At 44.8% G+C, this 57,671-nt stretch carries 53 protein-coding genes, 3 tRNA genes, 1 pseudogene and 1 riboswitch (1 of these 58 running past the window's edge); of the genes and pseudogenes, 36 read left to right on the plus strand and 21 right to left on the minus strand.

The annotated features are described in order from the left end of the window. The 8 genes and pseudogenes from BT127_RS11260 to BT127_RS11295 all read right to left on the minus strand — a co-directional run. A pseudogene (locus tag BT127_RS11260) lies at nucleotides 1-252 on the minus strand (hypothetical protein); the annotation flags it as partial. A 119-nt stretch (nucleotides 253-371) separates the two neighbouring features. Beyond that, entirely contained in the window at nucleotides 372-2,288 is a 1,917-nt protein-coding gene (locus tag BT127_RS11265) for a substrate-binding and GGDEF domain-containing protein (protein WP_075425103.1), read from the minus strand. Between the two features lie 256 nt (nucleotides 2,289-2,544). Next, nucleotides 2,545-3,042: a preQ(1) synthase gene (gene queF, locus BT127_RS11270; RefSeq protein WP_075425104.1), complete on the minus strand. Its 498-nt coding sequence runs from the start codon at nucleotides 3,040-3,042 to the stop codon at nucleotides 2,545-2,547. Nucleotides 3,043-3,045: 3 nt separating this feature from the next. Then, the gene (gene queC / locus BT127_RS11275; protein WP_075425105.1) at nucleotides 3,046-3,732 is read right to left on the minus strand and encodes a 7-cyano-7-deazaguanine synthase QueC; all 687 of its coding nucleotides are present in this window, start codon (nucleotides 3,730-3,732) and stop codon (nucleotides 3,046-3,048) included. 140 nt (nucleotides 3,733-3,872) lie between these two features. Next, complete coding sequence (locus BT127_RS11280) at nucleotides 3,873-5,798, minus strand: EAL domain-containing protein (RefSeq protein ID WP_075425106.1); 1,926 nt, start codon at nucleotides 5,796-5,798, stop codon at nucleotides 3,873-3,875. A gap of 170 nt (nucleotides 5,799-5,968) precedes the next feature. Then, the gene (locus BT127_RS11285; protein WP_082335011.1) at nucleotides 5,969-6,856 is read right to left on the minus strand and encodes a sensor histidine kinase; all 888 of its coding nucleotides are present in this window, start codon (nucleotides 6,854-6,856) and stop codon (nucleotides 5,969-5,971) included. A gap of 15 nt (nucleotides 6,857-6,871) precedes the next feature. Beyond that, nucleotides 6,872-7,741 carry a hypothetical protein gene (locus tag BT127_RS11290; protein ID WP_075425107.1) on the minus strand — a complete coding sequence of 290 codons (870 nt, stop codon included), beginning with the start codon at nucleotides 7,739-7,741 and terminating at the stop codon, nucleotides 6,872-6,874. Further along, nucleotides 7,738-8,655 carry an ATP-binding cassette domain-containing protein gene (locus BT127_RS11295; RefSeq protein WP_082335012.1) on the minus strand — a complete coding sequence of 306 codons (918 nt, stop codon included), beginning with the start codon at nucleotides 8,653-8,655 and terminating at the stop codon, nucleotides 7,738-7,740. The genes BT127_RS11290 and BT127_RS11295 overlap by 4 nt, the downstream gene beginning before the upstream one ends. Nucleotides 8,656-8,947: 292 nt before the next feature. On the opposite strand from BT127_RS11295, the gene queD reads away from it, so the two are divergent. From queD to BT127_RS11365, 14 genes are all read left to right on the plus strand, one after another. Next, nucleotides 8,948-9,367 (plus strand): 6-carboxytetrahydropterin synthase QueD, encoded by a 420-nt coding sequence (gene queD, locus BT127_RS11300; protein ID WP_075425108.1) that lies wholly within the window; start codon nucleotides 8,948-8,950, stop codon nucleotides 9,365-9,367. 3 nt (nucleotides 9,368-9,370) lie between these two features. Beyond that, nucleotides 9,371-10,054, plus strand: coding sequence for a putative 7-carboxy-7-deazaguanine synthase QueE (gene queE / locus BT127_RS11305; protein ID WP_075425109.1), 684 nt, complete (start codon nucleotides 9,371-9,373; stop codon nucleotides 10,052-10,054). Then, entirely contained in the window at nucleotides 10,051-10,617 is a 567-nt protein-coding gene (folE, locus tag BT127_RS11310; protein WP_075425184.1) for a GTP cyclohydrolase I, read from the plus strand. Before queE ends, folE begins: the two co-directional genes overlap by 4 nt. A gap of 128 nt (nucleotides 10,618-10,745) precedes the next feature. Continuing rightward, nucleotides 10,746-12,290 carry a serpin family protein gene (locus BT127_RS11315; RefSeq protein ID WP_075425110.1) on the plus strand — a complete coding sequence of 515 codons (1,545 nt, stop codon included), beginning with the start codon at nucleotides 10,746-10,748 and terminating at the stop codon, nucleotides 12,288-12,290. A 238-nt stretch (nucleotides 12,291-12,528) separates the two neighbouring features. Beyond that, the gene (locus tag BT127_RS11320; protein ID WP_075425111.1) at nucleotides 12,529-13,380 is read left to right on the plus strand and encodes a hypothetical protein; all 852 of its coding nucleotides are present in this window, start codon (nucleotides 12,529-12,531) and stop codon (nucleotides 13,378-13,380) included. Then, a complete protein-coding gene (locus BT127_RS11325) occupies nucleotides 13,373-14,047 on the plus strand; it encodes a class D sortase (RefSeq protein ID WP_075425112.1) in 675 nt (224 codons plus the stop codon). The genes BT127_RS11320 and BT127_RS11325 overlap by 8 nt, the downstream gene beginning before the upstream one ends. Further along, nucleotides 14,047-14,937: a hypothetical protein gene (locus tag BT127_RS11330; protein WP_075425113.1), complete on the plus strand. Its 891-nt coding sequence runs from the start codon at nucleotides 14,047-14,049 to the stop codon at nucleotides 14,935-14,937. Before BT127_RS11325 ends, BT127_RS11330 begins: the two co-directional genes overlap by 1 nt. Before the next feature lie 230 nt (nucleotides 14,938-15,167). Next, complete coding sequence (locus BT127_RS11335; protein ID WP_075425114.1) at nucleotides 15,168-15,968, plus strand: MIP/aquaporin family protein; 801 nt, start codon at nucleotides 15,168-15,170, stop codon at nucleotides 15,966-15,968. 152 nt (nucleotides 15,969-16,120) lie between these two features. Further along, nucleotides 16,121-16,196: transfer RNA gene (locus BT127_RS11340), tRNA-Pro, on the plus strand. A 99-nt stretch (nucleotides 16,197-16,295) separates the two neighbouring features. Beyond that, on the plus strand, nucleotides 16,296-17,159 hold the full coding sequence (locus BT127_RS11345; protein ID WP_075425115.1) for an SPL family radical SAM protein: 864 nt from the start codon (nucleotides 16,296-16,298) through the stop codon (nucleotides 17,157-17,159). A gap of 42 nt (nucleotides 17,160-17,201) precedes the next feature. Beyond that, nucleotides 17,202-18,203, plus strand: a complete 1,002-nt coding sequence (locus BT127_RS11350; protein ID WP_075425116.1) for an ABC transporter ATP-binding protein — start codon at nucleotides 17,202-17,204, stop codon at nucleotides 18,201-18,203. Beyond that, a complete protein-coding gene (locus tag BT127_RS11355; RefSeq protein ID WP_075425117.1) occupies nucleotides 18,200-19,003 on the plus strand; it encodes an ABC transporter permease in 804 nt (267 codons plus the stop codon). The genes BT127_RS11350 and BT127_RS11355 overlap by 4 nt, the downstream gene beginning before the upstream one ends. A 4-nt stretch (nucleotides 19,004-19,007) precedes the next feature. Next, a complete protein-coding gene (locus BT127_RS11360; RefSeq protein ID WP_075425118.1) occupies nucleotides 19,008-19,811 on the plus strand; it encodes an ABC transporter permease in 804 nt (267 codons plus the stop codon). A gap of 294 nt (nucleotides 19,812-20,105) precedes the next feature. Then, nucleotides 20,106-23,783, plus strand: a complete 3,678-nt coding sequence (locus BT127_RS11365; protein ID WP_075425119.1) for a leucine-rich repeat protein — start codon at nucleotides 20,106-20,108, stop codon at nucleotides 23,781-23,783. A gap of 168 nt (nucleotides 23,784-23,951) precedes the next feature. Here the strand turns inward: BT127_RS11365 and BT127_RS11370 are convergent, their stop codons facing one another. Both BT127_RS11370 and BT127_RS11375 read right to left on the minus strand, forming a co-directional pair. Continuing rightward, the gene (locus BT127_RS11370) at nucleotides 23,952-24,686 is read right to left on the minus strand and encodes a site-2 protease family protein (RefSeq protein WP_075425120.1); all 735 of its coding nucleotides are present in this window, start codon (nucleotides 24,684-24,686) and stop codon (nucleotides 23,952-23,954) included. A 150-nt stretch (nucleotides 24,687-24,836) separates the two neighbouring features. Continuing rightward, nucleotides 24,837-25,874: an SMI1/KNR4 family protein gene (locus tag BT127_RS11375; protein WP_075425121.1), complete on the minus strand. Its 1,038-nt coding sequence runs from the start codon at nucleotides 25,872-25,874 to the stop codon at nucleotides 24,837-24,839. A gap of 487 nt (nucleotides 25,875-26,361) precedes the next feature. Here BT127_RS11375 and BT127_RS11380 point away from each other — a divergent pair, with 487 nt between their 5' ends. Then, nucleotides 26,362-26,850, plus strand: a complete 489-nt coding sequence (locus tag BT127_RS11380; protein WP_075425122.1) for a hypothetical protein — start codon at nucleotides 26,362-26,364, stop codon at nucleotides 26,848-26,850. Between the two features lie 113 nt (nucleotides 26,851-26,963). Here the strand turns inward: BT127_RS11380 and feoB are convergent, their stop codons facing one another. The 4 genes from feoB to BT127_RS11405 all read right to left on the minus strand — a co-directional run bounded on the left by feoB (nucleotide 26,964) and on the right by BT127_RS11405 (nucleotide 29,760). Next, nucleotides 26,964-28,805 (minus strand): ferrous iron transporter B, encoded by a 1,842-nt coding sequence (feoB, locus tag BT127_RS11385; protein WP_075425123.1) that lies wholly within the window; start codon nucleotides 28,803-28,805, stop codon nucleotides 26,964-26,966. Beyond that, a complete protein-coding gene (locus BT127_RS11390) occupies nucleotides 28,802-29,023 on the minus strand; it encodes a FeoA family protein (RefSeq protein WP_075425124.1) in 222 nt (73 codons plus the stop codon). Before BT127_RS11390 ends, feoB begins: the two co-directional genes overlap by 4 nt. Before the next feature lie 44 nt (nucleotides 29,024-29,067). Further along, nucleotides 29,068-29,214 carry a FeoB-associated Cys-rich membrane protein gene (locus BT127_RS11395; protein ID WP_075425185.1) on the minus strand — a complete coding sequence of 49 codons (147 nt, stop codon included), beginning with the start codon at nucleotides 29,212-29,214 and terminating at the stop codon, nucleotides 29,068-29,070. Nucleotides 29,215-29,673: 459 nt separating this feature from the next. Then, a tRNA-Leu gene (locus BT127_RS11405) sits at nucleotides 29,674-29,760 on the minus strand. 187 nt (nucleotides 29,761-29,947) lie between these two features. Here BT127_RS11405 and BT127_RS11410 point away from each other — a divergent pair. The 14 genes from BT127_RS11410 to BT127_RS11475 all read left to right on the plus strand — a co-directional run bounded on the left by BT127_RS11410 (nucleotide 29,948) and on the right by BT127_RS11475 (nucleotide 45,441). Continuing rightward, entirely contained in the window at nucleotides 29,948-30,703 is a 756-nt protein-coding gene (locus BT127_RS11410; protein ID WP_075425126.1) for a carboxypeptidase-like regulatory domain-containing protein, read from the plus strand. Between the two features lie 2 nt (nucleotides 30,704-30,705). Then, entirely contained in the window at nucleotides 30,706-32,100 is a 1,395-nt protein-coding gene (locus BT127_RS11415) for a peptidoglycan-binding protein (protein WP_075425127.1), read from the plus strand. A 14-nt stretch (nucleotides 32,101-32,114) separates the two neighbouring features. After that, a complete protein-coding gene (locus tag BT127_RS11420) occupies nucleotides 32,115-32,636 on the plus strand; it encodes a peptidoglycan-binding domain-containing protein (RefSeq protein ID WP_075425128.1) in 522 nt (173 codons plus the stop codon). A 134-nt stretch (nucleotides 32,637-32,770) separates the two neighbouring features. Then, complete coding sequence (locus BT127_RS11425; RefSeq protein ID WP_075425129.1) at nucleotides 32,771-35,530, plus strand: beta-glucosidase; 2,760 nt, start codon at nucleotides 32,771-32,773, stop codon at nucleotides 35,528-35,530. 54 nt (nucleotides 35,531-35,584) lie between these two features. Then, nucleotides 35,585-35,702: riboswitch (FMN riboswitch) on the plus strand. Nucleotides 35,703-35,767: 65 nt separating this feature from the next. Beyond that, nucleotides 35,768-36,889 carry a bifunctional diaminohydroxyphosphoribosylaminopyrimidine deaminase/5-amino-6-(5-phosphoribosylamino)uracil reductase RibD gene (ribD, locus tag BT127_RS11430; protein ID WP_075425130.1) on the plus strand — a complete coding sequence of 374 codons (1,122 nt, stop codon included), beginning with the start codon at nucleotides 35,768-35,770 and terminating at the stop codon, nucleotides 36,887-36,889. After that, nucleotides 36,889-37,536 carry a riboflavin synthase gene (locus BT127_RS11435; RefSeq protein WP_075425131.1) on the plus strand — a complete coding sequence of 216 codons (648 nt, stop codon included), beginning with the start codon at nucleotides 36,889-36,891 and terminating at the stop codon, nucleotides 37,534-37,536. Before ribD ends, BT127_RS11435 begins: the two co-directional genes overlap by 1 nt. A 28-nt stretch (nucleotides 37,537-37,564) precedes the next feature. Further along, nucleotides 37,565-38,398 (plus strand): hypothetical protein, encoded by an 834-nt coding sequence (locus tag BT127_RS11440; protein ID WP_075425132.1) that lies wholly within the window; start codon nucleotides 37,565-37,567, stop codon nucleotides 38,396-38,398. Further along, the gene (locus tag BT127_RS11445; RefSeq protein ID WP_075425133.1) at nucleotides 38,398-39,606 is read left to right on the plus strand and encodes a bifunctional 3,4-dihydroxy-2-butanone-4-phosphate synthase/GTP cyclohydrolase II; all 1,209 of its coding nucleotides are present in this window, start codon (nucleotides 38,398-38,400) and stop codon (nucleotides 39,604-39,606) included. Before BT127_RS11440 ends, BT127_RS11445 begins: the two co-directional genes overlap by 1 nt. 29 nt (nucleotides 39,607-39,635) lie before the next feature. Continuing rightward, nucleotides 39,636-40,130, plus strand: a complete 495-nt coding sequence (locus BT127_RS11450) for a hypothetical protein (protein ID WP_075425134.1) — start codon at nucleotides 39,636-39,638, stop codon at nucleotides 40,128-40,130. Nucleotides 40,131-40,150: 20 nt separating this feature from the next. Then, a complete protein-coding gene (ribH, locus tag BT127_RS11455) occupies nucleotides 40,151-40,618 on the plus strand; it encodes a 6,7-dimethyl-8-ribityllumazine synthase (protein WP_075425135.1) in 468 nt (155 codons plus the stop codon). After that, complete coding sequence (locus tag BT127_RS11460; RefSeq protein ID WP_082335016.1) at nucleotides 40,618-41,277, plus strand: HAD family hydrolase; 660 nt, start codon at nucleotides 40,618-40,620, stop codon at nucleotides 41,275-41,277. The genes ribH and BT127_RS11460 overlap by 1 nt, the downstream gene beginning before the upstream one ends. 18 nt (nucleotides 41,278-41,295) lie before the next feature. Continuing rightward, nucleotides 41,296-42,921, plus strand: coding sequence for a gluzincin family metallopeptidase (locus tag BT127_RS11465; protein WP_075425136.1), 1,626 nt, complete (start codon nucleotides 41,296-41,298; stop codon nucleotides 42,919-42,921). Nucleotides 42,922-43,190: 269 nt separating this feature from the next. Next, the gene (locus BT127_RS11470; protein ID WP_075425137.1) at nucleotides 43,191-44,984 is read left to right on the plus strand and encodes a phosphocholine cytidylyltransferase/choline kinase family protein; all 1,794 of its coding nucleotides are present in this window, start codon (nucleotides 43,191-43,193) and stop codon (nucleotides 44,982-44,984) included. Then, nucleotides 44,965-45,441, plus strand: a complete 477-nt coding sequence (locus BT127_RS11475) for a pyridoxamine 5'-phosphate oxidase family protein (RefSeq protein ID WP_075425138.1) — start codon at nucleotides 44,965-44,967, stop codon at nucleotides 45,439-45,441. The genes BT127_RS11470 and BT127_RS11475 overlap by 20 nt, the downstream gene beginning before the upstream one ends. Before the next feature lie 165 nt (nucleotides 45,442-45,606). Here the strand turns inward: BT127_RS11475 and BT127_RS11480 are convergent, their stop codons facing one another. From BT127_RS11480 to BT127_RS11495, 4 genes are all read right to left on the minus strand, one after another. Then, the gene (locus BT127_RS11480; RefSeq protein ID WP_075425139.1) at nucleotides 45,607-46,713 is read right to left on the minus strand and encodes a RodZ family helix-turn-helix domain-containing protein; all 1,107 of its coding nucleotides are present in this window, start codon (nucleotides 46,711-46,713) and stop codon (nucleotides 45,607-45,609) included. Continuing rightward, on the minus strand, nucleotides 46,700-47,254 hold the full coding sequence (locus BT127_RS11485) for an RNA polymerase sigma factor (RefSeq protein ID WP_075425140.1): 555 nt from the start codon (nucleotides 47,252-47,254) through the stop codon (nucleotides 46,700-46,702). The genes BT127_RS11480 and BT127_RS11485 overlap by 14 nt, the downstream gene beginning before the upstream one ends. Before the next feature lie 447 nt (nucleotides 47,255-47,701). Continuing rightward, entirely contained in the window at nucleotides 47,702-48,427 is a 726-nt protein-coding gene (locus BT127_RS16320; RefSeq protein ID WP_082335017.1) for a dockerin type I domain-containing protein, read from the minus strand. A 13-nt stretch (nucleotides 48,428-48,440) separates the two neighbouring features. Further along, a complete protein-coding gene (locus BT127_RS11495; protein ID WP_075425141.1) occupies nucleotides 48,441-50,438 on the minus strand; it encodes a transglutaminase domain-containing protein in 1,998 nt (665 codons plus the stop codon). 195 nt (nucleotides 50,439-50,633) lie between these two features. Here BT127_RS11495 and BT127_RS11500 point away from each other — a divergent pair. Then, nucleotides 50,634-50,708, plus strand: a tRNA-Gln gene (locus tag BT127_RS11500). A 141-nt stretch (nucleotides 50,709-50,849) separates the two neighbouring features. On the opposite strand, the gene pyrE is transcribed toward BT127_RS11500, so the two are convergent. The 3 genes from pyrE to sigK form a co-directional block, all read right to left on the minus strand. Beyond that, the gene (pyrE, locus tag BT127_RS11505) at nucleotides 50,850-51,500 is read right to left on the minus strand and encodes an orotate phosphoribosyltransferase (protein ID WP_075425142.1); all 651 of its coding nucleotides are present in this window, start codon (nucleotides 51,498-51,500) and stop codon (nucleotides 50,850-50,852) included. Between the two features lie 94 nt (nucleotides 51,501-51,594). Continuing rightward, nucleotides 51,595-51,939 (minus strand): zinc ribbon domain-containing protein, encoded by a 345-nt coding sequence (locus tag BT127_RS11510; RefSeq protein WP_075425143.1) that lies wholly within the window; start codon nucleotides 51,937-51,939, stop codon nucleotides 51,595-51,597. Nucleotides 51,940-52,055: 116 nt separating this feature from the next. Then, on the minus strand, nucleotides 52,056-52,736 hold the full coding sequence (sigK, locus tag BT127_RS11515; RefSeq protein ID WP_075425144.1) for an RNA polymerase sporulation sigma factor SigK: 681 nt from the start codon (nucleotides 52,734-52,736) through the stop codon (nucleotides 52,056-52,058). A gap of 138 nt (nucleotides 52,737-52,874) precedes the next feature. Between sigK and ligA the strand changes: the two genes are divergently transcribed. From ligA to BT127_RS16520, 6 genes are all read left to right on the plus strand, one after another. Next, the gene (gene ligA / locus BT127_RS11520) at nucleotides 52,875-54,857 is read left to right on the plus strand and encodes an NAD-dependent DNA ligase LigA (protein ID WP_075425145.1); all 1,983 of its coding nucleotides are present in this window, start codon (nucleotides 52,875-52,877) and stop codon (nucleotides 54,855-54,857) included. Nucleotides 54,858-54,873: 16 nt separating this feature from the next. Beyond that, complete coding sequence (locus BT127_RS11525) at nucleotides 54,874-55,221, plus strand: arsenate reductase family protein (RefSeq protein WP_075425146.1); 348 nt, start codon at nucleotides 54,874-54,876, stop codon at nucleotides 55,219-55,221. A gap of 262 nt (nucleotides 55,222-55,483) precedes the next feature. Further along, nucleotides 55,484-56,110, plus strand: a complete 627-nt coding sequence (locus BT127_RS11530; protein WP_075425147.1) for a TetR/AcrR family transcriptional regulator — start codon at nucleotides 55,484-55,486, stop codon at nucleotides 56,108-56,110. Between the two features lie 74 nt (nucleotides 56,111-56,184). Then, a complete protein-coding gene (locus tag BT127_RS11535) occupies nucleotides 56,185-56,796 on the plus strand; it encodes an MptD family putative ECF transporter S component (RefSeq protein ID WP_175541957.1) in 612 nt (203 codons plus the stop codon). 1 nt (nucleotide 56,797) lies between these two features. After that, nucleotides 56,798-57,547, plus strand: coding sequence for an energy-coupling factor transporter transmembrane component T family protein (locus BT127_RS11540; protein ID WP_075425148.1), 750 nt, complete (start codon nucleotides 56,798-56,800; stop codon nucleotides 57,545-57,547). Beyond that, nucleotides 57,544-57,671: the beginning of an ATP-binding cassette domain-containing protein gene (locus BT127_RS16520; RefSeq protein ID WP_139275512.1), read on the plus strand. The gene runs 1,804 nt beyond the window's last position; the window shows 128 of its 1,932 coding nt (coding positions 1-128); its start codon is at nucleotides 57,544-57,546; the stop codon falls past the right edge of the window. Before BT127_RS11540 ends, BT127_RS16520 begins: the two co-directional genes overlap by 4 nt.

A 57,671-nucleotide genomic window follows, 5' to 3' on the forward strand; every position in this document is an offset into this window, starting at 1 on the left:
AATTATGTATTTGAGCTCGTTGACCTTATCGGTCTTGGAATACTTGCTGTCCTTAGGTGGGCGTCCTTTCTTCCTCAAAGCTATTCCTGCTGCTATCTTGCGTTCTTTCTTATGTTGCCGCTTGATAAATCCTTTCACTTGTTCTTTCGTGAAGCCTAAACGCTGAGCTATATCATTTTGCGTTAACCCTTTTTCTTTCAGTTCACTTATTTCTTTCTCATACTGCTGTATATGTCTGTAACTTCTTGCCATAACAAAACCTCCTATGGTTTCTATTATACCATAGGAGGCTCTTTTTGTCATTGTACGTTTTTTATGGTTCGGTTCAGATACCTGAAAGGGAGCTTTTATACGGTTTAAACAAGAGAAAATCAATCTCTTTTTTTTCTGTTGGGTTTGGACATTTTCTGAGTGTACATCCTGGAATCGCTGATCTTCAGGAAATTCTCGATACTTCCTGATCCGTCCGTTTCGCACATGTACGAACCATAGCTCATTTCGATCTTATATGGCTTGCCGCTTTCAGCGTTGTACTCTTCGCAATAGCGGACAAGATCATGATTGAATTTGTCAAGCTTTTCCTGAGAATAATCGGAAACGTAGATATAGAATTCGTCACCGCCTGCACGGCCTGCTATTTCGTTTGAGTTGCAGCACTTCGTGATTATATGTGCAGCAGCTTTGATAGCGATATCGCCTTCACTGTGGCCGTAGATATCGTTGATGTGTTTCAGACCGTCCATGTCTATTACCATGGTGCAGACAACGCTTTTACCTTCAAGACTGCTTATCGCCTTTTTGGAAAAGTCGTCAAATCCGCGTCTGTTGAGCATTCCTGTCAGTTCATCGTGGATGCTGAGCTGCTTCTGCTTTTCATAGAGAGCCTTCTGGTTCTCATAGAGACTCTTGATGTTATCATTTTTCCAGAGACGCTCGATAGTCACCGAGAGATTGAGCAGAAAAATGTTGTAGAAGTCATTGAAAATATCGTCGTTTTCCATTTCGATAAGAGCATAACCGAACATTTTCTCGGCACAGAAAGAGCACATTATATAGTAGAAATGAGGAACATCGGAATTGGTTTCGGGGATAAGAGAAGGCTTCTTCTCGAATTCCTCCTGCTTTATATATTTATTTTTCTCATCTATCCATACAACAGGCTTGAAATTGGCTGTAGGAGAGGTGAAATCGTTTGAACATGAAAGTTTGCCGTTCTCATCGGTCTGCATGAAAAAGATGAATGTGGAATACTTGCCGAAGTTCGTAGCACACTCTGTAAATGCGGGAGTAAGCTGATCGAGTGTCTCGACCTTGTTGAGCTTCAGCATAGCGGCTTCCGTATCATTAAGGCAGTATCCGAACCTTCTGACGTCCTTGAAGACTTCATCAAGATTACTGAATTCCGCACGGTAATCAAGCTTCTTACAGCCGCATGAGTGAGTAAAAATGATTTTAGGATATACGGTATGGTCGATATCATCAGGCTCGTTATTATTGAGCTTTTCGAGGATAGACAAGGCTTTTTCGGCGATATCCTCCCTTTCACGGGTAGCTGTGGTTATATGGGGGAGGTACTGCTGACCGTCCATAGAGCCGTCATAACCTGATACAGCAATATCTTCGGGAACTTTTATCCCACGGAGTCTGAAAGCGGATATCAGTGAGATAGCCATATAGTCATTGGCGCACACGATAGCCTCGGGACGTTCGGGACGTGAGAGAAAGTATTCGGCTGCTTCTTTGCCTTTGTGGAACCAGAAATCGCCTTCAAAAATTCCGACACCGTCTTCGGGAAGACCTCTTTCTTTCATTACTGTCCTGAATTCTTTCAGTCTGAGTTGTGCATCGGGGTGTCCAAGAAAACCTGACATAAAGCCGATCTTAGTCTTCTTGTGTACGTCTATAAGGTGTTCAACTATCTTGCGGATACCGGAGGCGTCCTCAAAATCGATATTAGTGAATCCGTCAACGTGGCTGCTAATGGAGACAATGGGACATTTGGCGTGACGCAGCTTTTCAATTACCTGATCTGCTGTTCCCTCAACATTATAGCCTTCGCCGTCGTAAATGATACCGTCGAACTGTTCCAGGTCGATATAATCTATAAGATCGAGTTCACAGTCGCCGAATTCAGTATTATTTTCGCCTATTTTACCGAGCGAATTGAAGTAAACGATATTCATTCCGCGTTTTTTTGCAGAATTATTGAAGCTTCTGCACAGGCCTTCTCTGTATCGGCTTGTTAAAGAACATCCGAAAAATGCTATGGTTTTAAGGGAATTGATCATTACCGTTCCCACCTCCGTTTTAGAGCAGCTGAGATGTATGTCCGCAAAAAGAGAGGGTTCCGCAAAAACAGATCGGAACGGCGGACGATTCATCAATGATGTCAGCGCTCAGGGTGATTTTATGCCTGAAAAAAGAACGATGCAGCATAAAATATATCATATTCATTATACCATAAATTGAGTGTCAAGTCAACTGTAGTACCACGGATTTTGAGGCATAATAGTTAGAAAAAAAGTGCGGAATATTGTGCGTTTTTTACCTGTTGTTTATTGATTCGGGGTAAAGGTCGTGATGGGTAAGACGATCCCATGCGACCTGTTCCCATTTTGTACCTGCCTTGCCGTAATTGCAGTATGGATCTATGGAAATACCGCCTCTTGGCAGGAATTTGCCCCATACTTCGATATACTTGGGATCCATGAGCTTTATGAGGTCGTTCATGATGATGTTTACGCAGTCCTCATGGAAGTCTCCGTGGTTTCTGAAGCTGAACAGATAGAGCTTCAGAGACTTGCTTTCCACCATTTTTTCAGCAGGAACATATGAAATATATATAGCCGCAAAATCAGGCTGACCTGTTATCGGACAGAGACTTGTAAACTCGGGACAGTTGAATTTTACGAAGTAGTCCCTGTCGGGGTGTTTGTTGGGGAAAGTCTCAAGTACTCCCGGGGTATAGTCGGTAAGGTATTTAGTGTTCTTTTCGCCTAAGAGGGTGATATCTCCCTTTTCATCGTTAGTTCTTCCGCTCATATTTCAGATTCCTTTCATAATTGGATCGGTCACGCCGTTAGCTTCAAAAGCTGCGATACGGTCACGGCATGTGCCGCAGACTCCGCAAGGCTTATCTCCGCCTTCATAGCAGCTCCAAGTAAGCTCGTAGGGAACATTGAGTTCCAGACCTGTTTTTACTACCTCTGCCTTTGTTTTGCCCACAAACGGAGCTTCTATAGTAAGAACTCCACCGCTTCCGAGATAGACAGCGCGGTTCATGGCATCGTTGAACTCTGTGCTGCAGTCGGGATAGGCGTTTCCAGCTGCGTCATCGCTGTGAGCGCCGTAGTAGATAACTCCGCAGTCGTTGGAGAGTGCAATGCTTGCGGCAGAGGACAGGAAAAGTCCGTTTCTGAAGGGTACATAAGTTGAAACGGGAGCGCCGTCCGTATTTTTCAGCTGATCCGCGTAGCTTTCCTGTGGGATGTCCTGAGATGAACCAGTAAGCAGGGAGCAGTCCGAATCTGCGAAAATAAGTGCAAGATCGAGGGTTTTAAGGGGAACTCCGTAGTGCTTTGCCACATTTTCGGCGGCTTCGAGTTCCTTTTTGTGTTTCTGACCGTAGAACACGGACAGAGCGATAACGTTATCGCTGCCATATTTATCGACGGCTGCACCGAGGCATGTGGAGCTGTCCACGCCGCCGCTGAGAAGTACGAGTGCTTTCATAAATATCTCCTTTTTACACGGGATATGCTTTTTCTGATATTAACATTATATCCGATAATCGGTTTCAAGTCAATAGAAAAGCCATAGCACGCATGACATAGTGTCGGGGCGCTATGGCTTAAGGTCGGTGTGATAAACGGTCATACAGCAATTTCTGCGGTAATGGATTGTATCTTATCCCACAGTTCTTCGATCGGGACAGGGTGAGAGTACTTATATCCCTGAAGGTATTTTGCCTTCATATCGACACATTCCTTCTCGTCATCGGATGTCTCAACGCCTTCAAAGAGGACTGAATACTGCAATGAATTGAACATGTTTGCGAAGGTGCTTACCATGAACCGTGATGAGTGGCTCTTTACTGCTTCGATGAGCATGGTCCTGTCGAACTTGATGATATCGAAAGGTATCTCCATGATACGCTCGAAGTTTGAGTAACCTGTGCCGAAGTCGTCAAGATAGAACTTGATACCGAGCTTTTTAAGCTCCTCGACGCGCTGCTTCATGAGAGTGAAGTCGGCATCATTACGGCTTTCTGTGATCTCAACAGCTATCTTGTCATAGGGGATGCCGTGACGATCGATTATCTGTCTTACCTCCGAGCAGAAGGAATCGTAACGCAGGTCAACAGTTGAGAAGTTGACAGAGATACGTCTCAGCTCAAAGCCTTTTTCCATATAGTCTCTTATAGCTGCGCAGGTCTTGTTCAGCATTATAAGGCTCATGGTGTGGATAAGACCGTGCTGTTCGGCAAGCGAGATGAATTTATCGGGGAATACGGTCTTTATCTTTTCGAGGGTAAGGCGCATAAGGGCTTCTGCGGTGTCATAGCAGCCTGTAGTAAGGTTGTAAACGGGCTGGCAGTACACGAGTATTCTCGGATCGTTGAGGTCCTTTTTCCTTACGATGTCTTCAAGCTCGGAAAGGATATAAACGTTGTCGTAGTACTGGGTTATGTCCTTCTTGCCTACGGTATGGATGCAGTTATAGGACATAGTATCTTCTATGCTTGTAATTATCTTTTCGTAATCGCTGATATCCTCTACAAGTGGAGTTGTATCCATTACGATGATCTTGTAATCGATATGGAATTTCTCATAGCTCGTTGTGAAATCGCTTATCATCTTGTCGAGGACCTTTGCATAGTCAGTATCGCTTTTCTGTCTTATGGTAAGAACAAGTCTGTCATTAGCGAAACGATAGAGGACTCCGCGGCGGATATTCTGACGGAAGAATCGATAGAACTCGAGTCTGAGGTCGTTGTTCTCGTTTACGAGCTTAGTGAAATCGAGCATCTTGCAGCTGATTATCAGAAGGTTCTTTTTACTGTCGAAGCAGTCCTTAAGTTCGCTTGAAAGGTATTTTCCGTCAATAGCGCCTGTATTGATATCATATGGATTTGAGTGAAACAGGAATATGATGCCTATAACAGGGAAGAAGTAAGCAACATCGGTAAACGAGTTCTGGTTATGAGTAAACTGGATGACAAGAACAAGCACCGACACTAAATTTATGCCGAGAAGGCCATAAAAAATCTGTCTTATTATTCGGCTTCTGTACTTGATCACAAGGAAAAGTATAGTCAGCATAAACAGGACAGCAACAAGATGATGTATATTGAATCCCTGAGAAACACCATGTTCACCTGTTATTCTGAACCCGAATCCTGCGTGAGAAGCATACAGATCGAAAATAATAGCACATCCCACTCCTGTAAGAGCGAATATGTTATATCGTTTTTTGACCTTTTCAGAGATCCAGAGCGGTTCATAAAAGTATATAACATACATGTAAAGTATACCGATAAGCAGTATATAATGCAACGTTCGGAAGACGTAGGCCTGAGTTACACGGATATTATCAAAGCGTATTGATGTTTCATATAGTATATTTGTGGCAGCCGAAAAAGCTGTCAGTACGAGGATGATAAATGTTTTGATAAAGCGTTCTGTCTTATGTATCAACGTCTGCCATAGCAGAATACACATTATAGTACAAAGTGCGATAACGGTAATATCACCAACCGGAGAATAGCCTGAAATGGTCAGAAAGGAATATTTATACATAAATATTACCTCCTTATCGCGTGGATTGAAATGCCATTCTTATCTATATACATTATACCGAAGTGTTACCGATCTGTCAACGATTTTTTGTGAATTGTAACAATTTGTTCATATACAAAGTAAAAATAATTACCCGTTATCAATAAATGATACAACGGGTAATAATTGCTTTATTTTATACAGGGAAAAGAGATTATTATGGCGAAAGTTTCACCGTCGAACTCTGCGGAGATATTACCGCCGAGCATATTCGTGAACTGTTTTGCTATTGCAAGACCGAGTCCCGTATTTCCTTTTGTACGGGAAATATCAGTGGTGTAGAATTCATCGAATATCTTGTCTGTATCTATATTCTGCTCTGAAAGATAGTTCGAGAACTTAAGAACTACATCCTCGCCCTTTACGACGTCGATAGTGAGCGTGCCGGAACCGTGTTTCAGCGCGTTGTTTATGAGGTTATCGAAAATACGCATGAGCATATTCCTGTTGGATACAACTTTTATTGAGGATGCGTTCTGATTAATCCTTATCTCTCTGCCTCTTGCCGTATAGTCATCGAAGTAGTTGACGACTGATTCTTCAAGAACGCCGATGATGTTCATTTCCGAAGTATCGCTGACATTTCCCGAAGAGATTATGCCCGAAAACTCGAAGAATGAATTTATCAGCTCTTCAAGCCTGTTAAGACGCTTTTCAACTATGGATATGGAGCGGATGCGTTCTTCCTCTGCAAGGTCGGGATTGTTTATAAGTCCGATATAGCCCATTGCCGAGGTCAGGGGAGTTCTCAGGTCGTGGGAAATATTGGTTATCATCTGTTCGATATCGTGGTTTTTCTTCTTGAATTCCACATAGCTGCTGCGCTTATCCTTTAGAAGTTCGTTTATCTCTATGATAAGGCCTCTGCTCATTCCGTCCGAATGTACGAGTGAATTGGTGTCTTCATTTCTCAGCTCTTTAAGCTGTCGGGTTATATTGCGCTCGTTTCTGATACGTGCCGCAAGCATCCATGAAAGGGCTATTATGACTATAGCCATTATTACTATTATTGCTATCATATTTCACGCCTCCTCTTACGACTTTATCTCGGCGCGTGTGAAGTAGATAAGTCCGGCGAAATAGCAGATAACTATCATGCACGCACAGTAGATAAGTGACGGTATGATATAGTCTGGAGTGCGAATGTATGCAAGCGCACTGATGATGGACTGCATTTCAAATCTGGTAAGCAGCTTTGTGCGTATATTGAGAAGGCTCGGGATCGCGGTAATAAGTTGATAACCGATGCAGAGTGGTATGGCAACGCTGTTGAATACCGCTGTTTTCTGGAAGAAAAAGGCGAGAAAAACAAGAAGCGAGGATAATCCGATAAGCGGGAAGCAGTGCAGCAGATAGATAATGGCTATTTCTGATAGCTTGGAATCGGATTTGCCGTGATTTATGAAGTGATTGACTATGCATACTATGAAAGTATTCACAGTATGTATGAACAATGTCATCAGTGCAGTCGTTATGAATTTTGCGTTGTAGTATTTTTTTCTGTTGGACGTTATAGTTATCGCGTTCTTGTATGAGCCCGATGTGAAGTCACTGGTTATAATGATAACTGCAAGACAGATGATTATATAGTAAAGGTTAAGGTTTCCGCTGAGTATCTCTTTATCCGCTTTGAAGTATTTGAATGAGAGCATATGCTCACGGATCGTAGTAATATTTATATCAGGATCGTCGGGCAGGGTCATAAGGTATTTGAAATATTCGTCGTATTCCTTTTTTTCTTCAAGCTCCGTAACGCTTGAAGGCTCTGATGCAATAGAGAATACCATCGGAGGGCTCATTCCGAAAGCTGCTAAAATAGATGAGAACAGCATGATTATAAACACTACGTATATTGCTTTGCCGTGGATGATCCTGTAAAGATCTGCTTTTATGAGTCTTTTCATTTATTATCTGCTCCTACAAGTGACTTGAAGTATTCCTCAATGTCAACGCCTGATTCGTATATTGCCGAGACCTCTATCCCTTCGTTTACGAGGTATCTGTTTATAAAGGCGGTCTCTTCATCGAGGTTGTAAATCCTTATCATATTGTTGTCTGTAACCTTATAATCGGTTATTCCGAGCTTGTTATCGAGAAGTGCGGAAGTCTTTTTAGAGTCCGACACCTTTACGACGATACATCTGCGGCATTCGTTATCGAGCTGCTGCTTGGTCATTTCCTTAAGGACCTTTCCGTGGTCGATGAAAAGGAAGCGGTTCGCAGTATTATAAAGCTCGCTGAGGATGTGGCTGGATATAACAAATGTCATATTTCTCTCGTGGTTGAGCTTGCGGAAGGTCTCACGCATCTCGCTGATGCCGATAGGATCGATTCCGTTTATGGGTTCGTCGAGAAGTACGAGGTCGGGATCGTCCAGAAGAGCGAGTGCGATACCGAGGCGCTGTTTCATACCAAGCGAGAGCCTGCGGAACTTTTTATCTTTTTCTTTGGTCAGACGAACTGTTTCGATTATCTCGTCGATATGTCCGAGGTCGGCTATGCCTTTTTGGATAGCATGGTATTTAAGGTTCTGATAGCAGGTGAGGTTACTGAAAAAGGAAGGGGATTCGATAAGGTAGCCTATGCGGTGCTTTACCTTGCTGAATTCTTTGCTGTTCTTGCCGAATATAGTGTAGTCGCCCTCTGTTTTTTCCGTAAGACCTGTGAATATCTTCATCATAGTGGTCTTTCCTGCGCCGTTTCTGCCGATAATTCCGTAGATATCCCCACGGTATACGGTCATGTCCACATTGTTAAGGACTGTGTTGTCCTTGTATTTTTTTGTGAGCTGTTCGGTTTTCAGGGCTGTTTCCAGCATTTTATCAACTCCTGTAGTCTTATTCATCCTAATGTTATCATAGAATAATAAAATAATACTTAAACTTATTCTTAAAATTCTCTTAAGGCGGAAAGGTGCAGAATACGATTTTAGCTGATTTGCTCTTGACAACGCCTTCGCTGCGTGATAAAATAATACAGACAGTTCGTTTGCGCCATCCTGTCGTTAAACAAAACCAGGGCATCATATTTACAGAATTTACCCCGATAAGGGGCTAACTATGTGATCTGATGCAGCCTTAAGGCTGCTTTTTTATTGTCAGGAGGTCTTTATGTATTACCTTAAAACAAGTGCCGCTTTCGACAGCGCACATTTTCTTTCGGGCTATAACGGCAAATGCGCCAATATCCACGGACACAGGTGGACCATTGAAGTGAAGATCGCGTCCGATAAGCTTACCGAGTCGGGTGAAAAGCGCGGTATGATGATTGATTTCTCGGACCTTAAGTCTGCTGTGAAGTCACTTGCGGACGAATACGATCACGCACTTATCTACGAGAAGGGTTCGCTGAAAACCGCTACATTAGCCGCACTGAATGACGAGGGATTCCGCCTTATAGAAGTACCTTTCAGACCAACGGCGGAGTGCTTTGCGGAGTGTTTCTTCCATGCACTGACCGATAAGGGACTTCCCGTATTTTCGGTAACTGTATATGAGACTCCAGATAACTGTGCGGTCTACGAGGTGTGAGATATGGGAACTTTCAGACTTGCCGAGCACTTTGTCAGCATCAACGGCGAGGGCAGACTTGCAGGTGAGCTTGCACTTTTTCTGCGGTTCACAGGCTGTAATCTGAGATGTGACTGGTGCGATACCATGTGGGCGAATGAAAAAGACGCTCCCTATACCCTTATGAACACCTCAAGCCTTGCGGAGATAGCAAAGCAGGCTTATGAGGAGTATGATGTGCATAATGTAACCCTTACAGGAGGAGAGCCGCTTCTGCAGGAGGAACTTCCGGAATTGTGCCGCAGTCTCGCCTCACTTGGACTCAATGTTGAGATAGAGACCAACGGAGCTGTACCTCTTGCGCCGTTTCTGAAGAAATGTGAAAAGTATGGTACTCGTCCTGCGCTGACTATGGACTATAAGCTGCCTTCAAGTAAAATGGAAAAGCACATGTGTACGGAGAATTTCAGGTATCTTAAGTTTTTCGATACGCTGAAATTCGTCTGCGGTTCAAGGGCGGATCTTGATCGTGCCGCAGAGATAATAGAAGAATACAAGCCTGAGAGCACGATATTCCTCAGCCCTGTATTCGGCAGGATAGAACCTGCTGAAATGGTAGAGTTCATGAAAGAAAGAAAACTCGGGAAGGTGCGCTTGCAGATACAGCTGCACAAGGTGATATGGGATCCCGAAATGAAAGGTGTATAAATATGGACAGAGAAAAAATTGAATTTCATGTAAGGGGACTTCTCGAAGCTATCGGCGAAGATCCCGACAGAGAGGGACTTTTAGAGACTCCTGCACGAGTTGCGGGGATGCTTGAGGAGGTGCTTGAGGGCACTGCTTATACCAACCACGAGATAGCGGAGATGTTCGGAAAGACCTTCACCGCCGAGAACTGTGATGCTGAGGAGGCTGTGGTCATGAAGGACATAACCGTTTTCAGCTATTGCGAGCACCATTTTGCACTGATGTACGACATGACCGTTAACGTAGGATACATCCCTCACGGCAGAGTCCTCGGACTCAGCAAGATAGCACGTATCTGCGATATGGCAGCTAAAAGGCTCCAGCTGCAGGAGCGTCTCGGACGTGACATAGCGGAGATAATCTCGGAAGCCGCAGGCACTCCGGATGTTGGGGTAAAGATAGTCGGCTCTCACAGCTGTATGACTGCAAGGGGAATAAGGAACCCTTCTGCACGTACCGAAACACGCACATATACAGGCGAATTCAAAAACCGTCGGGATCTTCAGCAGCTTCTGGACTGATTACTTTACAGAAAATTCTTCGGAATATTCAACAAAAGCCTTGCTTTTATTGTGGATATGTGATATAATAATGCATATAAGTTGTTTTTTCAACCTAACCTAATAAAAGTGAAAAGGAGTGGTCAATAATGAAAAATCGAGTAATAGCTGCACTGCTTGCCTGTGGTATAGTTTCAGGTCCCGTTTCTGCTGTGAGTCTTCATGCTGAGGACAGAACTGCGGGCTATGTTCTTGGAGATATTAACGGCGACAGCGTAGTCAATACCTATGATCTTGCGCTGTTCAGGAAGTACATAAATGATTCGACTGATTTTGGCGTTGATTACGAGACAAGAATGGATGCAAAGGATATACTCAGGCAGCTTCGTGAAGGCGATATCAATGATGACGGCAAAGCAGATGAAACAGACCTCGGTTTTCTCAGTGACTTCCTCCTCGGAAAGCCTACTTCTTTCGGAAAGGAGATAGGCAGCATCCGTCTCGGCGAAAATATTGACATTGAAGCTGCGGAGGGCAAGGAAGCGGACGACCAGTTCAGGAGTTCGCAGATGTATTTCGGACTTGAACTGTTCAAGCGTACAGCAGCGCCGAAAGAGGACGAAAATACCGGAAATGTCATGGTATCTCCGCTTTCCGTTATAACAGCACTGTCTATGACCGCAAACGGCGCAGACGGCGAGACTCTCAGCGAAATGGAGAGAGTTCTCGGCGGTAATATCAATATAGATGAACTGAACGAATATCTTGCAAACTATATACATCGTGTCACTACAGATAAAAATGTTAATATAAGTGTGGCTGATTCGCTGTGGCTGATAAACGGAATGGAGAAAGGAATACAGCAGACCTTCCTTGAAACTAACAAGAAGTATTACGATGCGGACCTCTATGTTTCACCCTTTGACCAGTCGACTTTAAACGATATAAATACATGGGTGAATAAGAACACAAAGGGCATGATTCCTAAGCTTTACGATAAGCAGAGTGATATTGACGGACTTGTTATGTGCCTCATAAATACCCTTTATTTCAATGCGGACTGGGCTGATCCGTACCTCAGTTCCCATGATGATGATTTCACAAATATAAAAGGGGAGAAAGTCAAGGCGGAAATGATGACCTCCTCTGAAACAACGTACTATAAAGGAGCAAACTACAAGGGCTTTGCAAAGACTTATAAGAACCACGATTACTCCTTCGTTGGACTTCTTCCCGATGAGGGAGAGGACTTTGACGAGTTCGTTTCAGGACTTGATCCCGATGAAGTGAGAAAGACTCTTGCAAACGCTGAAAGACCTGATAATGACAACAGATTCAAACTTATTGTTACAATGCCTGCATTCAAGTACGAATACAGCACAAAGCTAAGGGACGTTCTGAGATCGATGGGTATGGAAAAAGCTTTCGATCCTTCGGCTGATTTCAGCAGGATGACAGATCCTGCTAAGGGATTTGCCTTCTTTATTGATAACGTTACTCATAAGACGGCAATAGAAGTCAATAAAAAGGGCACTACAGCAGCGGCTGTTACCTCGGTTGAGATGAAGAATTCCATGTCTGTCTCGGATAAGGAATACAAGCTTGATTTCAACAGACCTTATGTTTACATGATAATTGATAACAAGACGGAACTTCCGCTGTTTATCGGTACAGTAACGGATATTTCAAAATAACGATGAGCGGGGACGGTGAAAACCGCCCCCTTATTTTGTTAATGAGGTATAAGGGGACGATCATTCCTATACTACTTTCTTCTTTCTGTGCTCTGCTCTGAATTTCTTTGCTCTGCTTTCTGCTTTCTGATCTCTGCTCTCTTTTTACTGCTTGACATATTTAATAGAAAAATGTATAATAACAATGTATATGTTCAAAACAATACTGACTATACTAACCCTAACAGGAGGGATAAAAATGAAAATATCAGTTTTAGCAAAAATTACAGCAGCGGCAGCAGTTATTGCCTGTGCGGCAGTACCGCTTGCATCCAATGCTGCAACTCCCGAAGAGGCGGAAGCAGTAGCCCGTGCATACGGCTATCCCGAAAGCTACATCCAGCAGGCATGGGGCGAGTATTATGAATCTCCCGAGCTTTATGACGAGGACTATATCGACGGAGTTATAAAGAAAATAAAGGATACAGGCAACTATATCGCTTCGGAAGTTCCATACGATCCGAATGTGGAGATACCTGCCCTTACTACCACAACTACAGCAGTAAATCCCGATACCGCTACAACACCTGATAATGGTGAAACTCCTCAGCAGAACGGCGGAGACACTCAGGAAAGCGATGATATAACGCTCACAATGCCTGACGGTACAACTTTCACAAGGATAAGCGCTGCACGTTTCATAGCACTTTCATATGAAGATAAACAGCGCTATCTCGGCACATTCACTCCCGAACAGCAGAAGGTGATAATAGCTAATTTTACTCCCGAGGAGTACAAGAGCATGATGAAGCAGCTCCCTACAGACAAGAAGCTTCAGGTAATAGACGGTATGTCAGATATCACCGATGATCTCGGCATGACTATCACCGTTGATGATATAAACGATGACAGCATGAAGCTCAGCATGAAGAATTCCGAGGGAGAACTTGTTGCAGTAAGTCAGTCGGGTGCGGCTTCTATTGAGAATACAGGCTATGACAGACGCATGTTCTACGGCAGTATCGCAGCAATTATCACCGCTGCACTGGCAGGACTTGCAGTTCTTGTGAAAAAATGCTTCGGAAACAGTACAGGTGCTGAAAATGAGTAAAAACAAGAAAAATTCCGCAGCTCTGCATATTGCAACGCCGTTTATAATGCTCCTGCTTTGCGTGGGAATACTTGCGGCGGCACTTGTAAAGCCTGCGGACAAGATAAAAATGCTCCTCAACGTTGCGTTCATGGACAGCTTCAAGGCTGATTCTGATGAAACGGGACTGGTGATACGTCCAAATGAGATCGTTACCGATTACGAGGGAGAGACTTCTTCCGAGGGAAAGGTCAAGCAGCCGAAGTTCGGCGAGCAGTTCGCGGTGCTGAGTACAAAGGCGCTTGCGACCGATGTACCTGTTTACTACGGAAGCGGTGCGGAGCTTCTTGAACACGGCGCTTGTATGTCCTCTGATTCGTCTGTACCGGGAAAGGGCGGCAATGCAGTTGTTTCCGCTCATGTTGACACATTCTTTGCGGACCTTGATAAGCTCAAAGTAGGAGACAAGGTGACGATTAGCACCAATTACGGCAAGTTTACCTATGAGGTCAGCGAGCTCATCAGCTTTGCGGATAACAATACAAAGTACGTAAAGCAGACAAAGGATGACAGGCTTACTGTTTATACCTGCACTAAGGAGCTTCTCGGCAACTCTAACAGCAGGATAGGTGCTGTCTGCAAGCTCACAGAAAAAGCCTTCTACGTGGACGAAAAGGAGGGAGAGTAATGAAAAAACTGTCAAGATACCTTCCTTCGCTTATCGTTTCACTGCTTCTTGTGTTCTTTATTATTCTTACAGCGGCAGCATCGGTGTTCTGCATCAATATCAGTGCGGGACGTCTTTCACAGATAGCTTCAAACAACGGTTCTGCTGATATTGTTTACAGTCAGCTTGAAAAATACTGGCATGAGCGTTATTCTTCAACAAGAGTACCTGCCGAGGTCTATACCGATGCACTGACTAAGGAGTTCATTGCACAGCACATCGACCTTGAGATACGCAATGGCTTTGCGGAGCTGAGAAATATCGACAGAGAGACCAATGATTACCAAAATGCTGAGCTTGACAAGAGCATAAGCGATTTCTATAAAAAATATGCCGAAGAGAATAGCTTCAAGGACGATGAAGCTCTTGAAAAAGCAATAACCGAGGCTCAGAAAAGTGCGAGAACGGTAATCCAGAACAACTGTGATGTCTTTAAGTTCCGTACAATGAGTCAGCACAGGATACTTTCAAAGGCTGCAAAGGTGTTCAATTACCGCTTCTTTATGATAGCGGCAGCAGCGGCGGGAGTTCTTGTTCTTATGATGATACTTCTTCTTATCGACCATAAGGAGAAATCGGCAGTTCTCTATTGGTGCGGATGCTCTGCACTGATAGCAGGCATACTCGGAACACTTCCATGCCTGTATCTGCTTTTTACCAATTACTTCAACGGTTTTTCCATCAAGCAGCCGCAGGTTTTCAAGGCTTACACAGTTACGATGACGACCTTCACGGAAGCCTTCATGTCCGTATGTATAGCTACGGGAGCGGCAGGTATCGCGCTGCTCATCGTCTATGCGGTAGTTACCAGCAAGGACAAGTCCGTAGCGCCGACCAAGCTTGAAAAATAACAGCATACCGTGTATATATTCAGACCGCAGTTTTACAGCTGCGGTTTTGTTTTCAATAGAGGTTAGATGCTGCAAACGAATTTGCACTTATAAACGTAATTATTTTTTCCGTTCTTCATTGACTTGAAGCGGGTTTGATGTTATAATTAAAATAGTCGTTAGGAACGGCATACAAAGACAGATATAGCGCCGTTCTACGGACAAATAAATTACATAAGGAGGCAAAGATCATGACTTCAATGAAAAAGTATCTGGCTGAGTTCATCGGTACTTTAGTACTCGTTACTCTCGGCTGCGGAACAGCTATGCTGGTAGGATGTGATGCTGTAAATGGCGGAGGCTACATCCTTACTGCTCTTGCTTTCGGCCTTGTTATCGTTGGCATGGCTTACAGCATCGGCAACATTTCAGGTTGTCATATCAACCCTGCTGTTTCACTGGGCGTACTTATCAACGGCGGTATGACCGCATCTGATTTCGTTGGATATGTTATTGCACAGTGTCTCGGCGCATTCGCAGGTTCAGGAATACTGGCTGCTATCTTCTCACTCGGAAACGTAGAGGATAAGACAGGCGGCTTCGGCTCAAACGGACTTGCAGGCGTTAACGGAAGCGCCGGTGCAGGTCTTCTGGTTGAGATAGTTCTCACCTGCATCTTTGTTATGACCATTCTCGGCGTAACTTCAAAGAAGGCTAAACACGGTTCATTCGGCGGACTCGTTATCGGCCTTACACTCACACTCGTTCACATCCTGGGCATCGGTCTTACAGGTACATCAGTAAATCCTGCAAGAAGCATCGGTCCTGCAATTGCTGCTGCTATCGACGGCAATTCAGATCCCCTCGGAAGCCTCTGGGTGTTCATCGTAGGTCCGTTCATCGGAGCTGCTATCGGAGCTTGCGTATACAAGTTCCTCGAATCTGATCTGCCCGAGCCTGTCAAGGAGACTCCTGCACCTGTAAAGCAGAGCACTTCTTCAAAGCAGGGTTCATCAAAGCAGAACAGCGGTTCAAAGAAGAAGAAAAAGTGATATGATATGTTTTTTGCACGTCTTCGGGCGTGCATTTTTTTGAGTGCAGGGTAAAGTTAAATCAAAAAAATAAATATTTCAGCTGCAAAGGGGTTGACAAAATAACTATTTAATGATATAATATATATCGTTGATTACATAATTGAAGTCGTCTGGGTGTGGCGCAGTTGGTAGCGCGCTACCTTGGGGTGGTAGAGGCCGTGGGTTCAAGTCCCGTCACTCAGACCAGTAAGTGATCAGCACTTACCCCATAAAGCTCCGATACATTTGTATCGGGGCTTTACTGTTTTTTCTGCATTATTCCCACAAGTTACATAAGGAGATAATATGCATTACAAAGAAGCTAAAAAGATACTGTCATCAGGAAACGGTATGAACCTTTACCGCGGATGTACCCACGGTTGTATCTACTGCGATTCAAGAAGCAACTGCTATCAGATGGAGCATCCTTTCGAGGATATCGAAGTTAAAAGCAACGCACTTGAACTCCTTGAAAAAGAACTCAGGAGCAAGCGGAAAAGATGTATGATAGGTACAGGTTCAATGACAGATCCTTATATTCCTCTTGAATCAGAACTTGGAACAGTCAGGAAGGCTATGGAGATAATACACAGATACGGATTCGGCTTTACCGTCATAACCAAGTCCGATCTGATACTGCGCGACCTCGACCTTCTGAAAAAGCTTAACCGTGATACACGATGCGTTGTGCAGATGACGCTTACTACCGCAGACGAATCACTTTGCAGAGTGCTCGAACCCAATGTGTGTACTACTGCAAGACGTTTTGAGGTGCTTAAGATCCTGCGTGATGAGGGTATACCGACAGTGGTGTGGCTGTGTCCGATCCTGCCCTTTATCAACGACACAAAGGAGAACATCGAAGCTGTAACCGACATGTGCATCGAGGCAAAAGTATACGGTATAGTGAATTTCGGTATGGGAGTAACTCTCCGCGAGGGAAACAGGGAGTATTTCTACAGTAAGCTGGATAGGCATTTCCCGGGTATGAAGGAAAAATATATACTTGCCTATGGTAACAGATATGAGCTTGAAAGTCCCGATGCTGCGGAGCTTTCGGCAATATTTCAGCGAAAATGCAGAGAAAACGGCATCATATGTGATAATAATGCGGTCTTCGGTTATCTTGAAAGATTCGGGGACGATGAAGAGCAGCTCACGCTTTTCTGAACACAATTCATACAACTATCGCAGTATAAGGAAGTGAAAACAATGTCAGACGTTATACAGATCAGAAATATAACAAAGGAATTCAAGGTACTTAACCGCCGCGAAGGTCTTAAAGGAAGCATCAAGGACCTTTTCTCACGGGATTATAAAACAGTCCGTGCTGTGGACAATATATCCATGAACATACAGCAGGGCGAGATCGTGGGATATCTGGGACCGAACGGCGCAGGCAAATCAACTACGATAAAAATGATGACAGGCGTTCTTGAACCGACATCGGGTGAGATACTCGTGAACGGCGCTCCGCCTTACAAGAACAGATCCAAAAACGCTCAGGAGATAGGAGTTGTATTCGGTCAGAGATCACAGCTGTGGTGGGCTCTGCCGCTTATCGAGTCTTTCCGCATACTAAAAGACATCTACTGTATACCCGATAAGAACTACGACGAGATGCTGAATCTCTATCAGTCCCTTGTGGATATGGAACCGATACTCCATAAGCCTGTACGTCAGATGTCTCTGGGACAGCGTACACTCAGCGATATACTTGCAGCGTTTCTCCACGATCCGAAAATAGTCTTTCTCGATGAACCGACTATCGGTCTTGACGTTGCAATGAAGGCTAAGATACGTACACTTATCCATGAGCTCAATCGTCAGAAAAATACCACGGTAATACTCACTACACATGATATGGGCGACGTTGATGCTCTTTGCAGGCGTATCGTTATAATCGACAAGGGAAAAATGCTCTACGATAACGATATCGAACACCTTAAGGGCTTTTTCGGCTCATACAGAACTCTGAAAATACGTGTGAACGGTGACCTTAAGACTCATTCGGAAAAAATAGCAAAGATAGTCCCACAGTTCTCGGTCAGTGCCGATGAAGAGTGGATATCGGTGCTTGTGGACGAGGAAAAGTCAAAGGTAATGGAGGTGCTCCAGCTTTTACAGCAGTCCGAAGAGATTACCGACATGCAGCTTGAAGAAATATCCACCGAGGAGGTCATCAAAAAGATTTACGAGGAGGGTGTAGGATGAAACTGAAAAAATATCTCACTCTCACAAGGGCAGGCATTATCGAGTCGCTACAGTTCAGACTGTCCATGCTGGTAATGTTTGTGGGTAATCTTCTGTATCTTACGGTAGTTTACTTCCTCTGGAAGTCCATTTACGCTTCCGCAGGCACAGACGTAGTGAACGGCATGACATTTTCGGACACTCTCATCTATCTGGTACTTGCTACAGCGCTCTATAACTTCATGGAGATGTATGCTGTATGGGAGATAGGAAGGGCTATACAGTCGGGAAAGATAGTTCTCGACCTTCTGAAGCCGATGGAGTACAGAAGCTATCTTTTCTGGTCCTATTCGGGTTCTTTCGTGACCAATTTTATTGCAACATTCCTGCCGACCTTTCTCATAGTCTGTATCGTTACTCACGGTGCGGTACCACTTGGCATAAACCTTCTGTTTTTTGTCATATCGGTAATAATGGCTATCTGTATAAACTACAGCATCGATTTCATAGTCGGTACGATATGCCTGTTTACCGAATCGATATGGGGCATAAACATCATGAAGCAGGTCATAGTTCTCCTGCTTTCGGGTGCGACCATACCCCTTGCATTCTTCCCCGATAAGCTTCGTGCTGTTGTGGAGATGCTGCCTTTCCAGTCCATATACAACGCTCCGCTTTCGATACTTCTTGACGCTCATCCCGAGCCGAAGGAGCTTGCGCTCACACTTGGCACTCAGCTTATGTGGTGCGTAGTTATGACAGTTATCAGCAAGCTCTTCTGGAAGGTATCGCTGCGGCAGATAACCGTGAATGGAGGCTGATGACATGAAAAAGAGAACATTAGGCTTCTATCTGCGGATATACTTCAAGATACTCGCACAGGACCTTAAAAGCAAAATGAGCTATCGTGCGGACTTCATAATATCGACTATCGGAATGATATTCACTAATATTGCAGGCTTCGTAAGCTTCTGGATACTGTTCAGGAACTTCCCTTCAATAAACGGCTGGAGCTACTACGAGATGCTCTTCCTTTATGGCTTCTCACTGGTTTCAATGACTCCCGTGCAGTGCCTTTTCGATAATAACTGGAGCCTGAGAATGTACGTATATTCGGGCGATTTCATAAAGTACTGTTTCCGTCCGATAAATCTGTTTTTCTATTTCCAGTCGGAGGTGTTCGACATCAAGGGACTTGGTCAGCTTGCCTTCGGTATAGGTACTATCGCTTATGCGTGGAGCCACCTCGGCATACCTTTCACATTTATTGCTCTGCTCAAGCTGATAGTATTCATAGCTACGGCATCTATGGTAATGGTCGCATTGCAGAATGCGGCAGCAGCTACATGCTTCTGGATACAGAATTCCTTCTATATACTCGACCTGACGGTCAAGTTCAAGGACTACGCAAAATATCCGATAACTATATTCAGTCCCGTATTCAAGTTTATATTCACATTTATCATACCTATTGCGTTCATCGCATATTATCCGAGTCTTGTTATACTGCGTCCCGACAGTGTACCGCTGCTGACGTGGTTTTCGCCGATAGTTGGCATCATCGCATTTTTCCTAAGCTACAAGCTCTGGATGTTCGGTGCAACAAGATACAACGGAACTGGTTCGTGATATTGCAAAAGCCGTGGTTTCACCGCTTTTTGGAGGAACTGCGGCTCTGGGAGCATAAAAAAATACTTATTGACCGAAAGCGGCTTGCGAGATATTTGCAGGCTGCTTTCTTTTTTTATCTTAACATTTTATTAGAGAGAAAAGATATACTATTAATTATTTAATGTTAACAAAATATGAGTAGACTTGTTTGGAATAATATGTTATAATACAATATATTATTATGCTTTCTGATAAATCGGGAATGATAGCACACATTTTCGGTGCATCGGACGGCAGGAGAGGGAAAAGAAAATGATAAAAAAACTACTGGCTGCGTTTACAGCAATAACACTCTTAGCACCTTTTACACCAAATGATACAATGATGAAGGCTTTTTCGGAAGATGAGAGCAGTATCCTTTATGATGAAGAGATGAAAGAATATTTAGCTTCTGATGATGCACATTATTCTATTGAAGATTTTAAATATTCTATGAAATCAATTGAAGAAATGTCAGTATATGCAGACGAGAGATATTATTCGGAAGACGGATCATTAAAATGGATAGTAAATCGATTCATAAATTCAAGACCATATTACGTAATAGATGAGTTGGAGAAAGAATGGGATGATGAATGGACAAAAATGAGTGATGAATATAATAAAAACGGTGAATATTACGAAAAGTACGGTGATTTTTATGAACAGGAAAGGTATAAATTCTATTTATCTAAAGCAGAAGCCGAATTTATATTCGGTGTTTATGAAGGATTAGAGTATGTCATTATTCCCGAAACAGAGCTTGAAGCAAGACATGTAGAGGTCGGGCATTTTACCCGTGAGGCAGGAAAGGATATAGTTATCCCCGATGAGATAGAAGGGCTCCCTGTTACGAATGTTATGAGTTCAGGTCCCGAACCGATAACGTCTATAGTACTCGGCGATAATATAACAAATTTGAGCAGCTCATTTTATATGTGTCCATTTCTTGAAAAGGTTGTATTGCCTGAAAAACTGGAAAATATGAATTCTTGTTTTAAAGAGTGCCCTAAGCTGAAAACAATAGAGTTTTCAGCAAATCTGAGGGAAATGTATTCTTCCTTTACGAAATGCCCTTCTATTAAGGAAATAGAACTTCCTGAGAGCGTTGAAATTATAAACGATTGTTTCAAATTCACTAATCTTACTTCAGTGACCATACCTGACAGCGTTAAATATATAGGAAATGATTCATTCTCTTATTGTTTGAATCTTGAAGATGTAAAACTAGGAAGCAATGTGAGAGAGATAAGAGGAGGAGCTTTTGCGTATTCTAAGATAAAAACAGTCAATATACCTGCTTACGCCGAGGATCTTGGTTATAACAGGTTAGGCAATAATCTCAGCGCTTTCTGGGAGTGTCCGTTCCTTACCCACGTTTATATCGACAAAGACAATAAGAATTACTATGATATAGACGGCATACCTTACGAAAGAAGTACAGATACGGTGCTTTTTTATCCGCGGCAGAGAATAGATGAATTTGATCTTCCTGCTAAAACGATCAGCGACTATTCCATGTATTATGCGGACACATATAACGGGCTCAGATATATTATAGTTGAAGGCAGATATGTTCAGATAATCGGAACAGAAAAAAATTATTACATGAATGATGTGGTCATACCTTCAAAAATAGCAGGCTTTCCTGTGAAAACGATAGGAGGAACTTCATTCAACACAATGTCGATAGAGTCGATAGAATTCCCCGATACTATAAAAGAACTTGCTTTTATCTGCAACGAGTGCCCTGCGCTGAAAAGAGTGAAACTGCCGTCAGGTCTTGAAAAAATTTCGAGCTCATTCAAGGCGTGTCCGGCTCTGACTGAGATAAAGCTTCCTGACACTCTTGTTTCTATGGACGAAAACACTTTCAGTGAAAGCGGACTGATATCACTTGATATCCCTGCATCAGTCGAGGACATCTGCGGAGATGCAAACGGATTTTTATTCGGCTGTAATTCTCTTGAAGCTGTGACCGTTGATGATGATAACCCGAACTATTATGATTCGGACGGCGTTCCCTATGTACGCGGAACAAATGAACTGATACTCGTTCCGCCAAAAAAGAGCGGTAAACTGGTTTTCCCCGACGATTTCGATGATTTTGAAACCGTTTTTCTCGGCACAAATAAAAGTATAACTTCGCTTGCAGTAAGTGCTTCCAACAAGAAATACAAGTCGGTGGACGGATGCATATACACCAAGGACGGCAAAGAACTTGTGCTTGTTCCAAGCGGTATGACAGGGGAGTTTGAAATACCCGAAACAGTTGAGAAAATAGGTTATGCTTTCCAGAATGCCGACCTTGAAAAGCTTGTGATACCCTCAGGTGTGACCGAACTGAGCAATCTGTCGTTGACGGGCAATGTTGACGAACTCGTTTTTAAAGGCGACTTTATCGCAATGAGGTTCAATAAGGAAGTAGGGACTAAAAGGCTCGCAACTATCAACAGGTATATCAGATCATCCGATAGGAATTATAATGACATGTTCACACTGAACATAGGAAGCGGTGAACTTTTGCTTCCCGGAAACTGCGCTTTTGACGGCAAAAAGATAAAGGGCGTAAAGAAGCTGGGATTCGGTTCGGGTTCTTATGTGGAAATACTGGGTATGCCCGGATCACCGAAGCTGGATGAACTGGTCTTTTCACCTGATATAGCCGAATTGTGTATTGTTGAAGGCGCAGATGTCAGTGAACTTGTACTGCCGAATGGCAATAACGTGATCGGAGAAAGAGCCTTCAGCAGCTGTAAAAAACTCAGTTCTGTGATCGTTAACGGTACTTCAGAGATCAGAAAAGGTGCTTTCATATCTTGCAGCGCACTTAAGAAACTGGAACTAAAGAAAAAAGCAGTGATAGACGAGTCTGCCTTTGAGGATTGTACTGCACTTGAAGGCATCAGCATCTCAACTGATTCGGAATTAAGCGGCAACAGCTTCAATATGTGCGATAAGCTTATGAAAATAAACGGTATCGATGCATTAGCCGAAAACGGTATAGATTTCGCTACGGGGCTGGATGAGTTTATCAGAAAGAACTTTGATCAGGCCGAGAAAGTTGGCTTCATCGACCGCTGGATAGCAAATATGACCGCTCATATCGTGTCGGAATATACCAACGAGAACATGCCCGATGCGGAAAAGGTGAAGGTACTTCACGACTGGATAGTAAATAACACCGTGTATGACCTTAAGGACGACGATTTTCCCGAAAACCATGTTGATTCTTCGATATTTATGGACGGAATAGCTGTTTGTGAGGGATACGCAAAGACATATAACCTGCTGCTTCATGAAGCGGGCATAGAGACGGAGTACGTTGAGACTGTCGGTCACGCATGGAATATAGTCAAGGTGGACGGAAAGTATTTCCACGTTGATACTACATGGGACGACCTTATGAGCAGTTACCAGTGGTTCATGGTATCGGATAAGCAGATACTTCAGCCTGGGGGAGTGCATGATAATTGGAAAGTGAAACAGCCTTCACAGCTTCATGGATTCCAGGGAACAAAGCTTTTTGGGTGTAACACAGTAGTAGGCGATATGAACGGCGACGGCAGTTTCTCTCAGGATGACATCAAAGAGCTTAGAAGCTATGTGGTTCAGGACGGAGAGTACAATATATCTGTTGATCTGGACTTTAACGGAAAGACAGATGCCGCCGATATAGGTGAAGGCTACAAGAAGCTCTCGATAGTTATGGGAGATGTTAATGAGGACGGCGAGGTCGGTCTTGCAGATGCCCTGAGCATATTGCAGTATACAGCCAACAGCCGCAAGTATCCGCTTTCGGAAAAAGCAGTTCTCAGCGCAGATGTTTATGATAACGGCGACGGTATAACGCCTATGGACGCCCTTGCTATCCAGCAGAAGGATGCAAGGATAATAACTAAACTGCCGTGCTCTTACTCGTTAAACGGCAAGAGAATAGCAGTTGAATAAAAAGTATTGGTACGGTCTGTTGTTCTTCAACGGAAAGTATGATAGAGGCAGTCTTCTTTAGGGGAAGGCTGCTTCTTATTATGCCGATAAACGGTGCGCTTCCTGCATCAGGGCATGAAAAAGCACCTGCCTGAGCAAGTGCTTATTATATATATGATTTTGAAAAGATCAAATATTTACAGGGCAATCGTCAATAATAGTTTTCGGAACGCTGGCTTTGATCCTTTCCATGTTTTCAAGTTGAATTTTCATTTCTTCTTCATTATGATTTCTGAACGCATTAACATATGAATAATAGAAACCATAATAATTCAATTCAATATCTTTGGAATCAATCAGCGGAACTATTAAATCATTCGGATATACTGGATCATCCCCACCGAAAACTGATATTTCAACCAGTTGGAACAAGGATTTTTCTTCAAGTTCTTCCTGACCGCCATGAGTCAGTCGCTTATATCGTGTTCCATCGTTGTACAATATTCCGGTTTTCAATTTCATAGGAATGGCACACATGACTCCCATTGCGATAGGTACTAAACATAGAAAAAGCATAAAAAGATTGTGCCAGAACAGTAACCCGATTCCGGCTGCGATTCCGAGAAGAATTGAAGCGATCGGACCGGCAAGTAAAATTTTAGACCATATTTTAATGTTATCTTCCGATTTCCTTGATGGCAGAGTACCTCCGGCGCCACACCAAAGTACAGGATTCTTTTCGATACCAATACTGATAGCAGAATCAAGTGATTTTCTGTATATCTTCAATGGACCCACTACTAATAGATATAGTTTCCATCCATGAAACAATCCGCAGATTACGTGACCGAGTTCGTGGATCAATGTTGCTATCAGATAAACTGCTACCCAGCTAAAAAAGAATTGAAGAATAAATTTTACCATATCGAAATACTCCTGAGTATAGTGAGTTGTAATATAATTAATTATAGCATAGCAGGAAGAAAAAGTCAAACAGGGCATGAAAAAGCAGTCCCGAAGGACTGCTCAGTTTGTATCAGTTTGAAATAACGCTGATGATGGTTCGTTCGCAGGTCAGTCTGCGTTGATATAGTCATCTAATACTTCATCATCAAACTCACCGTCAAGGAAAAGCGATACAGCATCGGAAAGAAGTGTTACCAGGTCACCGTAATCCGTTTCTTCGCCGTGATCGTTTGTAATGATATTTCCGCTGTCAGCATCAAGGAGAATCAATTCGCCGTCACCGATCATATCGCCTATGCAAACATAGTTCTTTGTATCTCCCCACTCCCATTCCTCGGCAAGATCTCTTTCGATAAGATCGAGGGAATTGATAGTTATGTTTCCTGCGGAAACTTCAAATCCGTCCGTAAATAAAAAGAGACTTTTTAATTCGTCCGTAAGCTTTATATTGTTACGTGTCTCGAATTCAGCTATACGTGAAGCAGAAGCAGGCTTGTACAGAGTGAGATATACTTCGTCGGGGTAGGTCTTTGCAAGATGAAGAAAGAGCTCCATTTCTTCTGCAATGGGAAGATCTTCGGGGACGGTAACAGAATCGAGATCCTGTTCTTCTGGCGGAATATAAGGCGTTTCATCATCTTCTGAGTCCGGAGCGGCGGTTGAAGGAGTTTCCTGTACATCCTCCTCAGGTTCGGGCAATAATGCAGGATCAACTTTTATATCAGCAGCATTTTCATTCGGGTGAAGCGCTATCAGCTTGCGAAACTCCCCGAAGTCAGCATCCAATAAGGCGTAGAGGTCATCATTATCGCCGTAAATGAGATTCTTATTCCGCTGGCAGAGCATTTTAACTATAGTATCGATATTGTTATCATCCTCAACGAGCAAAAACTGCATATAGCCGTCGGAAACAAGCGTCAACATATGAGTCTTTCCGAACATCATTTTGAATCTGATCCATAATATTTCAGAGATCGGTACAATTACGGGCATATCGTATGATACAAGATAGCGATCGCCCATGTCCATATCATCGATCGGTTGAAAAGTAACAGAATCGGCATCAAGTACAGCCTTATCAGTATGATATCGTTTCAAAGCTCTTTCAACGTTTTCTGACTGTAACATCTTCTGATATCTGGTCATTTTTTCATCTTCTTTCCTGATATTAGTTTTAGGACAAATGTTTTTATTAATGTCTGCTCAACAACTTAAAATCGGCTATCTCAGCTTGTTTTAGCCGATTTTAAGTTGTCAAAGTGCAAGAAAATTTTATAATATAGAAGATTTTTCCTGCACTTTGTTTTGCCCGAAAGGGCAAAATGAGCTTGACATAAAGAAAGGCGACGCGCAAATTCAATAATTTATGAAGAATTTGCGCTCCCCGAACAAAGTTCGGGGCAATAACCGCCTTTAGGCGGTTATTGAGTACACATTTATTATAACAGAATTATAGCACATCCTGCCGAAAAAGTAAAGCCTCGGACATGGATTTAGTCTGCATTTACATCACTATAACATTCGGCAGATACGCTTATGCAAGGTCAGAAGTATCACGGCGGTTTCGTTGACATTTCATAATCATTATGATATACTGTTACTAATAGAAATCGGGATTTAATGGAGGTTTTATATGATTTTAGCTGTTATTGAAAGTTTTGTACTTAATTTTGTTTTACTGCTTGTATGTGTAATAAATATACGAAATGGTGCAGTCGGAGGCGTTCATTACTATGAGCAGCCGGTAAAAGATCGTGTTGTAGAGTTAGGTCTTATTACAGAAAAGCAGATCAAACGAAATCATACTGTTTCCGGTCTTTTCTTTATGCTGGTACTTCTTATAGCAGCTCCGTTAATGGTATTCTGCGTAAATGGTGCAGATACTTTTTTTGACGGCTTTATTCAGTTGACTATTATGTATTTGTTATGTGGGTTGTTTGACCGTGTATTTATAGACTGGTACTGGGTAGGACATACAAAAGCGTGGTTAATTCCGGGAACAGAAGATCTGATGCCATATATCCATAAGAAAACATGGCTTACTAAAATCATTGGTACTGTTATAGGCTATCCCTTGTTTGCAGCATTAATTTCGTGGATATTTACATTGATACAGAAATAAACAGTAACAGTTTTATCCTTTGCAGACGAATAAAAAACAAATGCCCCTAAGCACTTCCGTTGAAATGCTTCGGGGCAAAATTTCTATATGGGTATCCGTTAACTTACTTACCGTCACATAAACAGTTTTGCGACATGATATACCACGCATGACAGCAGCAGTGCATTGCAGATATAGAACAGTGCGACCTTTGCTGTCCATTTCAGCGAGTGAGATTCCTTGTAGGTCGTAGAGAGCGCCATTACGCAGGGGATATTGAAGGTCGTGGCAAACATGAAAGCAAGAGCTTCTGCAGGTGAGACGACCGCTTTCATAGCAGTGCCGAGCATTTCGGTGTCCGCCTTGGCTGTTTTTGCAAAGAATGCCGCATCAATCAGTGAATTGTTCTCCATAAAGACCGCATTCAGTGTACCAAGGACAGCTTCCTTTGCAAACGCACCGCTGACAAATGCCATGAATGTCTGCCAGCCCATTCCAAAGAATCGTGTCACCGGTTCAATGAGCGTTCCCACACGGTACAGCAGACTGTGTTCGACATTGCCGTCCTTGCTGAACGAGAGCACATAGAAAATAATTGAAACCAGTGTTACTGTGCCGAATGCGCGCTTGAAAATGTCCCAAGCCTTGAAGAAAGCTTCTTTGATTATGTGCTTCCAGTGTGCCTTATGATAGGGCGGGAGTTCCATGATCATGCCGCTCCGTGTCTCGACAGGTGCGAGCTTTTTGCTGAACAGTTTGGAAACGATGATCATGGTAATGACCACATAGACAAGTATCCCTGCCAGAACCAGCAGAGTCTGCTGCCATGTGAAGAACATTCCCGAGATGACAGGTATGATCGACCAGATGGAACCGCAGGGGATAGCCCAGACAATGGACATGGCAAGCATTCGCTGTCCCCAGTTGTCCATGACTCTGGTACCGCATGCACCGCCGATGGTACAGCCGCAGCCCATGAGCATCGGGCAGATAGCTTTGCCCTGTAGTCCGAGCTTAGAAAGAAGTCCGTCGAACTGATACGCAGCGCGGGCGAGAAAGCCTGTTTCTTCAAGAAAACCGAACACTATATGCACGCCGAACACAAAGCTTGCCATCGAAATTACAAAGAACAACACATTAGGGAGCATCGTGCTGAAAATGGAAGCGATCCACGGGTGGACATTCCAGCCTGTCAGCAGATCGTCAATCGGATCGTGCAGCGTTATCGGTATCATCTTTCCGATACTCATAAATGGTGCCATAATGAACATTGCAACAAAGAATGCCAGCAGTACTACACCGATACAAATAAACTTTCCGAGGATAGGTCTTGTCAGAACACGGTCGAATTTTGACATCTTGTAGACCGCATTGCCTGACTTTGTAACATCGGAAAGCAGTGAGCTGACCCAGTCGAATTTCGCCTGACTGTCTGCCATGATATCGCTATGTTCTGCGGGCATTACGGCGGTCAGTTTATGCGGAGCTTTCAGCTCATCAGCGATAAGCTTTTTCAGCTTGTCATAGTCCTTTGTATCCGTTGCATTGAACGGCAGAACGGGGATGCCGAGCTTTTTTGAAAGCGCATCTGCATCGACTGTTTTTCCGATACCTTGTGCAACATCTATCATATTGAGCACCAGAACAGCAGGTTTGTCGAGACGTGCAAATTCCGCAAGCATGAACATACTTCTTTCAAGCTGTGAAGCGTCCACAAGAATGACAGTGAGGGCACTCTGTCCTGATCTGATAAAGTCGGTTGTGATGATCTCCTCATCGGAATTGCCTGAAAGACCGTAGCTTCCGGGAAGGTCAGTGACGGTATATTTTGTTCCGTTGTAAGTATATGTACCCTCATTTTTTTCGACGGTCTTGCCCGCCCAGTTGCCGACGTGCTGCCGCGCACCTGTAAGGTTATTGTATATCGTGGATTTGCCTGAGTTAGGCTGTCCGAGAAGTGCGATACTACCGGTCATCTTACATTCACCTCGATCCTTTCAGCGTCCGCCCTGTTAAGCGAAATAAGCGTCTCTCTCAGATAGATCAGTACAGGCATTTTCTTGTCATTCCTCACTGTCTGAAAGGGAGTTCCCTCCGTGATACCGATGGAGGTGATACGATTCATAAAATGATCGTCTCCTCCAACCGAGATTATTGTGCCCTGCGTATCCGCAGCCGATTCTGTTAACTTCATAGCTCTCCTCCTGTATTCTTACCGTACAGACACAGTCCGCCGGTTTATCGACATTTTTTATTTTTAGCGGCGCATCCGCTGCAACCTGCACAGCCGCATCCACATCCCTTGCCGGATCTTTTCTCCCGGACCTTGCTGCGTATGATGAAAAAAATGATCAATGCGACAACAAGCAGCAGCACTATGGACATGATATTTTCAGAAATCCACGTCAATGTGATACCTCCTAAATCGTTAGCGTTTGCTAACTTCTGGTTTAATAAATATCGGCATAAAGCCGATATTAGTACATTCCGCAGAACCGATTCCGATACTGCGAGAAATAATATTTGTATTTTACAATGCAGTGCTTCCACTGCGGTAAAACGTGTCCGATCGGCTGCAAAAACCCATCAACAGACATAAGCACTGAGATGAACAGCAGTTCAATTATTGAGATCGGATTAAAAAAAGAAATGAAAAAAGAGTATCCGGCAAATCTTATGAGTCTTCTGATCCTTTCCCTCATAACCTTTGCTACAGCACTCTTGATCTTGTGTAAGCTGTACAAAATAGATGACAGTGCCGTAAGTGAAAGCAGACTGACAATTCCGTACAGAGTAAACGAGTAAAACGAGTGCCCCCGTGAATCGGGGGCACAAGCACTGTGCTGGTGCGGATAACAGGAGTTGAACCTGCACCGGGTTGCCCCGACTAGCACCTGAAGCTAGCGCGTCTGCCTATTCCGCCATATCCGCATTTTGAATCAGCTTTATTATTATACCACAAACGGCATACCTTGTCAAGACTTAAACGAAAAAATTTTTTGATGTGTTTTGTAAAATTCATATTGAATAGCGTGATCGTCCGGCTTTTATCCGTAATGCAGTCATTAATATGAACGCCGATGCATATAATCTGTCAGTAAATAACGGAGGCGATAATATGGATAATAATGATATCAATTCACAGGCTGAACGCTATAAACAGGAGCTTATGAAGCTTTACGGAAAACGCTGCGGAGACACAGTACCCGATGAAGCTGTATCGTGTGGGGAAACGGACGAGGATACAAGAACTGATGAGGATGTATTCGGAGTTGACGAGGATGCACCCGATGATACCGCATGGGCACCGCATTCCGAAAACGATTCCGATGATTCTGATGCAGGTGAGGAGGACTTCAATACCCGTTATCCCGAACCCGACCTTTCCGAGCTTGATACGGATATGGGTATTGGTAGTACAGAGGACGCGGTTCCCCCCGAGTACGTTTCTGAGGAATCAATGGGCGATGCAAAGGGATATATAAAGGTGACTGTTCGGACAGGTGACGAGTCCGCAGGCATTGAGGATGCAACGGTAATGGTAACTGCCATAGTGGACGGAAACAGGCTGATAATAGCCTCGGGACAGACCGATGCAAACGGAAATGCACCGCAGTTCACGGTACCTGTACCCGATGCGGAACTTTCACAGCAGCCGGGTTCGTCACAGCGCCCCTACAATCTCTTTGATGTGTCGGTGACGGCGGAGGGCTACTTCAATGCGAGAAGTGTGGACGTACCCGTTTTCGAGGGGATAGTTTCGATACAGAATTTCAGCATGATACCTGTACCATCCATGATGAGCGGAAACGACGAGACCGTAACGTATTTCAATCAGGAGCCCGACCTCGGCAGCGCCGCTGAAAGGAGCTGACTATGCTTTCAGGTACACCATTTATTCCCGAGACCATAACTGTGCATCTCGGAACTCCCGATTCCAATGCACCTAATGTGACGGTGGACTTTCCTGCATATATCAAGAATGTGGCATCCAGCGAGATATTCCCTACGTGGCCCGAAAATGCCCTGAGAGCCAATATTTATGCCATAGTAAGCTTTGCACTCAACAGGATATACACCGAATGGTACAGGGCAAGGGGTTACGATTTTGATATAACCGCAACTACACAGTTCGACCAGAAATTCATAAACGGAAGGGAGTACTTCCAGAACATAAGCTACCTTGTGGATGAGCTTTTCAATGACTATGTACAGCGTCAGGGGAGCGTTGAACCGCTGTTCACTTCCTTCTGCAACGGCACTACCTCCACATGCAGCGGACTTTCACAGTGGGGGACGGTGACTCTCGCGCAGCAGGGACTTACACCCTATGAGATATTGCAGTATTACTATGGAAAGGACATAAATATCGTGAAGAATGCGCCTGTAAAGTCCGCAATGCCCTCATACCCTGGTATCCCCCTTGAATTCGGTTCCGCAGGCAACGATGTGCGGTCGCTTCAGATATATCTGAACCGCATTTCAAGGAATTATCCTGCCATACCAAAGATACCTGCGGCAGACGGTATTTTCGATGATGCAACTGTCTCAGCAGTACGAACTTTCCAGTCTGTATTCGGACTTCAGGTAAGCGGCATTGTGGATGAAGCAACGTGGTACAGGATAACTTATATCTACACCAGTGTCAAGCGAATAGCCGAGCTGGACTCCGAGGGAGTTCGTCTCGAGGAGATAACTCCCGTATTTACTGAGGACCTGTACATAGGGATGCAGAGCACCGAGGTAAGTATGCTACAGTACTATCTTGCGGTCATCGGTGCTTACTATGCGGCAGTTGAACCTGTAGAGATAACGGGCTACTTCGGCGAAAAGACCGAACGCTCGGTGCGTTCGTTCCAGAGGGTGTTCGGACTTCCACAGACGGGACGTGTGGACCGAGCCACAAGAAATGACCTCTACCGAGCCTACAAGGGTATAGCCGAAACGGTAAAGCCTGATTATACCGCAGTTGCTCTTTACCCGGGAACTGTCCTGCGTGAGGGCGATTCCAGCAGTTCCGTAAAAATAATACAGGAGTATCTTACGCTGATACACAACACCTACAGCAACATTCCTGCGGTCAATAACACAGGCTATTTCGGACCGATAACCAGACAGTCCGTGACCGAATTCCAGAAGCAGTTCGGTATTGAGCCTACTGGAATAGTGGGAGCGGTAACGTGGGACGCAATAGCAGGGGTATATTCTGACCTGAAATTCGGCTTTGACAAGCGTCCATACCAGAATCCCGGCTACACTATAACAGGCTGAGAAAGGCGGAGAATATGGCATATACAAACAATCAGAAAAAACAGCATATACTTGAGCTTCAGACCTATCTTCACGCAATAGCGCTGATGAATGACAAGATACCACTGATAATTCCCGACGGCGTTTACGATAAGGAGACTGCCCTTGCGGTAAGAGCCTTTCAGCGTGAATACGGACTTCCCGAAACGGGTAATACCGATCCCGAAACCTGGAACAGGATAGTATCGGTCTACAGGAAGAATCTCAGGGGACAGCCGATACCCTATGCGGTGTTCCCGTCGGCAAAGTACATTGTACGTATAGGCGATGACGGACAGCTTGTATATATCATACAGGTGATGCTCCACGATATGAGCACATGCTACGATAATGCACCTGATGTGGAGATATGCGGAAGCTTCAATGCACAGACAGCGGAAGCGGTAAAACGTTTTCAGCAGTGGAGCGGACTTCCTCAGAGCGGAAGCGTTGACAGCGGCACATGGAACATGCTTGTACACTGCTGCGAACATATGAACAATACTCTTCCGAGATAAGATTTTAGTCCACAGAACTATATATACGTAGCATTAAAAATCATTGACTGAGTCCCTGTTATTAAGGTATAATTATTGTGTAAAGGTATGAAAATAAAAGCGTTTAAACAAGCTTGAAAGATCGGGGTATTGCCATGAAAAAGACGGACGTTTTCAGAAAAAGAGCAGACGAACTTGTTTCTCAGCTCACATTGAGCGAAAAGCTTGATCTGCTTTCAACTCATATGCACGAGGTCAAAAGACTCGGCATAGACGAATTCAATATAGGTACAGAGGCAGCAAGAGGATTTGTCGGCAGGGACACGGATCACAGATCCACCGTATTCCCTCAGCCTGTGGGACTTGCAGGAACCTTCGACAGGGAACTTATGCGAAGTCTCGGAAGGATAGCCGCAAAAGAAAGCCGTGCTTACTATAACTCGGGAGAAAAAACACATCTCTGTCTCTGGGGACCTACAGTGGATATGGAGCGTGATCCTCGCTGGGGACGCACCGAAGAGGCTTACGGCGAGGATGTCTGCCTTGCTGGTGAGATGACTGCGGCATATACTCTCGGTATGACAGGGGACGATGATACCTACGTTATGACAGTTCCAACCCTGAAGCATTTCTGTGCGAATAATAACGAAAATGAACGTATGGACTGCAATGCATTTCTGCCGCCCCGTCTTAAGTACGAGTATTACTATGCGGCATTCATGAACGCTATAAAGTACGGCGGCGCCAAGAGCGTTATGACGGCATACAACGAGATAAACGGCATACCTGCACTCTGCAATCCCGACCTTGATTCGGTACTTAAAGACCAGTGGGGCATGTGGTTCGCTGTAACGGACGGCGGAGATTTCTCTCAGACAGTGACTCTCCACGGCTACACCGATACACATTCCGAAGCCCTTGCGGAATCACTGAAAGCAGGCTGTGACGTAATGACGGATGATGACAAGCTGACTCGTCTTGCCGCTGAAAAAGCACTTGAAGATGGACTTATAACAGAAGCTGATATAGACCGCTCTGTAAGGAACACCCTTTATGCAAGGCTCAGGCTCGGACAGTTCGACAAGACCGGGTTCGACAGCATAGGAAAGGAAGTTATCGGATGCAAGGAGCATCTTGATACTACCCTTCGTGCTGCAAGGGAGCAGGTAGTTCTCCTGAAAAATGACGGACTCCTTCCACTTAAGAAAAAAACAGGCAGGATAGCTGTTGCAGGACCTCTTGCGGATGAGGTGTTCATGGACTGGTATACGGGCTACTCTCACGGGGACACCTCTGTATACGAAGGCATGAAGAAAGAGTTCCCCGACTGCGATATAGTTTATGACAGCCTGTGGGATACAGTGGCTGTAAAGGCTTCCAACGGAAAATACATCACAGTCGGAGAGGATGGATTCCTTAAAGCTTCCGCAGAAAGCATATCCGATGCAGAATTGTTTGAATTACAGGACTGGGGCGAAAACTGGATAAGTCTCTTTTCACTTGCACACCGCAGATTCATAACCATAGGCAAGGACCTTAAGCTTGCCGTCGGAAAAGAAAAGACCTACGGCTGGTTTCCCTTTGAGACCTTCAATATTTTCTCCGTACCTTACGATGACGAAAAGTCGGTAATCGAGGATCAGACAAAGCATAAAAGAGCGGTCATGGACGAAAACGGCAATGTCCGACTGTCCGAGAGCAGAAATATCACGGATGATGTACTGTTCAGCATAGAAACGGTAAGCTCTGGAAAAGAACGTGCAGAGAAGCTTGCGGAGGAATGTGAAACCTTCGTATACTGCACAGGCAATTGTCCTATGCAGGTCGCAAGAGAGTGCTATGACAGGAAAACTCTTTCCCTTGATACCTGCGGACACAAAGAGTTGTACACTGCGATACACGAAAGATGCAGTGACATGGTAATGGTGCTTGTTTCAAGTTATCCATATGCTATAAACGACGAGGACAGGGAGCTTCCTGCAATTGTATACACTACACATGCAGGTCCCTACCTCGGAAAAGCAGTCGCAGAGACTCTTTCAGGCAGAAATGTGCCTGCGGGGCGCCTTGCCCTTACCTGGTACCGTTCCGAGCTGGACCTTCCCGACCGACTCGACTACGATATCGAAAAAAGCGGCGCTACCTACATGTACTTCCGCGGAAAACCGCTCTATCCCTTTGGCTACGGACTCTCTTACGCAGATATCAGGTACATTTCTATGAGTGCGGAGCAGGGAAATGTTTCAGTAACTCTCCGCAACCTGTCGGACTTTGCGGCTGATGAAGCAGTGCAGGTGTATTTCACCGTTGAAAACTCCGCATTCAGCAGACCTGTTAAAAAGCTGTGTGCCTTTGAGCGTGTGCATCTTGAAGCAGGTCAGGAGCTTACTGTAAAGCTGACTGTCCCCGAACATATATTGCAGGTCTATGACGTCCGCAGTGGAAGGATGATGACCGAAAAGGGCAAGTACAGGTTCTATGCAGGCGGTTCTTCCGCAGACCTTCCCCTTGAAGCGGAGCTGTTCATGGACGGCGAGGGAATAGCTGAACGTGAGGACTCCTTTGAGGCAATGCAGTTCGATGACCACTACAATATATTCATGGGTTATTCAAAGAAACAGCGCAGGCATTACATAACTACCCACGAGTGGTGCGGAAGTGTTACCTTCAGGAACATCCCATACAGTGAACTGAAAAGCATAATGGTAACGGCTTCAAGCATCTACGCCGACAGGACGATGTACCTCGATATCGGTGGAATAAAGAAAGAGATTACCATAAATGCCAGCAACAGCTACGATGATTTTTCGTGGTACGAGATAGAAATACCCGAAGGAGAAAAGAGCAGGGACGATATCCTTATAATAATCTCGGACGGAATGTGCATACAGGATGTCAGGTATGTAAGGAAATAATGAGATATAAATTAATGAAGCTATTGACAAAAGAATATCAGCGTGATATAATGAAAATATCTTCAGGGCAGGGTGAGATTCCTGACCGGCAGTTACAGCCTGCGAGCCGCTTTGCGGTTGATTCGGTGCAAGTCCGAAGCCGACGGTATAGTCCGGATGTGAGAAGATGTACACTTATTTGCGTATATTGAACCAATGCCCCGAAATATCGGGGCTTTTTTATTCAGGGGGCATAATATGGAACACGAAAAATATATGTCCGAAGCTCTTGAACTTGCTAAAAAAGGCATGGGATTCGTCTCACCTAATCCTATGGTGGGAGCAGTTATCGTAAGGGACGGAGAGATAATCGGAAGAGGCTGGCATAAAAAGTACGGCGAACTTCATGCCGAGCGCACGGCTTTCGCTTACTGCGACGAAAACGGTATCGACTGCACAGGTGCGGATATGTACGTAACTCTCGAACCCTGCTGCCATCACGGAAAACAACCGCCGTGTACCGATGCGGTCATCGAACACGGCATAAAACGTGTGTTCATCGGCTCGGCTGATCCAAATCCTATGGTATCGGGCAAGGGAGTGAAGATACTTCGTGAGCATGGCATAGAGGTAGTTGAAGATGTTCTCAGGGAAGAATGTGACGCCATAAACGATATATTCTTTCACTGGATAACCCATAATTTCCCATTTGTCACCGTGAAATATGCAATGACTCTTGACGGCAAGATCGCCACACGCACAGGCGAATCAAAGTGGATAACGGGCGATGAGTCAAGGCTGGACGTACAGCGTGAAAGGCTGAAACACTCCGCTATCATGGCAGGTATAGGAACTGTCCTTGCGGATGATCCGATGCTTACCTGCCGACTGGAAAACGGACGTAACCCCATACGTATAATCTGCGATTCAAAGCTGAGGATACCACTTGACAGCAATATCGTCAAGACTGCAAAGGAAGTTCCGACTATCATAGTCACTAAAAACTTTGATAAAAAGAACGACCATGAGAAAAACGATAAAAGGCATGTCCTCGAAGAAATGGGATGCAGGATAATTTCGACCAAGGTAAACTGCGGTCACGTAGACCTGTATACTTTGATGCTGAAGCTCAGAGAAATGAAGATCGACAGCATACTTGTTGAGGGCGGCGGCGAACTGAACGACTCACTGTTCCGACATAAACTGGTAAACAGAGTCAAAGCTTACATCGCCCCGAAGATATTCGGCGGTAAGGACGCTAAATCGCCTGTTGCAGGATGGGGAATCCCCACTCCCGATGATGCTTATATGGTAGAAAATGCCAAAATACAGCGGATAGGCAATGATTTTGTAATAGAAGGAAGGGTGGTTTACAGATAATGTTCACAGGAATAGTTGAGGAAAAGGGTACTGTCAGGGCGGTACAGCGAAGCGGCAATACTTCCTTTATCCGCATAGAGGCGAAAAAGGTACTTGAAGACGTTCATCTCGGGGACAGTATCGCAGTAAACGGAGTGTGTCTTACAGTCACCCATTTCGACGGCACCACGTTTCAGGCTGACGTCATGAACGAGACTCTTGAACGCTCGTCACTGGGAAGTCTCAGGGCAGGCAGTCCTGTGAACCTTGAACGGGCTATGGCGGCTGGCGGAAGATTCGGCGGACATATCGTCTCGGGACACATTGACGGTACAGGTATTATTTCCGACGTTAAGAACGACGGTATAGCTGTGTGGTATACCGTAAGTGCGCCGCCTGAGATAATGCGGTATATAGTGGAAAAGGGTTCTGTTGCCATAGACGGTATAAGTCTTACGGTAGCAAAAGTTACGGACACTTCATTCAGTGTTTCCGTGATACCGCATACAGCGGAGCAGACTATACTCTCTTCCAAAAAGAACGGGGACACGGTCAATCTTGAAAATGACATCATAGGCAAATACGTTGAAAAGCTTATGAAGCCCGAACTTGAGAAAACCAAAAGCGGGGTAACTATGGAACAACTTCTCAGGAACGGTTTTATATGATAAAAAGGATTAAAACGGAGGATCAAAAATGAAAAGAACAGTAGCATTTATAGCAGCAGCAACAGTAGTAATGAGCTGTACATCATGTCTTAACATCGGCGGATCACTAAAGGAAAAAGCGGTCTATAAAGAATCGGTCACAGAGGAAACAGGCGATGCGGTGGAGCTCCTGATAACCGAGAATGTGGGAAATATCACACTTACCCGTGCAGAGGGCAAAACTGCCGAGATAAGCTATAAGTACGAGATAAAGGCTTCATCGAAGGAGCTTATCGACGAACTTTATGACCATATCAGCGCAGATACCGAGGTAAGCGGAAATCTTCTGACAGTAAGCTATACAGATAAGGTAAGCGGTGCGGATATCTGGGAATGGATAGAAAAGAACCATAAAGGTGATTTAAACCTCTCTGTTAACACTGATATAGCATTACCTGACAGCTTCACTGATTTCACAGCAACTACGGACGTCGGTAATGTCAAGGCAGATTCACTCAGCGGAAAATTCATGCTCACATCCAATGTGGGAAGCATAAGTGTAAACTCGGTCAACATCTGCGACGGTTCTGTACTTGTTACGGATGTGGGAAGGATAGAGGCATCACCGAATACTTCACAGGGAATCATAGCTCTTAAGACTGATGTAGGCGGTATAAAGCTTACTCTTGACAGCGTTTCCGAGAACGAGTGCAGCTATTCCGCCGAGACAAATACAGGCAGTGTCATACTTAAAACAAGCGGCGAAGTAACGGAGGAGTCAGGCAGCAATGACAAAACAAAGACCGTTAAAATAGGGGATAAATGTTCCGTTTATATGAAAACGGACGTAGGAAAGATAATAATAGGTCAGGAGGATAAATAATGTTTGAATACAACACGGTGGAGGAAGCTCTCGAAGCACTCAGAAACGGCGAGATAATCCTTGTTACCGATGATGAGGACAGAGAAAACGAAGGCGACATGATATGTGCGGCAGAGTTTGCAACTACAGAGAACGTCAACTTTATGGCGGCTCACGCAAAGGGACTTATCTGTATGCCGATGAGCATCGCTATGTGCGATAAACTCCACCTGCCGCAGATGGTGGACTACAACACAGATAACCATTCTACCGCTTTTACAGTATCGGTGGATCATGTTAAGACCACTACAGGTATCTCCGCAGAGGAGAGAGGTTTCACTGCACGAATGATAGTGGATGATTCCTCAAAGCCCGATGACTTCCGCCGTCCGGGACACATGTTCCCGCTTATGGCGAAAAAGAACGGAGTTCTCGAACGTGAGGGACATACCGAAGCTACAGTGGATCTTATGCGTCTTGCAGGACTTAAGGAGTGCGGACTCTGCTGTGAGATAATGCGTGATGACGGTACTATGATGCGCACTGAGGAGCTTCAGCAGAAGGCTGTTGAATGGGGAATGAAGTTCATAACCATACAGGCACTTAAGGAATACCGCAAGGTACATGAGGTTCTTGTGGAGTGTGTTGCCGACACAAAGCTCCCCACAAAATACGGCGAATTCAGGGCTAAGGGCTACGTCAACAAGCTCAACGGCGAACACCATGTCGCTCTGGTAAAGGGTGATATCGGTGACGGCGAAGATATACTCTGCCGTGTTCACTCCGAGTGCCTTACAGGAGACGCTTTCGGCTCGCTGAAATGCGACTGCGGACAGCAGTTTGCAGCTGCAATGGCACAGATAGAGAAAGAGGGCAGGGGAATACTCCTGTATATGCGTCAGGAGGGAAGAGGAATAGGACTTATCAACAAGCTCCGCGCATATGAATTGCAGGATCAGGGAATGGATACCCTTGAAGCTAACCTTGCACTCGGTTTCCCGGGAGATATGCGAGAGTATTACATAGGCGCACAGATACTCCGTGACCTGGGCTGCAAGACTCTGAGGCTCCTTACCAATAACCCCGATAAGGTCTATGGACTCAGCGGCTACGGCATGGAGATAAAGGAACGTGTTCCGATACAGATGGATGCAACTGCATACGACCTTTTCTATCTTAAGACAAAGGCAAAGAAAATGGGACACATCCTAAATTACGAAGGTGAATAAGCATGGTCGTATTTGTGGTGGCTTTATCAATGATAGTGATTGTTGCAGTACTCATGATATGCTCTTTGTATTCAGTTGCGGCTGTCAGGAAGAAAGTGAAAACTATCAGTCAGAGCGTCCGTGTAAAAAGCAAACTGACAGCTTATCTGAGTTTATTCTACACAATTATTTTCGGATGTCAGATCATTCAGAACTTCATTCGTGCTATATTGAACCGTACAACTGACAGTGCCCATCCGGAACTACAGAAAGCAGGCTATATACTGCTGACGATCGCATGGGCAGTTATGTTCATTTACTGGTTCATACTTTCAATGCGCGAGTATGTATATGTAACTCCGGAAGAGGTGATCTTCGGAGGAGGAAAAAGAGGAAGCGTTTCTGCATCGGATCTCAGCTACAGAATAGAAGGCTATACACTGATGATCTATCGTGAAAAATTCGAGCATCCGACAAAATACAAGATAATCGAAAAGAAAGCAGAACTTGAAGAAATGCTCAGAGAGCATTACATCAGCAAATAAATTTTAAAGGAGTAAATACAATGAAAACTTACGAAGGAAAACTTATATCAAATGATGTCCGCATCGGCATAGTGGTAGCCCGTTTCAACGAGTTCATTACATCAAAGCTTCTCGGCGGAGCTGTTGACACTCTTGAACGTCACGGCATACCCGAGAGTTCTATAGACGTTGCATGGGTACCGGGTGCATTTGAGATACCGCTTATCGCACAGAAAATGGCTAAATCCGGCAAGTATGACGCTGTTATCTGCCTCGGAGCTATCATCCGCGGAAGCACTTCACACTACGATCTCGTTTGCAACGAAGCTGCAAAGGGCATCGCACAGGTATCACTCCAGAGCGATATCCCTGTAATGTTCGGAGTCATCACTACAGAGAACATCGAACAGGCTATCGAACGTGCAGGCTCAAAGGCAGGCAACAAGGGAAGCGAGTGTGCAGAGGGCGCTATCGAGATGATAAACCTCATAAGAGAGATCGAATCATAATGGCTCAGCTTATATTCGACTACGACGGAACTATACACAATTCCATGATGACATACGCTCCTGCATTCCGTGACACTATGAAGTGGCTTTCGGATAACGGCTATATCGAGCCGAAGGAGTACGCCGACAGCGAGATAAGCTGCTGGCTGGGTTTCAATTCCACAGATATGTGGGGACAGTTCCACCCCGAACTTGACAAAGAGATAAGGGAAAAGGCACGGAAGATGCTTGGCGAGAATATGGCGGACAGAGTGGAACGAGGTGAGGGCAGACTTTTCCCTCATACCGAGGAAACTCTTGCGAAGCTGAAAGAACAGGGACATACCCTTATATTTCTCAGCAACTGCCGTGTACACTATATGGAACGTCACCGCCGAGTATTCGGTCTGGACAGATTCTTTGACCGTTTTTACTGCTGTGAGGAGTACGGCTTCATCCCGAAGTATGAGATATTCCGCCGCTTTTCATCCGAGGGAGAGGGACAGTATATAGTTATCGGCGACCGTTTCCACGATATTGAGACGGCAGTTAAGAACAGTCTTTCTTCTGTCGGATGTGCATACGGTTATGGTTCGCTTGAAGAATTGTCCGACGCAGACATAATAGTAAAGGATATTACCGAGATCCCCGAAGCGGTAAGAAAGCTTGCCGTTTCATAGAGAACGGAGTGATGAGAATTGAAAAAATACAGAGCATTATCACTTATAACAGCAGCAGTTATGGGTGCAGTACTTACATCGTGTGAGTACGGATATGCAAGCGACAGAAAGAAAAAAGAGACTTCCTCCGCAGTTTCCGAGCAGAAGGAAAAAGCAGAGAAGGTTTCGGACAAATACGAGAATATAGACATAGAAGAAGTGAACGATCATGTACGTACACTTCTTGACCACCTTAAAGAGTCGGGAAACGAGAAAAAGCTGGAGAAGGATATAGAAGTCCTCATGCAGGACATGGATGCCGCAGAGGAAGCTTACGCTTACTCTGAGATAGCCTATGATTCCGACTGGTATAACGAAAGGCTTGAGGAAGAATATGATGCCTGCGGCGAGAACTACTACGTCGTGTACGAGGCGCTTAGTTTCGCATTTTCAAGAGGTTATGCCACCGAGGAATACAAGGAACTGTTCGCACCTTATATCGTTGAGGAGAACCTTGAATACTACAACGACAAGGCAATGAGTCTGAAACGTGCAGAGGGTTATGCAAGAGTTGATTATCAGGTATCGGATGAATACCTTGACGAATACTACGATATTTCATACGATGAGGATATGTCCGAAAAGGACAAGAACCTTAAGTGCGCCGAGATATATCTCGACATCATTTCGTCCTATGATACAGAGACTTTTTATGACAGCTACAACAGGGACTATACTCCCGAAGATGTCCTTAAACTCAGCGATACTATCAAGGAGTATTTCATCCCCCTTTCGGATGAGCTTCTTGACCGCTTTTACGATAACAAGCACTCCGATGATGTGTTTGATTCTCCCGTAACTTTCAAGGAACCTTTTTCAACTATACAGCAGTATGCGGAAAAGCTCTCGCCTGATATCAAGAAGTCCGCAGACAAGATAATCGATGACGGACTCTTTACCATTGCAAAGGGCGACGAGTGCTATACAGGCTCATATACTATAGATCTTCCTGTTGAAAACAGTGCGCTGGTATTCATCTATAACGATGATTCCTTCTATGATATGCAGACTGCGATACACGAGTTCGGACACTTCCATTCCTCTTTCTACGATGAGACGCCATCATTTTTAGAGGAGCCGAATCTCGATGTAGCAGAGATACAGTCCCAGGCAATGGAGCTTCTCTTCATGCAGTTTTATGACGAGATGTATGGCAGTCAGTCCGATGCGATGAAGCTTTACAAGGCATATGACTTTGTGGATACAGTTATACAGGGATTCCTTATAGGAGAATTCGAGTATACCGTGCTCCGTGAGCGTGATAACCTATCTGCGGACGATGTTGTAAAGTGCTATGAGGACATAATGGGCGAGTATGCGGACAGTTACCCGTTATACTATATCGACCACATTTTCTCACAGCCGGGATACTACGTCAGCTACGGAACTTCCGCTCTTGCTGCACTTGATATCCTTGACGACTGCGTAAACGATACAGGCAAGGCACTTGAAAAGTATGAAAAAATGTCAAAACAGCCTTCAAATTCTCCCGACTGCCGATTCAGGGCAGCTCTTTCGGAATGCGGATTTGAGGACGTTATGAATGAGGAGTATATCGCAAAGCTTTCGGACGAAATACTCGCATTTGCCGACAGTATAAAATAATATGGAAGAATACGGCTGCTGTTAGGGTAACACTTTTCGGCAGCCGTTGACTTTTTTGCTGTTATATGCTAAAATTAATATAGGGTACCTCTAAAAACCCATTTGGTTAAAGAAAAATCAGATAGGTGCAGCAGATGCAAGGAAGGCTTTCGAAGGCGTGCTGTCGCACTCCGAGAGAGAGTTTGACACAGCATATGCTGTGTATGGCTGATTTGTCTCAAAAGGGGGTTTTTAGAGGTGCCCTATAAATAATTATCGGGAGGAAGCCCATGAATAATAAGGACTTTGATATACTTAAACTCCTGCTGGAAATGCCTTATGTCAGCAGCGATATAATTTCAGACCTCAGCGGCTGTTCTATAGCTGCGGTCAACAGAGCTGTGCGAAGGCTTACAGAAGGCGGCTTCCTTGATGACAGTATGCAGGCGACGGCAAAAGGCAGGGAACTTGTAAACTCTTCCGTACCAAAAAATGCTGTGATACTTGCGGCAGGCACAGGAAGCAGAATGGTTCCTATAAATACGCTTTACACCAAGGGTATGCTGGAAGTTAACGGCGAAACTCTTGTTGAACGTATCATTTTACAGCTTAAAAGCTCGGGTATAAAAGAGATATATGTAGTTGCAGGATATATGAAAGAGGAGTATGAACGCCTTGAAGCACAGTACGGAGTTCAGCTCATAGTCAACAGGGACTTCAGAAAGCGCGGTTCTCTGTATTCTCTTTCGCTTGCAAAGAAGCATATATCCAATACATATATAGTACCTTGCGACGTATGGTGCAGAGAGAATCCTTTCAGCCGTCACGAGATGTATTCCTGGTATATGGTAAACGAGCTTGTGGATGATGAAAGCCTTGTACGTGTGGACCGCAAGAAGGAGCTTCAGTCAGTACCTGCGGAAAAGGCAGGCAACGGCATGGTAGGACTTGCCTATGTGTCAGCTGAGGACGCCGAAAAGCTGGTTGAGAAGCTAAGCGATGAGGCACTTGATACAGCACCGACGAAGGCAAGGTGGGAAACTGCACTGTTTTCGGATGAGCCCCTTATCAGGACTGCACGAGTAGTAAGGTCGGTGGATTTCGTCGAGATAGACACTTACGAGCAGCTCCGTGAGCTTGATGAGCAGTCGGGACAGCTACGCTCATACGCCATAGCCATAATCATGAAGGAACTTGGCGTTAAGGAGCTTGATATAACTGATATCGCCGTACTGAAAAACGGTATGACGAACCGCTCTTTCCTGTTCAGCTGCAAGGGCGAACGTTACATAATGCGTATCCCGAAAGAGGGTACCAACAGGATGATAAACCGCCGTCAGGAAGCACTGGTCTACAGTCTCATAAACGGCAGGAATATCTGCGACGAACTGGCTTACATCAACCCTGATAACGGCTATAAGATAACCAAGTTCATCGATCACGCAAGGACATGTGATCCCAATAACATCGATGAGGTACACCACTGCATCGAGAAGCTCAGGTGGTTCCACGAGCAGCGTTTACAGGTTGAACAGGAGTTCGACATATACCGTCAGATAGACTTCCTTCAGTCACTCTGGCAGCATGAGAAGTCGGTGTATGAAGATTACCGCACTACCAAGAACAATATCCACTGCCTTAAGAGCTTCGTGGATTCACAGAAGAAGGAGCTTTGCCTTTCGCACTGTGATGTGATGCCGGATAACTTCATTATCTTCAACGATGAATACGGAAACGAAAAGATAAGGATAATAGACTGGGAATACGCTGCAATGCACGATCCCCATTCGGACCTTGCCATGTTCTGCGTCAACGGACTTTACAGCAGGGAACAGATAGACGAGCTAATCGACTTTTATTTCCGAGGAAGCTGCGATCTTCCTACACGTACAAAGATGTATTGCTATATAGCTGCATGCGGACTTATGTGGAGCAACTGGTGCGAATACAAGTATGACCTCGGAGTTGAAATGGGCGAGTATGCTGCGGCACAGTACCGCTATGCGGTGGAATATTACCGTATTGCGGCAGACAACATAAATATGATAGAAAAGGGCGATAATAATGTTCAGGGAAATGAATAGAAAAGGACAGCAGCTCTCACAGGATGAGTGCATCGACATCCTGAAAAAAGAACTGAGAGGAGTTCTTTCCGTGATAGGTGATGATGGATATCCATATGGACTTCCCATAAACCATTTCTACTGTGAAGAGGACGGAAAGCTCTACTTCCACAGCGGTATGGAGGGACACAAGATAGATGCGCTCCGCAGATGTGAAAAGGTCTCATTTTGTGTCTGCGATGAGGGCACAAAAAAAGAGGGCGAATGGGCAATTACCTTCAGAAGTGTAATAGTTTTCGGCAGGGCAGAGGTCATAGAGGACAGGGAAAAGATATATGACATTGCAAGAAAGCTCAGCTACAAGTTCACTTCCGATGAGGAATACATAGCCAAAGAGATAAAGAATGCGGGACCGCGAACATTCATGTTCGCACTTGTCCCCGAACACATAACAGGAAAACGTGTCAAAGAGGCATAAAACAGACCTCCGCCGTGGTATAATCCATAGCGGAGGTCTTTCGGTTAACAGAGTAACACCGCACAGGATGCTGTTTCAGTTCCGTGCGGTGTTTTTATACTCTGCGCTAATGCAAAATATCAATTATGGTATTTTGCAAAATAGGTAAGTATGTAGGAGGTAAAATCAGGTATATCGTCTTGCTAAATGGTATTTGTAGTCTGTTTCTAAAAATACGTACAGTTTTCTCGGAGATTCGCTGCCGTAAGTATAGATATAGGCATCTGTTGTAAACTTCACATTTTTATCCGTACCTGTAACATTGCCTTTTTCTGCTAAAAAGTAGGTATCCGGAACTTCATCATACACATCGTCGGTAAAGTAATACCCGTTATCGTTATACGTGAAGTCGTCATATAATGCATACTGATAGGGTATCTCCACAGGTTCGGTAGTTGCAGGTATGGGTATTGTTGGAGCATCTGTCTTTGGATTTGTGGGTTCTTGTATTGTTGGGGCAACTGTCTGTGGCACAGGTGGTGGATTGGTACAAGCCACTCCACCTGTCTGGATAGGATAAGGAGTTGCAGCAACAGTTGTATGATGATATGAAACTGTAGTCTGTACCGCAGTTGTACGGTAATATGTCGCCGTAGTCTGTACCGCAGTTGTACGGTAATATGCCGTCGTAGTCTGTGCCGCAGTTGTACGGTGATATGCCGTCGTGGTCTGTACCGCAGTTGTACGATGATTTGCTTCCGTAGTCCGTGCAGTTGCAGTGGTACGTGCAGGTGTTGTGCGTGTTGTAGTTTTGCTGCGGACTGTTGCAGCCGTAGCGGCGGCAGTTGTACGTGAATTGCCTGAAGCAGATGTTCTGGCAGCTGTTGTGTGCTGCTCTGCGGAAGTCCTGTTTGTTGCAGCAGTAACTGCTGTACGGACTGTCGTCTGTGCATTGGGTGAAGAAGCAGTATTTGCGGATGTCTTTACAGCTGTTGTACGAGTTTCTTTTGCTGTGGTCTGACCTTCTGTGGCGGGAGTTGTTTTTTCCGTATCGGGAACGGTAGTTGCAAGGGGAGAAGCCTCTGTTGCGGAGTAGTTGTTGGAATGTGGATCGGGACGGATGTCGCTGACAGTTCTGTTATTCAGTATTATGAGACCGATACAGGCTGCAACAGCTGCGGTAGATACAGCAGAAGCTGTTCTGAAGATGATCGCACGGCGGCGTTTCTGTTCTTTCAGATACTCGTCACGCCTATGAAGTACGCTTGAAGCAATTTCTTCATATGATCTCATACTTGAATCCCTCCTTTTCCAATTGTTTTTTAAGGGATTGCTTTGCTCTGAAGAGAAGGTTCCCTATTTGTTTTTTTGTCTTTCGCATGATCCTTGCAGTGTCGTCCACGTCGAAGTCCTCGAAATAGGTCAGATACAATACCTGCCTGTAATCGGGGGTTAGAGTTCTGAGAGCCTTATGCAGAGTGATTTTCTGCTCCTCTCTTATGTATTCGCGTTCAACGCTTTCTTCGTCCGCAAGGTCGGTATACTCATCGAATGGCTGATCTGAGATCTTTGACCGTTTCCTCATGCCATCGATAGCTGCATTTCGTCCGATAGTATACAGCCATGTTTTGAAGCTGCTTTTGCCGTGGAAGGCAGGTCTTTTGGTAGCTATCTTGAAGAAGGTATCTTCCATAAGTTCCTCGGCAATATTTATATTGCCGGTGATACCGTTCAGATACAGCATAAGACCGTCCTTATAGTCACGGATGATCTCGACGATTCCGTTATCGTCTCCGTCGAGGTATCGTTGGTAACAAGCCGCACCGTTATCCATGCGATCCCTCCTTTCATAAATTATACACCTTATCCAATAGACGATTGAAGTGCTTGTTTTTCTCACTTAGTGAAAATAATTTTTTGTTATAACAATTGCAGGCTTTTATGAGTCTGACAATGAATAAAAAATACCATGCTGCGGGGCATGGTATTATATTGTCTGTAAAGATTTATCAGAATTTGCCGCTGAGCGAGCGGCGGTCCGATAAGCAATGAATAAAGAATAATAATGGTGTGTCCTTATTCATTGTCAGCGCTTGCGCTAAAATCAAATTTATATTAGTAACAATTATAGCATATCATTTATTCACAGTCAATAGAAAAGCCATAGTACTTCTGACCACATATCAGAAAAACTATGGCTTAATACGTCTGTATTAGAACGCGCTTATATGATGCTCGGCAACTGTTTTATGTCTGATACCGCTTATATATTGCGGTTCAATTACCAGTGGGGATCCTGATTGGTTGAAAGAGCAGCATAGTAAGCGAGTATTGAAGATGCATCCGAGGAATTGATAGCTCCGTCCTTGTTAACATCTCCCGCCTTGAACTGCTTTTTGCTGAACGAACCTGATTCACCTGTAGAAAGTGCGGAATATTCAAGGAGTACAGCAGTAGCATCGGAAGCCGACACTTTACCGTCGCCGTCCACATCGCCCATGATAACGCCGCTTATGTGCATAAGGACGTTTACAGAACCATCGTCACCGGGAGTTTTTTCCCAGGGTTCGTCGGCTATCTCATCATCTGCAAGGAAGTTGTAGATGAAATTGGTAAAGCTGTCGGGATTATCGTTGCCGTCGGGAATTGTGAACGTCTCCGTAAAAGGCTCGGAATCGGCATCTTCGGTGGAGAGAACAACGGAAATGGTATAATTTCTGTAGTCATCATCGGTGTTGTCATGTCCCTCGATATCGAAGCTGAGGGACGAATCTGCTGCTATCTTTTCGGAGTAGTAGGGGAGTGCTTTTCCCTCTGGAGAAGCAAAAGTGATGTTCACCTCAGCAGATGCGCCTTCGGGAGTATTTACCGTTACACAGCCGTTTACATCACTTCTTACGAAATAGCTGCACTGGGGCTGCGGCTTGTTTTCTGCTGCCGATACCGTAAACGGAAGCTGAGTCAGCACTAAAGCTGAAGCAATAATAAAGGAAATGTTTTTCTTCATAGTTATCACCTCATCAATAGTAAGTAGCGTTGATGTACTGCCTGAAGGTATAATTCAGAGCTTTGAGCTCATCATCCGTCTTGGAGTAGTATCCGTTGCAGGTATCGAAGTTTATCCACTTCTTGTCCACGAGTATCTGATTCCAGTAATGGGCGCCGCTTCCTCTGCCTGTACCGTAGACGATACGTGTAGTAAATCCCGCATGCTGGAAGAGGATATCGGTCAGTGCAGCGAAGTAGTAAGGCATAATATTGGTGTTATCCATTGCGTAGTTTGCAAAGTAAGCCCAGCCCTTTGTCTGTATGTTGGAAAGCGAGCGCTGATTCTCCATAGGACTGTACTTGTTATGGTTGCAGACGTAATTGAATATGCCCGAGGTATTGGTGCCTATCTGAGCGATAAGATTCTGAGCGCGTTTCTGTACTGCCGAAAAGGGCACAGCATGGCCGTCTGCGGCGAGATTATAACCGTCGATGAGCTTGTTTATCTCAAGCTTTCCGCTTACTGTATTGAAGTGGTATTTCTGTCCGTCAATAGTCTGCCAGCCTGTAGCCATTACACCGTCGGGACCGAAGTAGTATACACCGTCGCTGAAAGTAGCCATACCTGTCTGCATGGTACCGTCCGTACCGAAGAAGTACTTCTTGCCGCCGACGATAAGGCGTCCCGTCTGCATGGTGCCGTCATCAATGGAGAAGTAGTACTTATTACCGTCGATAGAGAGGATGCCTGTCTGCATAGCGCCGTCCGAACCGAAATAGTATTTCTTGCCCTCTACGATGAGACGTCCCGTACCCATTTTGCCGTCGTCAACCGAGAAGTAATACTTCTTGCCGTTTATCTCGTTTATGCCGTAGAGCATCTTTCCGTTGTCTGCGAATCCGTAGGTGCTTCCGCCATAGGAAGCAAGTCCTCTTTTCATGCGGCATTCGTCATCGAAAAGGTACTTGGAGCCGTTTATAGAAACAAGACCGCTTGCAGCTCTGCCGTCCGATGCGAAGTAGTAGGTATTGCCTTCAACATCGTGGAAGCCTGTCTGAATGGTGCCGTCATTGTGGAAGTAGTACAGTCCCTGTTCCGTGTTCACGAGTCCCGTAGCCATAGAGCCGTCTTCGTTGAAGTACCTGAGAGTCTCTCCCACCTGACAGAATCCTGTCTGACCTTCGCCCTTTTCGTTGAAAAGGTAGTGTTTGCCATTTATTTCAGTGAAGTCTGTTGAGAAGGAACCGTCAAAGTTATAGCAGTGAGCGGTGCCGTTAACGTACTGAAGTCCCGTCTGTAAAACGCCGTTCCTGTCGAAGAGGTACTCGTTATCGTCTATGACTGCGATATCTGTGAGCCTGCCCTCTTCCTTGTCCACGTAATAGGTGTTGCCGTCAATGCGGAAGAACCCCGTCTGAGCCTTTCCTGTTTCGGGTGAATAATAGAAGGCCTTTCCGTGAAGTACCTGCCATTCGGTGTATTCCTCGCCCTTATCGGAAAAGATGTATGGAGTGCCGTCAATAGTGACCTCGCCCGAGACAGGAGAACCATTTTCGTCGAAGTAGTATATACTGTCGTCAACGGATGTGAAACCCTCGCCTGTTATCTCGGCGCCGTATTCGTCCAGAAGAGAAGCGGAGCCGTTCTTCGGCTTGAAATAGCCTGTCTGTTTCCCCGAATCCTCTGCAATGAAGTACTTCTCGCCGCAGTAATCTATCCAGCCATAGAGAGGTTTTCCAGTTTCGGGATCAAAGAACTTGCGGTTTCCGTTAACAGTGCGCCAGCCTGTTTTCAGAACTCCGTTAGCTGAGAAAAGGTAATCTTCACCGTCAATTTCCTGTGTGCCTGTGAGAAATTCACCGTTTTCATCGTAATAGAAGATGCGTCCTTCATCATCCGTGAACCATTCGGATGAGTGTTCGGGCGGAGTATCGGCAGCTTTATCCGCAGCTTCTGCCGAAATATAGCTTGTTGACAGTATGCAGGCAGCCGCAGCGGCGGCCATGGTAATAAATTTTATTCTTTTCATAGTATTCTCCCGTCCCTATATTATTCCGCAGAAAAACTGCGCAGACTAATGTAAAGTATTATGATAAATAATAAAATTATATTTTTCCTATTGATTTTTTAACTGAATTTTGCTATAATAAAATGGTTGAGCAAGTAATTGATTGCATCTGCTGCAAAATAACTTGTTGGATTTTTGCAGCAGTGCAGAGCATAATGGGGTATAGCCAAGCGGTAAGGCACAGGACTTTGACTCCTGCATTCGTGGGTTCAAATCCCGCTGCCCCAACCAGTGCAAGTACAGCACACAGTTTTGCGGTTCAGTTTTCTGAGCCGCATTTTTCTGTCCCGACTAAAAGTATGTTTGAAGATACAGCGTCTCGTTTTTTACGGGACGCTTTTACTGTATCTTCGTATCAGTATGTCTGAATTATCATACACCGTATGTCTTGCGGTATTCGAGCATCTTGTCCAGGTATTCCTTGCCGGGAACGATATCGTTGCGGATAGCGTCGATGATATCCTCCATAGTAACGATAGGATATACAGTAACGCCGAAATCACGCTTTACTTCCTGAACCGCAGAGAGGTCACCTGTACCCTTTTCCATACGGTCAACAGTGATGACCATACCTGTAACGTCCACATCAGCAGCACTTTTGAGCTTTGGCATCGACTCTCTGAGAGCCTTTCCCGAAGTCATAACATCGTCGATGATGATTACCTTTTCGCCGTCTGTAAGAGTTTTTCCGACGAACATACCGCCTTCACCGTGGTCTTTAGCTTCCTTGCGGTCGAAGCAGTAAGAAAGGTCTATGCCGAACTTGTTGCTGAGTGCAACAACAGCAGATACAGCCAGCGGAATACCCTTGTAAGCAGGTCCGAAGAGAGTATCGGCAGGGATGTTGTTAGCGTGGATGCACTCTGCATAGTATTCGCCTAATTTAGCAAGCTGGGCACCTGTTTTATAGTTTCCGCAGTTAATGAAGTATGGTGCGATTCTGCCGCTTTTGAGTGTGAACTCTCCAAAAGTGAGAACACCGCAGTCCACCATGAATTTGATAAAGCTTTCTTTGTAAGTCATCAGAAAATACCTCCGTTGATGAAATGATGATTCCTGCAAACCGCAGAATTACCTGCGCCTTGCAGTATATAAACCTGTAACAGACAGGTCATTGTCAGAATACATATCCGCACTCGGGACACCTCGGATAGTCTACATCCACAGATGTTCCGCACTCGGGACAATTCTTCTTCGGGAGCGAATCGATATTATCGTCAAGATCCTGATTGAATTCCTCAGTGAATCCTACTATCTTGGGACCAAGAAACACTCCCATCATTATATTGCACCTCGGACAGTAAAATCCTGTAGTTATATGCCTGTCCGTTTCGCAGACGAGGTTGTCGCCCTCGTACCATGAGACCATAGGGTAAGTATAGCTCTTTATGGAGCCTATCCCGTGTATAGAGACTCTGAAAGTCCCTGCTTTCATACGCTGTCCGCAGATTCCGCAGATCATAATATCCCTCCCCGAAGCAAAGTATCGGAGCAATAGCCGAAGAGTTACGGCTATTGTCCTGTATACTATTATACAATAATGAAAAAAATATTGCAAGCCTTGAGGAAGATATTTCATTATTCGCCGTTATCGAACTTGCTTTTCAGCTTGCCGATAGCTTTTTTCTCTATCCGTGAGACGTATGAACGTGAGATGCCGAGCTTTTTGGCAGTTTCTATCTGGGTGTGGGGTTCACTTCGGTAAAGACCGTAGCGGTAGGTGATTATTTCCAGTTCACGCGGTTCAAGGCAGTCCCTTATAATGCCGTACAGCTGACGTGAACGCATAAGCAGGTCCACCTGTTCATGGATGTCGGTACCGTCGTCAATAAGGTCGATCAGGGTGAGGGTATTGCCGTCCTTATCGGTCTCGACGGGTTCATTTATGTAGACGTCGCCTGCCGACTTTTTAGCTGCACGGAAGCTCATGAGAATCTCGTTGTCGATGCATTTGCTGGCGTACGTAGCGAATTTAGCGCCCTTGGTGTAGTCAAATGTGGACACCGCCTTTATCAGACCTATAGTACCTATGGATATGAGTTCATCCTGTTCCGCAGCAGTGGGAGCGTACTTTTTAACGATATGAGCAACAAGGCGCAGATTGTGCTCTATCAGTTTACTCCTTGCATTTTTATCGCCTTCCGACATCTTTTCAAAGCATTCGTTTTCTTCCCTGCGTGAAAGTGGTTTTGGAAATACGGTACTGTTATCGACGTGCAGGGCGAAGAAAAAGATATTGCGTAATAATTCGATCAACATGCTAACACCTCCTGATAATGATATGTATCAGGGCTTGAACATTATATCAGATTTTTTTCGGAAAACTGTGGAATTAGTTGCGGATACATGGTATAATAATAGTACATAACCGAAAACAGAACAAGGACGGTAATAAAAATGGAAAGAAAAGATGCAGAGAAAAGAGCAGCCGAACTTACCGAGCTGCTTGATAAATACACTTATCAGTACTATGTACTTGATAACCCCGAGGTCAGCGATTACGAGTTCGATATGCTCATGCAGGAGCTTAAAGGCATAGAAGCAGAGTATCCCGAGCTGATAAAGCCGACATCACCGACTCAGCGAGTGGGAGGAATCGCTTCGGGTAAGTTCGAGAAGGTCACTCATGCCGTACAGATGGCAAGTCTTCAGGACGTTTTCTCCTTTGGGGACGTTGAAGCCTTTATTGAGCGCTGCCGCAGAGAGATAGGCTCTCCCGAGTTCTCCGTAGAGCCGAAGATAGACGGCCTCTCGGTATCGCTGGAGTATACGGACGGAGTCCTTACCCGTGGTTCTACACGCGGGGACGGCTTCACAGGTGAGGATGTTACCGCAAACATAAGGACTATACGCTCAATACCGCTTAAAATAGAGGATGCTCCCGAATTTCTTGAAGTCAGGGGAGAGGTCTATATGCCGAGAAGCAGCTTCTTCGAGCTTGTGGAACAGCAGGAGCTTATGGATGAGCAGCCTTTCAAGAATCCGCGTAATGCTGCAGCTGGTTCCCTGAGACAGAAGGATCCGAAGATAACCGCAGGCAGAAAGCTGGACATGTTCATTTTCAACGTTCAGCAGTGTCAGGGGCGAGAGTTCACAACTCACAGCGGTTCACTGGACTATCTTAAGTCACTGGGATTCAAGACCATTCCAAGCTATAAAGTCTGTCATACCTATGAGGAGATAAAGGCGGAGATAGAACGTATCGGCGTTGAAAGAGTTAACTTCTCCTATGATATCGACGGCGTTGTAATAAAAGTCAACGACCTTGCACAGAGAACAGCTATGGGTGCGACTGCAAAGACACCGAAATGGGCAGTTGCTTACAAGTATCCGCCTGAGGAAAAGGAGACTACTCTCACCGATATTGAGGTAAATGTAGGCAGAACAGGCGCTATAACTCCCGTTGCGGTATTCGAGCCGATACTTCTTGCAGGTACCAGCGTTTCCCGTGCAGTCCTTCACAATCAGGACTTCATCGACGAGAAGGATATACGTATAGGCGACAGGATAGTAGTCCGCAAGGCAGGGGAGATAATCCCCGAGGTACTGCGCTCTGTGGGACACGCTGACGGTTCGGTGAAATTCACGCTTCCTTCCGTTTGCCCTGTTTGCGGAACTCCTTCAGTCCGTGAGGAGGGCGAGAGTGTTCTCAGGTGTCCGAATGTGGAGTGTCCTGCGCAGCTTTTGAAAAATATGATACACTTTGCATCCAAGAATGCAATGAATATAGATGGACTCGGTCCCGCAAACATGAAGGCGCTTGTGGACAGCGGACTCGTTAGCTCGCCTGCGGACCTTTACAGTCTTAAAAAGGAACAGCTTCTGTTTCTGGACCGATTTGCGGATAAGTCAGCCGATAACCTTATCGCTTCCATTGAAAACTCGAAAAATGCAGGTATGGAGAGACTTGTTCACGCACTCGGCATCCGCAATATAGGACAGAGGGCGGCGGTACTTCTCTGCGAGAAGTTCCCGGATATGACAGACCTGATGAAGGCTGAAGCCGATGATATCTCCGAGATAGAAGGCTTCGGCGATGTAATGGCAGAGAGCGTGTGCAAGGCATTCAGAGAGCCGCATATGACCGAACTTATAAGCCGCCTCAGGGATGCAGGAGTTAAAATGACATACGATAAGCAATCCGCAGAGGATGACCGTTTCAGCGGACGTACATTCGTTCTGACGGGTACGCTTCCTACGATGAAGCGTGATGATGCAAAGAAGCTTATAGAAAGCTACGGCGGAAAGGTCACAGGTTCCGTATCGAAAAAGACCGATTACGTTGTTGCAGGCGAAGAGGCAGGAAGCAAGCTTACAAAGGCTCAGGAACTCGGCATCGAGATACTTTCCGAGGCTGACCTGCTTGAAATGACTAAATGATAACGGAGGTAAAAATATGTTATTTGTATGCTATCCTAAATGTACGACTTGTAAAAAGGCGCAGAAATGGCTGGAGGACAAAAAACTCTCCTTTGATATCCGTGATATCAAGGAAAACAACCCCACTGCCGACGAATTAAAGGAATGGTTCGCTAAAAGCGGACTTCCGCTGAAGCGCTTCTTCAATACCAGCGGACTGCTTTACAAGTCCATGGAGCTAAAGGACAAGCTTCCCGATATGACCGAGGAGGAGCAGATAAAGCTTCTTGCTTCGGACGGTATGCTGGTGAAGCGTCCGATCCTTATAAACGGAGATAAGGTACTTGTTGGATTCAAGGAAAAGGAATGGGAGACGCTGCTTTAAAAAATACGCTGGACCGTTCGTGAGGTGCTGTTAAAAATACGAAACATCCCAAACTCGCTGTTATTACGGGTTTGGGATGTTTTTATGTGCAAATGAAGCCATTATGGAACTGTGTTGATACAAATCGGCAGAAATACCATAACCAAAGATAAGATAACTATATGAATTGTTCAATGATACAAATCGAGAGATCACATCTTGACAGCATCAGATAAATATGATAATATCATTATTGATAATGATGTTATTAATGAGGTAAGATATGGCTTTGCGAGATACTTCCATAGATCCTGTCCTGCTTAAAAGTGCAAGGGCACAGTTTATTGAAAAAGGATTTGCCAAGGCATCAGTCTCGGAGATATGCAGAAATGCAGGCGTTACTACAGGTGCTCTTTACATCCGATACAAAGGCAAAGAGGAACTGTATGATGCTCTTGTAGCCGATGCAGTTGCCATGATGGAGACGTTCATGAAAACTGCAGATGTTGATATTGAACATCTATCTGACCGTGAATTGCTGCTTCCGTGGTATGGGGACAAAAGTAAGATCTGCAGCTTCTTTGATATGTTTGAAAATGTGCGTGACCAGTTTACGCTTCTGCTGACTTGTTCTGACGGGACAAAATATCAAAATTTTCATCATGACTTTGCTCAGAAGCTGACTGATGCGGACTATTGTTATTACATCGAAGCCTACAAACGTGGTTTTGCAACTGAGCTCGTGACAAAAGAGCAGCTGCACATTTATCTCACAGCATATTGGGATCTTTTCTATGAACCTTTTATTCATGGTATGACAAGAAGTGAAATAGATGAGCTTTGTGCCGGTATCGAGAGATGGATCAACTGGAAAGCTCTTCTCGGACTTCCCGATAAAATGCCGTTTTAAATTTCTGTAAGAAAAAACGGCTTTTTTAATACAATTAAGTTAGTATTCACAAACTAAATGACTGGAGGATCATTATGGCTAAGAAGGAAATTGCAGCTTCCGCCAACAACAATAAAAAGCTGCGGACAAAGGAACTTATTTATGCAGGTGCTTTCGGTGCGTTATACATCGTGCTGATGCTGGTGATCGTATTGGGAACGAGTATGATACCCATTCTGTATCTCCTTGCACCAATTACCGTAGGACTGGTCTGCGGTACGGTATATATGCTCTGTGTCCTCAAAGTAAGGAAATTCGGTGCAGCTCTGATACTTGGCGTACTGTTTGCCATTTGTGCCTGCAGCAATGCATGGTTCAGCTTTGTGGGAGCGCTTGCGGCAGCACTGCTTGCTGAGCTTGTTATCAAGTTCGGAAAGTATCGTTCAAAGAAAATGTATCTGCTTTCTTTTGTGGTATTCAACCTGAATATGGCTTGTCCCTATATGATGCTTTCATTTGCAAGGGATTCGTTCCTGAAGCGCTCCGTTGAATACTACGGTCAGGAGTACGCAGACGGCATTGAAAAGATAGCTCCAACATGGATCTTTTTCCCGATACTTGGTTTTGCACTGATCGGCGGAATTCTCGGAGCTCTGCTTGCAAATACACTCATTAAAAAGCACTTTAAAAAAGCAGGGGTAGTATAAATTGGATATTTCGGTTTACGGCGAGGATCGAAGTGCATTGGTACGTTTTGATCCTCGCACTAAATTTGTCATTTTTATTTCATCACTTGCTGTGAGTTCCAATTCGTTCAATGCTACTGCACATGAGATATACTGCGTTGTATTATGCGTTATGCTGTTTCTTTGCGGAAAGAAGTGGAATGCAGTCAAGATGTCGCTTCTTTTAGGGACAGCTGTATATGTCCGCACATGTATGGAGATGCAGGCAACGGGTTCGACAGTCGTTGTAACGATCATATCATTCATTTTGACGATCTTTCTGTACTGTTTCCCTATACTTATGTCCCTGCTGATAATCACGCAGACCACACGCATCAATCAGTTCCTGTCGGCATTTCAGGCGATGCATATCCCGACAAGGATCGTGATACCTATAGCTGTAATGTTCCGTTTTATCCCGACAGTCGGCGAAGAATGGACAGGTGTACGCAAAGCGATGGCGTTCCGCGGAATGTCACTTGAACCGTCTGCGATCATTCGGCATCCCGTAAAAACAGTTGAATATATACTTATACCGCTTCTGTTTTCTTGTATCTCCATTATGGAGGAACTTGCGGCAGCGGCACTTGCAAGGGGCATGGACAGCGACAATGCACGAACTTCCTATGAAACAGTCCACTTGAGAGCATATGACTATATCACAATGATACTTTTCATTGCGGCAGGTATCTGGTTCTTTGCAACAGGTATGGTGACGGGAGGTGCGGCATGATAACACTGAAAGGCTTAGACTTCCACTACGGAGGCGAAAACGGTACAGGTGACGGTGTGGACGGCATCGATCTTACTATTGCGGACGGCGAATGTGTTGTGCTCTGCGGACGGAGCGGCTGCGG

This window comes from Ruminococcus sp. XPD3002 (assembly GCA_900119535.1).
Taxonomy (GTDB): domain Bacteria; phylum Bacillota; class Clostridia; order Oscillospirales; family Ruminococcaceae; genus Ruminococcus; species Ruminococcus flavefaciens_H.

Excerpts from the sequence above, each read along its gene's own strand:
- BT127_RS11265 (WP_075425103.1), bottom strand. The coding sequence starts at position 2,288 with ATGATCAATTCCCTTAAAACCATAGCATTTTTCGGATGTTCTTTAACA.
- queF (WP_075425104.1), bottom strand. The coding sequence starts at position 3,042 with ATGAGCGGAAGAACTAACGATGAAAAGGGAGATATCACCCTCTTAGGC.
- queC (WP_075425105.1), bottom strand. The coding sequence starts at position 3,732 with ATGAAAGCACTCGTACTTCTCAGCGGCGGCGTGGACAGCTCCACATGC.
- BT127_RS11280 (WP_075425106.1), bottom strand. The coding sequence starts at position 5,798 with ATGTATAAATATTCCTTTCTGACCATTTCAGGCTATTCTCCGGTTGGT.
- BT127_RS11285 (WP_082335011.1), bottom strand. The coding sequence starts at position 6,856 with ATGATAGCAATAATAGTAATAATGGCTATAGTCATAATAGCCCTTTCA.
- BT127_RS11290 (WP_075425107.1), bottom strand. The coding sequence starts at position 7,741 with ATGAAAAGACTCATAAAAGCAGATCTTTACAGGATCATCCACGGCAAA.
- BT127_RS11295 (WP_082335012.1), bottom strand. The coding sequence starts at position 8,655 with ATGCTGGAAACAGCCCTGAAAACCGAACAGCTCACAAAAAAATACAAG.
- queD (WP_075425108.1), top strand. The coding sequence starts at position 8,948 with ATGTATTACCTTAAAACAAGTGCCGCTTTCGACAGCGCACATTTTCTT.
- queE (WP_075425109.1), top strand. The coding sequence starts at position 9,371 with ATGGGAACTTTCAGACTTGCCGAGCACTTTGTCAGCATCAACGGCGAG.
- BT127_RS11315 (WP_075425110.1), top strand. The coding sequence starts at position 10,746 with ATGAAAAATCGAGTAATAGCTGCACTGCTTGCCTGTGGTATAGTTTCA.
- BT127_RS11320 (WP_075425111.1), top strand. The coding sequence starts at position 12,529 with ATGAAAATATCAGTTTTAGCAAAAATTACAGCAGCGGCAGCAGTTATT.
- BT127_RS11325 (WP_075425112.1), top strand. The coding sequence starts at position 13,373 with ATGAGTAAAAACAAGAAAAATTCCGCAGCTCTGCATATTGCAACGCCG.
- BT127_RS11330 (WP_075425113.1), top strand. The coding sequence starts at position 14,047 with ATGAAAAAACTGTCAAGATACCTTCCTTCGCTTATCGTTTCACTGCTT.
- BT127_RS11335 (WP_075425114.1), top strand. The coding sequence starts at position 15,168 with ATGACTTCAATGAAAAAGTATCTGGCTGAGTTCATCGGTACTTTAGTA.
- BT127_RS11345 (WP_075425115.1), top strand. The coding sequence starts at position 16,296 with ATGCATTACAAAGAAGCTAAAAAGATACTGTCATCAGGAAACGGTATG.
- BT127_RS11350 (WP_075425116.1), top strand. The coding sequence starts at position 17,202 with ATGTCAGACGTTATACAGATCAGAAATATAACAAAGGAATTCAAGGTA.
- BT127_RS11355 (WP_075425117.1), top strand. The coding sequence starts at position 18,200 with ATGAAACTGAAAAAATATCTCACTCTCACAAGGGCAGGCATTATCGAG.
- BT127_RS11360 (WP_075425118.1), top strand. The coding sequence starts at position 19,008 with ATGAAAAAGAGAACATTAGGCTTCTATCTGCGGATATACTTCAAGATA.
- BT127_RS11365 (WP_075425119.1), top strand. The coding sequence starts at position 20,106 with ATGATAAAAAAACTACTGGCTGCGTTTACAGCAATAACACTCTTAGCA.
- BT127_RS11370 (WP_075425120.1), bottom strand. The coding sequence starts at position 24,686 with ATGGTAAAATTTATTCTTCAATTCTTTTTTAGCTGGGTAGCAGTTTAT.
- BT127_RS11375 (WP_075425121.1), bottom strand. The coding sequence starts at position 25,874 with ATGACCAGATATCAGAAGATGTTACAGTCAGAAAACGTTGAAAGAGCT.
- BT127_RS11380 (WP_075425122.1), top strand. The coding sequence starts at position 26,362 with ATGATTTTAGCTGTTATTGAAAGTTTTGTACTTAATTTTGTTTTACTG.
- feoB (WP_075425123.1), bottom strand. The coding sequence starts at position 28,805 with ATGACCGGTAGTATCGCACTTCTCGGACAGCCTAACTCAGGCAAATCC.
- BT127_RS11390 (WP_075425124.1), bottom strand. The coding sequence starts at position 29,023 with ATGAAGTTAACAGAATCGGCTGCGGATACGCAGGGCACAATAATCTCG.
- BT127_RS11395 (WP_075425185.1), bottom strand. The coding sequence starts at position 29,214 with ATGTCCATAGTGCTGCTGCTTGTTGTCGCATTGATCATTTTTTTCATC.
- BT127_RS11410 (WP_075425126.1), top strand. The coding sequence starts at position 29,948 with ATGGATAATAATGATATCAATTCACAGGCTGAACGCTATAAACAGGAG.
- BT127_RS11415 (WP_075425127.1), top strand. The coding sequence starts at position 30,706 with ATGCTTTCAGGTACACCATTTATTCCCGAGACCATAACTGTGCATCTC.
- BT127_RS11420 (WP_075425128.1), top strand. The coding sequence starts at position 32,115 with ATGGCATATACAAACAATCAGAAAAAACAGCATATACTTGAGCTTCAG.
- BT127_RS11425 (WP_075425129.1), top strand. The coding sequence starts at position 32,771 with ATGAAAAAGACGGACGTTTTCAGAAAAAGAGCAGACGAACTTGTTTCT.
- ribD (WP_075425130.1), top strand. The coding sequence starts at position 35,768 with ATGGAACACGAAAAATATATGTCCGAAGCTCTTGAACTTGCTAAAAAA.
- BT127_RS11435 (WP_075425131.1), top strand. The coding sequence starts at position 36,889 with ATGTTCACAGGAATAGTTGAGGAAAAGGGTACTGTCAGGGCGGTACAG.
- BT127_RS11440 (WP_075425132.1), top strand. The coding sequence starts at position 37,565 with ATGAAAAGAACAGTAGCATTTATAGCAGCAGCAACAGTAGTAATGAGC.
- BT127_RS11445 (WP_075425133.1), top strand. The coding sequence starts at position 38,398 with ATGTTTGAATACAACACGGTGGAGGAAGCTCTCGAAGCACTCAGAAAC.
- BT127_RS11450 (WP_075425134.1), top strand. The coding sequence starts at position 39,636 with ATGATAGTGATTGTTGCAGTACTCATGATATGCTCTTTGTATTCAGTT.
- ribH (WP_075425135.1), top strand. The coding sequence starts at position 40,151 with ATGAAAACTTACGAAGGAAAACTTATATCAAATGATGTCCGCATCGGC.
- BT127_RS11460 (WP_082335016.1), top strand. The coding sequence starts at position 40,618 with ATGGCTCAGCTTATATTCGACTACGACGGAACTATACACAATTCCATG.
- BT127_RS11470 (WP_075425137.1), top strand. The coding sequence starts at position 43,191 with ATGAATAATAAGGACTTTGATATACTTAAACTCCTGCTGGAAATGCCT.
- BT127_RS11475 (WP_075425138.1), top strand. The coding sequence starts at position 44,965 with ATGTTCAGGGAAATGAATAGAAAAGGACAGCAGCTCTCACAGGATGAG.
- BT127_RS11480 (WP_075425139.1), bottom strand. The coding sequence starts at position 46,713 with ATGAGATCATATGAAGAAATTGCTTCAAGCGTACTTCATAGGCGTGAC.
- BT127_RS11485 (WP_075425140.1), bottom strand. The coding sequence starts at position 47,254 with ATGGATAACGGTGCGGCTTGTTACCAACGATACCTCGACGGAGACGAT.
- BT127_RS16320 (WP_082335017.1), bottom strand. The coding sequence starts at position 48,427 with ATGAAGAAAAACATTTCCTTTATTATTGCTTCAGCTTTAGTGCTGACT.
- BT127_RS11495 (WP_075425141.1), bottom strand. The coding sequence starts at position 50,438 with ATGAAAAGAATAAAATTTATTACCATGGCCGCCGCTGCGGCTGCCTGC.
- pyrE (WP_075425142.1), bottom strand. The coding sequence starts at position 51,500 with ATGACTTACAAAGAAAGCTTTATCAAATTCATGGTGGACTGCGGTGTT.
- BT127_RS11510 (WP_075425143.1), bottom strand. The coding sequence starts at position 51,939 with ATGATCTGCGGAATCTGCGGACAGCGTATGAAAGCAGGGACTTTCAGA.
- sigK (WP_075425144.1), bottom strand. The coding sequence starts at position 52,736 with ATGTTGATCGAATTATTACGCAATATCTTTTTCTTCGCCCTGCACGTC.
- ligA (WP_075425145.1), top strand. The coding sequence starts at position 52,875 with ATGGAAAGAAAAGATGCAGAGAAAAGAGCAGCCGAACTTACCGAGCTG.
- BT127_RS11525 (WP_075425146.1), top strand. The coding sequence starts at position 54,874 with ATGTTATTTGTATGCTATCCTAAATGTACGACTTGTAAAAAGGCGCAG.
- BT127_RS11530 (WP_075425147.1), top strand. The coding sequence starts at position 55,484 with ATGGCTTTGCGAGATACTTCCATAGATCCTGTCCTGCTTAAAAGTGCA.
- BT127_RS11535 (WP_175541957.1), top strand. The coding sequence starts at position 56,185 with ATGGCTAAGAAGGAAATTGCAGCTTCCGCCAACAACAATAAAAAGCTG.